This window comes from Pseudomonas sp. LTGT-11-2Z (genome assembly GCF_003691445.1).
In the GTDB taxonomy this organism is placed as follows: domain Bacteria; phylum Pseudomonadota; class Gammaproteobacteria; order Pseudomonadales; family Pseudomonadaceae; genus Aquipseudomonas; species Aquipseudomonas monteilii.
Genome location: NZ_CP033104.1, coordinates 5,405,316 through 5,459,066, shown reverse-complemented (window position 1 = coordinate 5,459,066; position 53,751 = coordinate 5,405,316). Strand labels below are relative to the sequence as shown.

The 53,751-nt window shown below is 61.0% G+C and carries 61 protein-coding genes and 4 tRNA genes (2 of these 65 running past the window's edge); 29 read left to right on the top strand and 36 right to left on the bottom strand.

Annotated elements, in window-relative coordinates; genetic code table 11:
• The 7 genes from D8767_RS25795 to D8767_RS25765 all read right to left on the bottom strand — a co-directional run.
• Positions 1-690, bottom strand: partial view of an ABC transporter ATP-binding protein gene (locus D8767_RS25795; RefSeq protein WP_016713400.1) — the 5' portion only. Its footprint begins 63 nt before the window's first position; 690 of the gene's 753 nt are visible here — the first part of the coding sequence; it begins with the start codon at positions 688-690; its stop codon lies off the left edge, out of view.
• Positions 690-1,709 (bottom strand): branched-chain amino acid ABC transporter permease, encoded by a 1,020-nt coding sequence (locus tag D8767_RS25790; RefSeq protein ID WP_025754951.1) that lies wholly within the window; start codon positions 1,707-1,709, stop codon positions 690-692. The genes D8767_RS25795 and D8767_RS25790 overlap by 1 nt, the downstream gene beginning before the upstream one ends.
• Before the next feature lies 1 nt (position 1,710).
• Complete coding sequence (locus D8767_RS25785; RefSeq protein WP_016713397.1) at positions 1,711-2,571, bottom strand: branched-chain amino acid ABC transporter permease; 861 nt, start codon at positions 2,569-2,571, stop codon at positions 1,711-1,713.
• A 65-nt stretch (positions 2,572-2,636) separates the two neighbouring features.
• The gene (locus tag D8767_RS25780) at positions 2,637-3,839 is read right to left on the bottom strand and encodes an ABC transporter substrate-binding protein (protein ID WP_016713396.1); all 1,203 of its coding nucleotides are present in this window, start codon (positions 3,837-3,839) and stop codon (positions 2,637-2,639) included.
• Between the two features lie 90 nt (positions 3,840-3,929).
• Positions 3,930-4,694, bottom strand: a complete 765-nt coding sequence (locus tag D8767_RS25775) for a FadR/GntR family transcriptional regulator (protein ID WP_016713395.1) — start codon at positions 4,692-4,694, stop codon at positions 3,930-3,932.
• 180 nt (positions 4,695-4,874) lie between these two features.
• Positions 4,875-5,105 carry a PP0621 family protein gene (locus D8767_RS25770; protein WP_016713394.1) on the bottom strand — a complete coding sequence of 77 codons (231 nt, stop codon included), beginning with the start codon at positions 5,103-5,105 and terminating at the stop codon, positions 4,875-4,877.
• A gap of 94 nt (positions 5,106-5,199) precedes the next feature.
• Positions 5,200-6,219 carry an outer membrane protein assembly factor BamD gene (locus tag D8767_RS25765; RefSeq protein ID WP_016713393.1) on the bottom strand — a complete coding sequence of 340 codons (1,020 nt, stop codon included), beginning with the start codon at positions 6,217-6,219 and terminating at the stop codon, positions 5,200-5,202.
• 147 nt (positions 6,220-6,366) lie between these two features.
• Here D8767_RS25765 and rluD point away from each other — a divergent pair, with 147 nt between their 5' ends.
• The 6 genes from rluD to D8767_RS25735 all read left to right on the top strand — a co-directional run bounded on the left by rluD (position 6,367) and on the right by D8767_RS25735 (position 11,431).
• On the top strand, positions 6,367-7,329 hold the full coding sequence (rluD, locus tag D8767_RS25760) for a 23S rRNA pseudouridine(1911/1915/1917) synthase RluD (RefSeq protein WP_026020366.1): 963 nt from the start codon (positions 6,367-6,369) through the stop codon (positions 7,327-7,329).
• Positions 7,326-8,066 carry a peptidoglycan editing factor PgeF gene (pgeF, locus tag D8767_RS25755; RefSeq protein WP_016713391.1) on the top strand — a complete coding sequence of 247 codons (741 nt, stop codon included), beginning with the start codon at positions 7,326-7,328 and terminating at the stop codon, positions 8,064-8,066. The genes rluD and pgeF overlap by 4 nt, the downstream gene beginning before the upstream one ends.
• Positions 8,067-8,254: 188 nt before the next feature.
• A complete protein-coding gene (clpB, locus tag D8767_RS25750) occupies positions 8,255-10,819 on the top strand; it encodes an ATP-dependent chaperone ClpB (protein WP_016713390.1) in 2,565 nt (854 codons plus the stop codon).
• Positions 10,820-11,193: 374 nt separating this feature from the next.
• A tRNA-Asn gene (locus D8767_RS25745) sits at positions 11,194-11,269 on the top strand.
• 4 nt (positions 11,270-11,273) lie between these two features.
• Positions 11,274-11,350 (top strand) — tRNA-Pro (locus D8767_RS25740).
• A gap of 5 nt (positions 11,351-11,355) precedes the next feature.
• Positions 11,356-11,431 (top strand) — tRNA-Lys (locus tag D8767_RS25735).
• Between the two features lie 116 nt (positions 11,432-11,547).
• Here D8767_RS25735 and D8767_RS25730 read toward each other — a convergent pair.
• The 4 genes from D8767_RS25730 to D8767_RS25715 form a co-directional block, all read right to left on the bottom strand.
• Entirely contained in the window at positions 11,548-12,843 is a 1,296-nt protein-coding gene (locus D8767_RS25730) for an NAD(P)/FAD-dependent oxidoreductase (protein ID WP_016713389.1), read from the bottom strand.
• 84 nt (positions 12,844-12,927) lie between these two features.
• A complete protein-coding gene (locus D8767_RS25725; RefSeq protein ID WP_013970765.1) occupies positions 12,928-13,101 on the bottom strand; it encodes a DUF3094 family protein in 174 nt (57 codons plus the stop codon).
• 132 nt (positions 13,102-13,233) lie between these two features.
• Positions 13,234-13,863 (bottom strand): DUF1780 domain-containing protein, encoded by a 630-nt coding sequence (locus D8767_RS25720; protein ID WP_013970766.1) that lies wholly within the window; start codon positions 13,861-13,863, stop codon positions 13,234-13,236.
• Positions 13,864-13,918: 55 nt separating this feature from the next.
• Positions 13,919-14,350 (bottom strand): hypothetical protein, encoded by a 432-nt coding sequence (locus tag D8767_RS25715; protein WP_016713388.1) that lies wholly within the window; start codon positions 14,348-14,350, stop codon positions 13,919-13,921.
• Positions 14,351-14,436: 86 nt separating this feature from the next.
• Between D8767_RS25715 and D8767_RS25710 the strand changes: the two genes are divergently transcribed.
• Positions 14,437-15,144, top strand: a complete 708-nt coding sequence (locus tag D8767_RS25710; protein WP_016713387.1) for an energy-coupling factor ABC transporter permease — start codon at positions 14,437-14,439, stop codon at positions 15,142-15,144.
• A gap of 53 nt (positions 15,145-15,197) precedes the next feature.
• Here the strand turns inward: D8767_RS25710 and yacG are convergent, their stop codons facing one another.
• From yacG to D8767_RS25690, 4 genes are read right to left on the bottom strand one after another with little or no spacing between them, the layout of a single operon-like run.
• Entirely contained in the window at positions 15,198-15,398 is a 201-nt protein-coding gene (yacG, locus tag D8767_RS25705) for a DNA gyrase inhibitor YacG (RefSeq protein WP_016484797.1), read from the bottom strand.
• The gene (coaE, locus tag D8767_RS25700; protein ID WP_016713386.1) at positions 15,395-16,018 is read right to left on the bottom strand and encodes a dephospho-CoA kinase; all 624 of its coding nucleotides are present in this window, start codon (positions 16,016-16,018) and stop codon (positions 15,395-15,397) included. The genes yacG and coaE overlap by 4 nt, the downstream gene beginning before the upstream one ends.
• Positions 16,018-16,884: an A24 family peptidase gene (locus D8767_RS25695; RefSeq protein ID WP_016713385.1), complete on the bottom strand. Its 867-nt coding sequence runs from the start codon at positions 16,882-16,884 to the stop codon at positions 16,018-16,020. Before D8767_RS25695 ends, coaE begins: the two co-directional genes overlap by 1 nt.
• A gap of 2 nt (positions 16,885-16,886) precedes the next feature.
• Positions 16,887-18,095, bottom strand: a complete 1,209-nt coding sequence (locus D8767_RS25690; RefSeq protein ID WP_016713384.1) for a type II secretion system F family protein — start codon at positions 18,093-18,095, stop codon at positions 16,887-16,889.
• Between the two features lie 216 nt (positions 18,096-18,311).
• Between D8767_RS25690 and D8767_RS25685 the strand changes: the two genes are divergently transcribed.
• A complete protein-coding gene (locus D8767_RS25685) occupies positions 18,312-18,722 on the top strand; it encodes a pilin (RefSeq protein WP_016713383.1) in 411 nt (136 codons plus the stop codon).
• A 71-nt stretch (positions 18,723-18,793) separates the two neighbouring features.
• A tRNA-Thr gene (locus D8767_RS25680) sits at positions 18,794-18,869 on the top strand.
• 166 nt (positions 18,870-19,035) lie between these two features.
• On the opposite strand, the gene D8767_RS25675 is transcribed toward D8767_RS25680, so the two are convergent.
• Both D8767_RS25675 and D8767_RS25670 read right to left on the bottom strand, forming a co-directional pair.
• Positions 19,036-19,587 (bottom strand): hypothetical protein, encoded by a 552-nt coding sequence (locus D8767_RS25675; protein WP_043860330.1) that lies wholly within the window; start codon positions 19,585-19,587, stop codon positions 19,036-19,038.
• 18 nt (positions 19,588-19,605) lie between these two features.
• Positions 19,606-20,217 (bottom strand): recombinase family protein, encoded by a 612-nt coding sequence (locus D8767_RS25670; protein WP_122048459.1) that lies wholly within the window; start codon positions 20,215-20,217, stop codon positions 19,606-19,608.
• 458 nt (positions 20,218-20,675) lie between these two features.
• Between D8767_RS25670 and D8767_RS29400 the strand changes: the two genes are divergently transcribed.
• Positions 20,676-21,041, top strand: a complete 366-nt coding sequence (locus tag D8767_RS29400) for a DUF4145 domain-containing protein (RefSeq protein ID WP_256658601.1) — start codon at positions 20,676-20,678, stop codon at positions 21,039-21,041.
• 8 nt (positions 21,042-21,049) lie between these two features.
• Here the strand turns inward: D8767_RS29400 and D8767_RS25660 are convergent, their stop codons facing one another.
• The 7 genes from D8767_RS25660 to D8767_RS25630 are packed head-to-tail and all read right to left on the bottom strand — an operon-like array spanning position 21,050 to position 24,086.
• On the bottom strand, positions 21,050-21,694 hold the full coding sequence (locus tag D8767_RS25660; RefSeq protein ID WP_122048457.1) for a tail assembly protein: 645 nt from the start codon (positions 21,692-21,694) through the stop codon (positions 21,050-21,052).
• Positions 21,694-22,035, bottom strand: coding sequence for a hypothetical protein (locus D8767_RS25655; protein WP_122048456.1), 342 nt, complete (start codon positions 22,033-22,035; stop codon positions 21,694-21,696). Before D8767_RS25655 ends, D8767_RS25660 begins: the two co-directional genes overlap by 1 nt.
• On the bottom strand, positions 22,035-22,880 hold the full coding sequence (locus tag D8767_RS25650; protein ID WP_122048455.1) for a hypothetical protein: 846 nt from the start codon (positions 22,878-22,880) through the stop codon (positions 22,035-22,037). Before D8767_RS25650 ends, D8767_RS25655 begins: the two co-directional genes overlap by 1 nt.
• Positions 22,871-23,083 (bottom strand): hypothetical protein, encoded by a 213-nt coding sequence (locus tag D8767_RS25645; RefSeq protein ID WP_122048454.1) that lies wholly within the window; start codon positions 23,081-23,083, stop codon positions 22,871-22,873. The genes D8767_RS25650 and D8767_RS25645 overlap by 10 nt, the downstream gene beginning before the upstream one ends.
• A complete protein-coding gene (locus D8767_RS25640) occupies positions 23,061-23,486 on the bottom strand; it encodes a hypothetical protein (RefSeq protein WP_122048453.1) in 426 nt (141 codons plus the stop codon). The genes D8767_RS25645 and D8767_RS25640 overlap by 23 nt, the downstream gene beginning before the upstream one ends.
• The gene (locus D8767_RS25635) at positions 23,483-23,869 is read right to left on the bottom strand and encodes a hypothetical protein (RefSeq protein WP_122048452.1); all 387 of its coding nucleotides are present in this window, start codon (positions 23,867-23,869) and stop codon (positions 23,483-23,485) included. Before D8767_RS25635 ends, D8767_RS25640 begins: the two co-directional genes overlap by 4 nt.
• 31 nt (positions 23,870-23,900) lie before the next feature.
• Positions 23,901-24,086, bottom strand: a complete 186-nt coding sequence (locus D8767_RS25630) for a hypothetical protein (RefSeq protein ID WP_019750388.1) — start codon at positions 24,084-24,086, stop codon at positions 23,901-23,903.
• Positions 24,087-24,837: 751 nt separating this feature from the next.
• On the opposite strand from D8767_RS25630, the gene D8767_RS25625 reads away from it, so the two are divergent.
• The 4 genes from D8767_RS25625 (at position 24,838) to D8767_RS25610 (ending at position 26,778) form a co-directional block, all read left to right on the top strand.
• Entirely contained in the window at positions 24,838-25,077 is a 240-nt protein-coding gene (locus D8767_RS25625) for a hypothetical protein (protein WP_122048451.1), read from the top strand.
• Positions 25,078-25,523: 446 nt separating this feature from the next.
• Positions 25,524-25,751: a hypothetical protein gene (locus D8767_RS25620; protein ID WP_019750390.1), complete on the top strand. Its 228-nt coding sequence runs from the start codon at positions 25,524-25,526 to the stop codon at positions 25,749-25,751.
• A 137-nt stretch (positions 25,752-25,888) separates the two neighbouring features.
• Positions 25,889-26,308, top strand: coding sequence for a hypothetical protein (locus tag D8767_RS25615; RefSeq protein ID WP_163002515.1), 420 nt, complete (start codon positions 25,889-25,891; stop codon positions 26,306-26,308).
• The gene (locus D8767_RS25610; RefSeq protein ID WP_177412730.1) at positions 26,305-26,778 is read left to right on the top strand and encodes a hypothetical protein; all 474 of its coding nucleotides are present in this window, start codon (positions 26,305-26,307) and stop codon (positions 26,776-26,778) included. Before D8767_RS25615 ends, D8767_RS25610 begins: the two co-directional genes overlap by 4 nt.
• Before the next feature lie 332 nt (positions 26,779-27,110).
• Here D8767_RS25610 and D8767_RS25605 read toward each other — a convergent pair whose 3' ends face one another.
• The 4 genes from D8767_RS25605 to D8767_RS25590 all read right to left on the bottom strand — a co-directional run bounded on the left by D8767_RS25605 (position 27,111) and on the right by D8767_RS25590 (position 28,504).
• On the bottom strand, positions 27,111-27,512 hold the full coding sequence (locus D8767_RS25605) for a helix-turn-helix domain-containing protein (protein ID WP_029380510.1): 402 nt from the start codon (positions 27,510-27,512) through the stop codon (positions 27,111-27,113).
• A gap of 61 nt (positions 27,513-27,573) precedes the next feature.
• Positions 27,574-27,843: a helix-turn-helix domain-containing protein gene (locus D8767_RS25600; protein ID WP_019750394.1), complete on the bottom strand. Its 270-nt coding sequence runs from the start codon at positions 27,841-27,843 to the stop codon at positions 27,574-27,576.
• A gap of 86 nt (positions 27,844-27,929) precedes the next feature.
• The gene (locus D8767_RS28995; protein ID WP_177412729.1) at positions 27,930-28,097 is read right to left on the bottom strand and encodes a hypothetical protein; all 168 of its coding nucleotides are present in this window, start codon (positions 28,095-28,097) and stop codon (positions 27,930-27,932) included.
• Positions 28,098-28,303: 206 nt separating this feature from the next.
• Complete coding sequence (locus D8767_RS25590) at positions 28,304-28,504, bottom strand: helix-turn-helix domain-containing protein (protein ID WP_019750396.1); 201 nt, start codon at positions 28,502-28,504, stop codon at positions 28,304-28,306.
• Between the two features lie 161 nt (positions 28,505-28,665).
• Here D8767_RS25590 and D8767_RS25585 point away from each other — a divergent pair, with 161 nt between their 5' ends.
• The gene (locus tag D8767_RS25585) at positions 28,666-29,586 is read left to right on the top strand and encodes a hypothetical protein (RefSeq protein ID WP_163002514.1); all 921 of its coding nucleotides are present in this window, start codon (positions 28,666-28,668) and stop codon (positions 29,584-29,586) included.
• Here the strand turns inward: D8767_RS25585 and D8767_RS25580 are convergent.
• Positions 29,575-30,786: a site-specific integrase gene (locus tag D8767_RS25580; protein WP_122048449.1), complete on the bottom strand. Its 1,212-nt coding sequence runs from the start codon at positions 30,784-30,786 to the stop codon at positions 29,575-29,577. The genes D8767_RS25585 and D8767_RS25580 overlap by 12 nt on opposite strands.
• A 401-nt stretch (positions 30,787-31,187) precedes the next feature.
• On the opposite strand from D8767_RS25580, the gene D8767_RS25570 reads away from it, so the two are divergent.
• The gene (locus D8767_RS25570; RefSeq protein WP_016713382.1) at positions 31,188-32,543 is read left to right on the top strand and encodes a type II toxin-antitoxin system HipA family toxin; all 1,356 of its coding nucleotides are present in this window, start codon (positions 31,188-31,190) and stop codon (positions 32,541-32,543) included.
• Positions 32,540-33,031 (top strand): helix-turn-helix domain-containing protein, encoded by a 492-nt coding sequence (locus D8767_RS25565; protein WP_016713381.1) that lies wholly within the window; start codon positions 32,540-32,542, stop codon positions 33,029-33,031. Before D8767_RS25570 ends, D8767_RS25565 begins: the two co-directional genes overlap by 4 nt.
• A 139-nt stretch (positions 33,032-33,170) precedes the next feature.
• Here the strand turns inward: D8767_RS25565 and D8767_RS25560 are convergent, their stop codons facing one another.
• On the bottom strand, positions 33,171-34,247 hold the full coding sequence (locus D8767_RS25560; RefSeq protein ID WP_016713380.1) for a YafY family protein: 1,077 nt from the start codon (positions 34,245-34,247) through the stop codon (positions 33,171-33,173).
• A gap of 130 nt (positions 34,248-34,377) precedes the next feature.
• Between D8767_RS25560 and D8767_RS25555 the strand changes: the two genes are divergently transcribed.
• Positions 34,378-34,746, top strand: a complete 369-nt coding sequence (locus tag D8767_RS25555) for a hypothetical protein (RefSeq protein ID WP_027609772.1) — start codon at positions 34,378-34,380, stop codon at positions 34,744-34,746.
• A gap of 46 nt (positions 34,747-34,792) precedes the next feature.
• Positions 34,793-35,341, top strand: a complete 549-nt coding sequence (locus D8767_RS25550) for a hypothetical protein (RefSeq protein WP_016713378.1) — start codon at positions 34,793-34,795, stop codon at positions 35,339-35,341.
• Between the two features lie 143 nt (positions 35,342-35,484).
• Here D8767_RS25550 and D8767_RS25545 read toward each other — a convergent pair whose 3' ends face one another.
• Complete coding sequence (locus D8767_RS25545; RefSeq protein ID WP_028699911.1) at positions 35,485-36,870, bottom strand: GntP family permease; 1,386 nt, start codon at positions 36,868-36,870, stop codon at positions 35,485-35,487.
• Positions 36,871-37,257: 387 nt separating this feature from the next.
• On the opposite strand from D8767_RS25545, the gene D8767_RS25540 reads away from it, so the two are divergent.
• On the top strand, positions 37,258-38,187 hold the full coding sequence (locus D8767_RS25540; protein ID WP_016713376.1) for a malate dehydrogenase: 930 nt from the start codon (positions 37,258-37,260) through the stop codon (positions 38,185-38,187).
• 235 nt (positions 38,188-38,422) lie between these two features.
• On the opposite strand, the gene D8767_RS25535 is transcribed toward D8767_RS25540, so the two are convergent.
• Complete coding sequence (locus D8767_RS25535; protein ID WP_016713375.1) at positions 38,423-39,244, bottom strand: amino acid ABC transporter permease; 822 nt, start codon at positions 39,242-39,244, stop codon at positions 38,423-38,425.
• Positions 39,241-40,062 carry an ABC transporter substrate-binding protein gene (locus D8767_RS25530; protein ID WP_016713374.1) on the bottom strand — a complete coding sequence of 274 codons (822 nt, stop codon included), beginning with the start codon at positions 40,060-40,062 and terminating at the stop codon, positions 39,241-39,243. Before D8767_RS25530 ends, D8767_RS25535 begins: the two co-directional genes overlap by 4 nt.
• 118 nt (positions 40,063-40,180) lie before the next feature.
• Here D8767_RS25530 and D8767_RS25525 point away from each other — a divergent pair, with 118 nt between their 5' ends.
• The 9 genes from D8767_RS25525 (at position 40,181) to D8767_RS25485 (ending at position 49,919) form a co-directional block, all read left to right on the top strand.
• A complete protein-coding gene (locus D8767_RS25525) occupies positions 40,181-41,065 on the top strand; it encodes a homocysteine S-methyltransferase family protein (RefSeq protein WP_177412734.1) in 885 nt (294 codons plus the stop codon).
• Between the two features lie 170 nt (positions 41,066-41,235).
• A complete protein-coding gene (locus tag D8767_RS25520; RefSeq protein WP_016713372.1) occupies positions 41,236-42,507 on the top strand; it encodes a cystathionine gamma-synthase family protein in 1,272 nt (423 codons plus the stop codon).
• 143 nt (positions 42,508-42,650) lie between these two features.
• A complete protein-coding gene (locus tag D8767_RS25515; protein ID WP_026020391.1) occupies positions 42,651-44,090 on the top strand; it encodes an amino acid permease in 1,440 nt (479 codons plus the stop codon).
• 46 nt (positions 44,091-44,136) lie between these two features.
• Positions 44,137-45,021: a LysR substrate-binding domain-containing protein gene (locus D8767_RS25510; protein ID WP_016713370.1), complete on the top strand. Its 885-nt coding sequence runs from the start codon at positions 44,137-44,139 to the stop codon at positions 45,019-45,021.
• Positions 45,022-45,045: 24 nt separating this feature from the next.
• On the top strand, positions 45,046-46,434 hold the full coding sequence (locus tag D8767_RS25505) for a threonine synthase (RefSeq protein ID WP_016713369.1): 1,389 nt from the start codon (positions 45,046-45,048) through the stop codon (positions 46,432-46,434).
• Positions 46,431-46,868, top strand: a complete 438-nt coding sequence (locus D8767_RS25500) for an Lrp/AsnC family transcriptional regulator (RefSeq protein WP_016713368.1) — start codon at positions 46,431-46,433, stop codon at positions 46,866-46,868. The genes D8767_RS25505 and D8767_RS25500 overlap by 4 nt, the downstream gene beginning before the upstream one ends.
• Before the next feature lie 208 nt (positions 46,869-47,076).
• Positions 47,077-48,120, top strand: a complete 1,044-nt coding sequence (locus D8767_RS25495) for a homoserine dehydrogenase (RefSeq protein ID WP_016713367.1) — start codon at positions 47,077-47,079, stop codon at positions 48,118-48,120.
• A gap of 12 nt (positions 48,121-48,132) precedes the next feature.
• A complete protein-coding gene (locus tag D8767_RS25490; protein WP_016713366.1) occupies positions 48,133-49,569 on the top strand; it encodes an aldehyde dehydrogenase family protein in 1,437 nt (478 codons plus the stop codon).
• On the top strand, positions 49,566-49,919 hold the full coding sequence (locus D8767_RS25485; RefSeq protein WP_016713365.1) for a RidA family protein: 354 nt from the start codon (positions 49,566-49,568) through the stop codon (positions 49,917-49,919). Before D8767_RS25490 ends, D8767_RS25485 begins: the two co-directional genes overlap by 4 nt.
• 23 nt (positions 49,920-49,942) lie before the next feature.
• On the opposite strand, the gene D8767_RS25480 is transcribed toward D8767_RS25485, so the two are convergent.
• From D8767_RS25480 to D8767_RS25470, 3 genes are all read right to left on the bottom strand, one after another.
• Complete coding sequence (locus D8767_RS25480; protein ID WP_016713364.1) at positions 49,943-50,896, bottom strand: arsenic resistance protein; 954 nt, start codon at positions 50,894-50,896, stop codon at positions 49,943-49,945.
• Positions 50,897-51,010: 114 nt separating this feature from the next.
• Positions 51,011-52,264, bottom strand: coding sequence for a serine hydroxymethyltransferase (gene glyA, locus D8767_RS25475; protein WP_016713363.1), 1,254 nt, complete (start codon positions 52,262-52,264; stop codon positions 51,011-51,013).
• A 180-nt stretch (positions 52,265-52,444) separates the two neighbouring features.
• Positions 52,445-53,751, bottom strand: partial view of a bifunctional diguanylate cyclase/phosphodiesterase gene (locus D8767_RS25470; RefSeq protein WP_063977263.1) — the end only. The gene runs 2,524 nt beyond the window's last position; 1,307 of the gene's 3,831 nt are visible here — the last part of the coding sequence; its start codon lies off the right edge, out of view; the stop codon is at positions 52,445-52,447.

Here is a 53,751-nt window from a genome sequence, read left to right as displayed (position 1 = left end):
ACCCTCGACCAGAATCTGGCCGTGGCTCATCACCGTGATGCGCTGGCTGATCGACATGACGATGCTCATGTTGTGCTCTATCAGCAGCACGGTATGGTCGCGGCCAAGGTCGCTAATCAGGTCGGTCATTACCGGGATGTCGTCGATACCCATGCCCGAGGTGGGCTCGTCGAGCATCAGCAGGGTGGGCTTGGCGCAGATCGACATGCCCACTTCCAGTACCCGTTGCTGGCCGTGCGACAGCTCACCGGCCAGGGTTTCGGCGCGGGCGCTCAGTTTCAGGCGCTCCAGCACCTGGTCGGCGGTGTTCCAGTGGCTGCGCTTGTGCTCGACACTGCGCCAGAAGTTGAGCGCGCCCAGGCCATCGCGGCCTTGGGCGGCCAGGCGCAGGTTTTCGCGCACGGACAGGTTCTGGAACAGGCTGGTGAGCTGGAACGAACGGGCCATGCCCAGCGCCACCCGCCCGTGAGATGGCTTGCGGATTATGTCCTGGCCGGTGAACAGGATCTTGCCTGCGGTGGCCTGGCGCTCGCCGGTCAGGCAGTGGAACAGGCTGGTCTTGCCGGCGCCGTTGGGGCCGATGATGGTGTGGATGGTGCCGGCGCGCACTTTCAGGTCAACGCCCGCAACCGCCTTGAACGGCCCGTAGGCCAGCTCCAGCTGGCGGGTTTCCAGGAGGTAGTCGCTCATCACAGGGTCTCCTTGGTCTTGGCCTGAGGTTTGTCATTGGCGTTGCGGGTGGCCAGCAGGCGTTTGCCCAGTTCGGCCAGGCCACCCCACAGGCCGCCACGCATGAACACCACGACGAGGATCAGGATGACCCCCAGCAGCATCAGCCAGCGTGGCCACAGCTCCGACAGCACGTCGCCCAGCAGCACGATGGCACCGGCCCCCAGCAGCGAGCCGAACAGCGAGCCGGTGCCGCCGACGATGGTCATGATCAGGATGTTCTCGCTCATCATCAGGTCGATGTTCGACAGCGGTGCAAAGTGCAGCAGCATGGCGTACAGCGCCCCGGCGATACCGGTGATGGCGCCCGACAGCATGAACACCAGGATCTTGAAGTGACGGGTGTCGTAGCCGATGGCAGCGGCGCGGGTTTCGTTCTCGCGGATGGCCAGCAGGGTGCTGCCGAACGGCGAGCGGATGACCCGCAGGGCTGCGGCGAAGATCAACAGGAACAGCACCGCCACAAACACATAGAAGTGCCGCGGGTCGGCCAGGTCGACCAGCACATGGCCGGCGATTTCGATGTTCGGCCGGGGCACATCGAGCAGGCCGTTGTCACCGCCGGTCCAGCCACTGAGGGTGTAGGCCAGGAAGTAGGCCATCTGGCTGAAGGCCAGGGTCAGCATGACGAAATAAATGCCGGTGCGGCGAATCGCCAGCGCGCCCACCAGCAATGCCAGGAACGCGCCGAACACGGCAGCCCCCAGCAGCGCGGCGAACATGCCCCACTGCAGGTGGATCATCAGCAGCGCCGCGCCATAGGCACCCACGCCAAAGAAGATGCCCTGGCCGAACGACAACAGGCCGGTGTAGCCGAGCAGCAGGTTGCAGGCCAGCGCGGCCAGGGCAAAGATCAGGATCTCGGTGGCCAGGGTGGCCGACGGCAGCAACAGTGGCAAAGCCACCAGGCTGGCAACCACCAGCAACAGCAGCGCCGGGGCGCGGCCCTTGGCGACTGGCAATGGATTTTTCTCGCTCATCTCAGGCTCTCCCGAACAGGCCATAGGGACGGACCAGAATCACGGCGGCCATGGCCCCGTAGATCATCAGGCTGGCGCCTTGCGGCCAGAGGCTGGTCATCATGCTTTGCACCACACCTACCAGCAGGCCGCCAACCAGCGCACCGCCGAACGAGCCCATGCCCCCGATTACCACCACCACGAAGGCAATGCCGAGAATTTCCGGGCCGACGAAGGGTTGCGCGCCCCGTAGCGGGGCGAACAGCACACCCGCCACGCCGGCCAGGCCCACGCCCAGGGCGAAGGTCAGGGAAAACAGGCGGAAAATGTTGGTGCCCAGCAGCGACACGGTCTCGGTGCTTTCGCTACCGGCCCGCACCAGTGCGCCGAAGCGGGTGCGCTCCAGCAGCAGCCACAGGCCAAGACCGATCAGCGCGGCGAAACCGATCAGGAACAGGCGGTAGTAGGGGTAGATGAAGTCACCGAGGATCAGCACCCCGCGCAGCTCGGGCGGTACGGCAATGTTCTTGCCCACCGGGCCCCAGATCAGCACCGAGGCTTCCTGGATGATCAGCGCGATACCGAGGGTGACGAGGATCTGGAAGGTGTGCGGCAGGTGGTAGATGCGCTTGATCAACAGGCGCTCGACCGCCCAGGCCAGGGCGGCCACCACCAGCGGTGCAATCAGCAGTGCCAGCCAGAAGTTGCCGGTGATGGCCACGGCGGTGTAGCACAGGTAGGCGCCCAGCAAGAAGAACGCGCCGTGGGCGAAGTTGACGAAGTTGAGCAGGCCAAAAATGATCGTCAGGCCCACGGCTATGAGGAAGTAGATCATCCCCAGGCCCAGGCCGTTGAGCAGTTGGAACAGGTACAAATCGAGCATGAGCGTGCCCTCGACAGCGCGCGGTGCGGCTGCCTGTACGAGTGTGTGTGACTAACGCCGCGGCTTCAGGCCAGGGCGCAACCGGTGTGGTCGACCTCGACGAACGAACGGCCCGAGCTGATGACTTCGGCCAGGTCGTCCTCGTCGCGCATCTGCCCTTGGGGCTTGCCGCGCAGCAGGTAGTAATCCTTGAGTACCTGATGGTCGCCAGGGCGGATCAGTTCTTCGCCGGTCGGGCCCTGGAAGCGCATGCCCTGCAATGCCGCCGACACGGCGGCGCCCTCCAGGCTACCGGCCTTGACGATGGCTTCGAGCATGACCTTGGTGCCGATATAGTCGGCAGCCAGCGGGTAGTTGGGGTTGATGCCATAGGCCTTGCGGGTGGCGGCAACCAGTTGCTTGTTCAGCGGTGTATCGACCTGGTGCCAGTACTGGGCACCCAGGTACACGCCTTCGAGCACGTCGCTGCCCAGCTCCTGAAACTGGTCGAGGCCGGCAGACCACACCATCAGCACTTTCATGCGGTCCTTGATGCCGAAGTTGACGGCCTGGCGCAGGGCGTTGGAGGCCTGGCTGCCGAAGTTGAGCAGCACCAGCACATCGGGTTTGGCGGCGATGGCGTTGGTGAGGTAGCCGGAGAACTCCTGTTCCTGCAGCGAGTGGTAGCTGTTGCCGATGTGTTCCACACCAAGCTCGGCAAACACCTTGCGGGCGTTGTCCAGCAGGGCGTCGCCGAACACGTATTGCGGGGTGATGGTGTACCAGCGCTTGGCCTGGGGCAGCTGGCGGATCATGGGCACCAGGGTTTCGCGGATGGCGCCGTAGGTGGGCACCGACCAGCGAAAGGTCGAGGCGTTGCAGTCTTTACCGGTGATTTCGTCGGCGCCCACGGGCGTCATGAACACGCCGCCGGCCTTGTGGATTTCCTTCGACACCGCCAGAGCCGAAGACGACAGGGTGCAGCCCTGGAAGAAGCGTGCGCCATCCTGGCCGATGGCTTCCTGTACCTTGCGCACCGCCTTGCCGGCGTTGCCTTCGGTGTCGATGACCTTGTACTTGAGCGGGTGGCCGAGCAGCTGCGGGTACTCGGCGATGGCCAGGCGCGACCCCATGTCGGCGTACTTGCCGTAGCTGGCGAAGGCGCCCGACATGGACTTGAGCCCATAGAAGGTCAGCGGTTGGTCGGCGAATGCCCGGAGCGCTCCCAAGGGGAGGCTACCTAAGGCACCCAGGGCAAGGCCTGCCTTGAGCAGGGTACGTCTTTGCATGAGTAACTCCTTGGTTGTGGTTATTAGGCAGGAGTGGCAATGACAAAGCGGGTACGGCCGGGCCTGTGTGCAGGCCTCTTACCAGGCGCATCAGTGGTGGTGGTCGAACTCCAGCAGGAAGTTGCGGGCAACCTCGCCTTCCAGCGCGGTCATGTGGTGCTCGGCGTCGCACATGTGTTCATGCATCAGCCGGCGTACAGCGGGTTCGTCGCTGGCGCGCAGGGCGCTCAGCAGTTGCTTGTGGTAGTCGATGTTGGCGGCGGCGAACTGCTGGCGCTTGGGTAGGTAGGCCTTTTTCAGCACCACCAGGTCGCGCAGCAGGTCGTTGAGGAACACCGCCATGAACCGCAGCAACGGGTTCGGGCAACGGTCGGCCAGCAGGGTGTGGAACTCCAGCTCTGCCAGGCGCTGCTCGCGCTGGCCTTCCTCGCTGTCTTCCGGTGCGCTGCAGAAGTCGATGTTGGCTTGCAGCGCGGCGTAGTCGGCTTCGCTCAGCTTGCCCATCACCGACACCGCCAGCTCTACCTCGATGACTTTGCGCAGTTGATAAACCTGCTCGCCGTCCAGGTGCTGGAAGTGCAGGTAATTGCGCAGCGCGCGGCTGGCCGGCTCGGTACCTACTTCATTGAGGTAGGCGCCGCCGGTCGGGCCGGTACGGGTACTGACCAGGCCTTCGACCTCCAGCGCCTTGAGTGCTTCGCGGGCGGTGCCCTTGGAACACTCGAAATGCTCCATCAGCTCACGCTCGGTGGGCAGGCGGTCACCGGGGTGCAGCGCTTCGGTGACGATCGAGCGCTTGACCGATTCGACGATCACATCGGACAGCTTCTGGCGCTTGCGTTTGGGTTTGAGCATTTCGCTATTTTTCATATTTATGCGGATAAATAGGATTTAGCGAGTTTTATCGGGATGGGTCAATGCTGGCGTCGGGGGAGGGGTCGTAATTGGTGTGAAAGGGTCGGGGAGGGATAAGTGATGCAGGGTTCACAGGCCTCTTCGCGGGCATGCCCGCGAAGGGATTCAGGTGATACTGGCTCAGCCTTGGCGACCAGGGCCTTGTTGCAGGTGTGCCTGGCTGCAATACCACTCATTGCCCTGCTGCAGCGCCCGGTCGTTGGGCAAATGCACGCCACAATGGGCACAGCGCACCATCTTCAGCGGTGCATCCAGCTTCGCCTCGGGGTGCGACTGCTGGCTGACTTTGAACTTGCGCCACAGCCAGAACGCGGCGGCGATCAGGGCGATCCAGAAAAGTAGGCGAACCATGGTGTCCAGCTTGTCGGTTGAAGAAGCCGACAGTCTAGGACGCGGCCAATAAAAAAGGGAGGCCCAAGGCCTCCCTTTCATTTACCGCCGTGTGTCAGTCAAACAGACCAAAGGTCATGTAGCTGAACCAGGAGCGGTCTTTCTCGGCTTCTTTCGGGCCTTCCGGCACGATCGGGTCGCCGTTCTCGTCCTTCGGCAGCAGCTCTTGCGGCATCTCGTCGCGGGCGTCCTGGAACTGCTTGACCACGTCCTGGTTGGCGCGGGTTTCGCCCGGCGGCAGCGGGGTATCGGTTTCGATCAGGCCCAGGGTGGCCTTGGACAGCCAGCCACGGCCGTCAGACTCGGTCTGCTTGGGCTGGAACTCGCCATCGACCAGGCTCGGGTGGTCCGGGTAGTTGAGCTTGAGGGTTTCCAGGCTGCTGGCGGCCAGTTCGTCCAGGTGCATCTTCTGGTACGACTCGACCATCACCGCCAGGCCGTCACCGACCGAGGGGGTTTCCTGGAAGTTTTCGACCACGTAGCGGCCACGGTTGGCGGCGGCCACATAAGCCTGGCGGCTCAGGTAGTAATCGGCCACATGGATTTCATACGAGGCCAGCAAGTTGCGCAGGTAGATCATGCGCTGCTTGGCGTCTGGCGCGTAGCGGCTGTTGGGGAAGCGGCTGGTCAGCTGGGCGAACTCGTTGTACGAGTCGCGGGCGGCACCCGGGTCACGCTTGGTCATGTCCAGCGGCAGGAAACGCGCCAGCAGGCCACGGTCCTGGTCGAACGAGGTCAGGCCCTTGAGGTAGTAGGCGTAATCCACGTTCGGGTGCTGCGGGTGCAGGCGGATGAAGCGCTCCGCAGCCGACTTGGCAGCCTCGGGCTCGGAGTTCTTGTAGTTGGCGTAGATCAACTCAAGCTGCGCCTGGTCGGCATAGCGGCCGAACGGGTAGCGCGATTCCAGGGCCTTGAGCTTGTTCACGGCGCTGGTGTAGCTGGAGTTGTCCAGGTCAGCTTGCGCCTGCTGGTACAGCTCGGCTTCGCTGAGGTTCTCGTCAATGACCTCTTTATTAGAGGAACAGGCCGCGGTAAGCCCGAGGATGGCGATCAGCAGCAGGTGTTTCACTTGCATGGCGGCTTGCGTCCCTTTGACGGCCGCTGTCTTGGGCGGTGCCGTCCTGTTATGATGAGCGCCCCGGCCAACCCCGGGACAAAAGAAGCCGTATTTAACCACAAGCTCGCAGCCGAAACCAAAGGCTGTGCGCCCGCCGAATCGAGCATGTCCGAGATCATTCAACTTAGCGCAGAGGTACCGTCCGATCTGGGCGGTCAACGCCTCGACCAGGTCGCCGCCCAATTGTTCGCCGAGTACTCGCGTTCGCGGCTTACTACGTGGATCAAAGAAGGCCGCCTGACGGTCGATGGCGCCGTCGTGCGCCCTCGCGATACCGTTTATGGTGGCTCAGTGCTTGCGCTGGAGGCCGAGCAAGAGGCCCAGGGCGAGTGGATCGCAGAAGACATCGAGCTGGATATCGTCTATGAAGACGACCACATCCTGGTGATCAACAAGCCTGCGGGCCTGGTTGTGCACCCGGCCGCCGGCCATGCCAGCGGCACCCTGCTCAATGCGCTGCTGCACCACGTGCCAGACATCATCAACGTGCCGCGTGCCGGTATCGTTCATCGCCTGGATAAAGACACCACGGGCCTGATGGTGGTGGCCAAGACCTTGCAAGCGCAGACCAAGCTGGTTGAGCAGATGCAAGCCCGCAAAGTCAGCCGCATCTATGAGTGCATCGTGATTGGCGTGGTGACTTCCGGTGGCAAGATCGATGCCCCGATCGGCCGCCACGGCGGTATGCGCCAGCGCATGGCTGTCACCGACGGCGGCAAGCCGGCGGTCAGCCACTACCGTGTGCTCAAGCGCTTCCGCTCGCACACTCATGTGCGGGTCAAGCTGGAAACCGGCCGTACTCACCAGATTCGCGTGCACATGGCCCATGTCGGCTTCCCGCTGGTGGGTGATCAGACGTACGGTGGGCGCTTCCGCATTCCGCCGGCCGCCAGCCCAACCATGGTCGAGGCGGTGAAAACCTTCCCGCGCCAGGCACTGCATGCGCGTTTCCTCGCCTTGGCCCACCCGATTACCGGTGAAGTCATGAAGTGGGAATCGCCACTGCCGGATGACTTCCTCTGGTTGCTGACGCTGCTGAACGAAGACCGCGAGAGCTTTATCGGATGAGTGGCCTGACGCAGTCGCTGTTGTTCCCCGACTGGCCGGCCCCGGCCTCGGTTCGCGCCTGTGTCACCACCCGTCAGGGCGGCGTCAGCCTGCCCCCCTACGAAACCTTCAACCTTGGCGACCACGTAGGGGATGCCCCTGCGGCGGTCGCCGAAAACCGCCGCCGGCTGAGCGACGCGTTCGCCATCCAGCCGGCCTGGCTCAAGCAGGTGCATGGCCTGGTGGTGGCGGATGCCGACCCGGCTGTGGTGGCCGAGGCCGACGCCAGCTGGACCGACCAGCCAGGCATTGCCTGCACCGTGATGACTGCCGATTGCCTGCCTGCGCTGTTCTGCGACCGGGCGGGGACGCGCGTGGCAGCCGCGCATGCGGGCTGGCGTGGGTTGGCCGGTGGCGTGCTGGAAGCCACGCTGGACCGCCTGGCGCTGCCGCCAGAAGAGGTGCTGGTGTGGTTGGGGCCGGCCATTGGCCCGCAGGCCTTCGAAGTAGGGCTGGAAGTGCGTGATGCCTTTACGGCGGTGCATCCGGAAGCGGCCCGTGCTTTTGTCGAGGGTGAGCGGCCGGGCAAGCTGATGGCGGATATCTATGAGCTGGCGCGTATTCGCCTGGCAGCGCGTGGGGTGACTGCTGTGTATGGCGGTGGCTTGTGCACGGTCAGCGATGCGCGGTTCTTCTCTTATCGCCGTACCCCGCAGGGTGGGCGGTTTGCATCGTTGGTCTGGCTGGATCCGCGCTAGCCTGTACCGGTCTCTTCGCGGGTTTACCCGCGAATGCCCCAGCGACAATCCAACAGGTTGACCTTGGTCAACCCCGCTACGCTTGAATCTTCCAGAATCAGCCTTATCTATTAGGTCATCTCAGGCAGGTTTCTTCATAAACAGGCGCTGTCCATCGCTCCGACCTGCCCTTTAAAGGAAGGTACACCATGCGAATAGACCGTTTGACCAGCAAGCTGCAACTTGCAATATCCGATGCCCAATCCCTGGCCGTTGGCATGGACCACCCCGCCATCGAGCCCGTGCACCTGCTGCAGGCACTGCTCGAACAGCAGGGCGGCTCCATCAAGCCCCTGCTGATGCAGGTTGGCTTCGACATCAACAGCCTGCGTCAGGGGCTGGTGAAAGAGCTCGACCAGCTGCCGAAAATCCAGAACCCCACCGGTGACGTGAACATGTCGCAGGACCTGGCGCGCCTGCTCAACCAGGCCGACCGCCTGGCCCAGCAGAAGGGCGACCAGTTCATTTCCAGCGAGCTGGTGCTGTTGGCCGCCATGGACGAGAACAGCAAGCTCGGCAAACTGCTGCTGAGCCAGGGCGTGACCAAGAAGGCCCTGGAAAATGCCATCAACAACCTGCGCGGCGGCGCGGCAGTGAATGATGCCAACGCCGAAGAGTCGCGTCAGGCGCTGGACAAGTACACCGTCGACCTGACCAAGCGTGCCGAAGAAGGCAAGCTGGACCCGGTGATTGGCCGTGACGATGAAATCCGCCGTACCGTGCAGGTGCTGCAACGCCGCACCAAGAACAACCCGGTGCTGATCGGTGAGCCTGGCGTGGGTAAAACCGCCATCGCCGAAGGCCTGGCCCAGCGCATCATCAACGGTGAAGTGCCCGACGGCCTCAAAGGCAAGCGCCTGCTGGCGCTGGACATGGGCGCGCTGATTGCCGGTGCCAAGTACCGTGGCGAGTTCGAAGAGCGTTTGAAAGGCCTGCTGAACGAGCTGTCCAAGCAGGAAGGCCAGATCATCCTGTTCATCGACGAACTGCACACCATGGTCGGCGCCGGTAAAGGCGAGGGCGCCATGGACGCCGGCAACATGCTCAAGCCAGCCTTGGCCCGTGGCGAACTGCACTGCGTTGGCGCCACCACGCTTAACGAGTACCGCCAGTTCATCGAGAAGGACGCTGCGCTGGAGCGCCGCTTCCAGAAGGTGCTGGTAGAAGAGCCGAGCGAAGAAGACACCATCGCCATTCTGCGTGGCCTGAAAGAGCGCTATGAAGTGCACCACAAGGTGGCCATCACTGACGGCGCCATTATCGCTGCGGCCAAGCTCAGCCACCGCTACATCACTGATCGCCAGCTGCCCGACAAGGCCATCGACCTGATCGACGAAGCCGCCAGCCGCATCCGCATGGAGATCGACTCCAAGCCGGAAGTGCTCGACCGCCTTGATCGCCGCCTGATCCAGTTGAAGGTGGAGTCGCAGGCACTGAAGAAAGAAGAAGACGAGGCGGCGAAAAAACGCCTGGAGAAGCTGACCGAAGAAATCGAGCGGCTGGAGCGTGAGTATTCCGACCTGGAAGAAATCTGGGCGTCGGAAAAGGCCGAAGTGCAGGGCTCGGCGCAGATCCAGCAAAAGATCGAGCAGGCCCGCCAAGAGCTGGAAACTGCCCGTCGCAAAGGCGACCTGAGCCGCATGGCCGAACTGCAGTACGGGGTAATCCCGGACCTGGAGCGCAGCCTGCAGATGGTCGATCAGCACGGCAAGACCGAGAACCAGTTGCTGCGCAACAAGGTGACCGAGGAAGAAATTGCCGAAGTGGTATCGAAGTGGACCGGTATTCCGGTGGCCAAGATGCTCGAAGGCGAGCGCGAAAAGTTGCTGAAAATGGAAGAGCTGCTGCACCAGCGCGTGATTGGCCAAGGCGAGGCGGTAACCGCCGTGGCCAACGCCGTGCGCCGCTCGCGTGCCGGGCTGTCCGACCCTAACCGGCCAAGTGGCTCGTTCCTGTTCCTCGGCCCGACCGGTGTGGGCAAGACCGAGCTGTGCAAGGCGCTGGCCGAGTTCCTGTTCGACACCGAAGAGGCCATGGTGCGTATCGACATGTCCGAGTTCATGGAGAAACACTCCGTGGCTCGCCTGATCGGTGCACCACCAGGCTACGTCGGCTACGAAGAGGGCGGTTACCTGACCGAGGCCGTACGGCGCAAGCCTTACTCGGTGGTGCTGCTGGATGAGGTGGAGAAAGCCCACCCGGATGTGTTCAACGTGCTGTTGCAGGTGCTGGAAGACGGCCGTCTGACCGACAGCCACGGGCGCACGGTAGACTTCCGCAACACCGTGATCGTGATGACCTCCAACCTGGGTTCGGCGCAGATCCAGGAACTGGTGGGCGACCGCGAAGCGCAGCGTGCAGCGGTGATGGATGCGGTGGGTTCGCACTTCCGCCCAGAGTTCGTCAACCGTATCGACGAAGTGGTGGTGTTCGAACCACTGGGCCGCGAGCAGATTGCCGGCATTACCGAAATCCAGCTGGGCCGCCTGCGCAGCCGCTTGCTGGAACGCGAACTGTCGCTGAGCCTGAGCCCGGAGGCGTTGGACAAGCTGATTGCCGTGGGTTACGACCCGGTGTACGGCGCACGGCCGCTGAAGCGTGCCATCCAGCGCTGGATCGAAAACCCGCTGGCGCAGCTGATTCTGGCGGGCAAGTTCTTGCCGGGTACGGCGATCACCGCCAAGGTGGAAGGCGACGAAATCGTCTTTGGCTGATTCTGTTGCACCATGAGCCCCGCATTTGCGGGGCTTTTTTTGGCCGCTAACCTATACCGGCCCCAGTAAAATCGGGGTTTCGCGGATATTTTGGATAACCTGCTGAAATTTTTGAAATTTTTGCTTGCATCAATTTCCGAGTGCCCCTAATATACGCCGCGTTGTCAGGCACTAAGCGAATCACCAGCAACATCGGTGACCGCAAAACAACTTACAAATCAGTAAGTTGACTGAAAAAAAGTGGTTGACAAGCAAAACGAAGAATGTAGAATAGCCGGCCTCAGCAGCGACAACGCGAAAGCGAAGAAGCCAAAGAGTCCGAGGCGAACACAGTCTTCGGAGTAGCAAATCGGTAAGTTGTACCGAAGTTCAGTTCCGCGATAGCTCAGTCGGTAGAGCAAATGACTGTTAATCATTGGGTCCCTGGTTCGAGTCCAGGTCGCGGAGCCAATCTCGGGGTGTAGCGCAGTCCGGTAGCGCGCCTGCTTTGGGAGCAGGATGTCAGGAGTTCGAATCCCCTCACCCCGACCATTTTTGGGTCGTTAGCTCAGTTGGTAGAGCAGTTGGCTTTTAACCAATTGGTCGTAGGTTCGAATCCTACACGACCCACCATGAACAAAGGGCATCTCGAAAGAGATGCCCTTTTTCTTTTGCCTGGCGAAAATGCTTGGCCAACAGCTGGTAAACGAGCAAAAAGAAGGGCCGCATCAGCGACCCTTGGCTTTCAATCAGTGCAGCTTCAGCCGCGGCTCGGTTCCCCGGCCAATCTTGCTGCCCAGCATCATCAACGCCGTACGGAAGAACCCGTACAACGCCATCTGGTGCATGCGGTACAGCGACACGTAGAACATCCGCGCCAGCCAGCCTTCCAGCTTCACGCTGCCCATCAGGTTGCCCATCAGGTTGCCCACCGCCGAGAAGCGCGACAGCGACACCAGCGAGCCGTAGTCCTTGTACGCGTAAGTCGGCAGCGGCTTGTTCTCCAGACGCGCCTTAAGGCTTTGCGCCAGCATCGAAGCCTGCTGGTGCGCGGCCTGTGCCCGTGGCGGCACACTGCGGTCGCTGCCTGGTTGCGGGCAAGCGGCGCAGTCGCCGAAGGCGAAGATGTTGTCGTCGCGGGTGGTTTGCAGGGTAGGGCGCACGACCAGCTGGTTGATGCGGTTGGTTTCCAGGCCATCGATGTCTTTCAGGAAGCCCGGCGCACGGATACCGGCCGCCCACACCTTCAAGCTGGCCTGGATCACTTCGCCGTCCTTGGTTTTCAGGCCGTCTTCGGTCACTTCACTGACGGCAGCGTTGGTCATCACCTTCACGCCGAGTTTTTCCAGGGTCTTGTGCACCGGCACGCTGATGCGCTCTGGCAGCGCTGGCAGCACGCGAGGGCCTGCCTCGATGAGGGTGATGTGCATATCCTTGGGCTGGATGCGGTCCAGGCCATAGGCTGCCAGTTCGTGTGCGGCGTGGTGCAGCTCGGCCGCCAGTTCCACACCAGTAGCACCCGCGCCGACGATGGCGACGCTGATTTTTTCACTGGCCACATCACCGGCATGGGCGCGCAGGTAGTGGTTGAGCAACTGTTGGTGGAAGCGCTCGGCCTGCTTGCGGGTGTCCAGGAACAGGCAGTGCTGCGCCGCGCCCAGGGTGCCGAAGTCGTTGGTGTTGGAACCCACGGCAATGACCAGGGTGTCGTAGCCCAGGGTACGCGCAGGCAGTAGCTCGCGGCCCTCTTCGTCGAGGGTAGCGGCCAGTTGAATCTGTTTGCCTTCACGGTCCAGGCCGCTCATGCGCCCCAGTTGGAAGTTGAAGTGGTTCCACTTGGCCTGGGCCACGTAGTTCAGTTCGTCTTCCGAGGAGTTCAGCGAGCCGGCAGCCACTTCGTGCAGCAGTGGTTTCCAGATGTGCGTGAGGTTGGCGTCGACCAAGGTAATTTCGGCCTGCTTGCGCTTGCCTAGGCTTTTACCCAGGCGGGTCGCCAGTTCCAGGCCGCCGGCGCCGCCGCCGACAATCACGATGCGATGAGTCATGGGGATATCTCATAAGGTTTACGGAATTCGTGGCCCAGGGGGCCGGCCGCAAACTGCACGAGGGGAGGGCGAGCGCGAAGCAGCTCATAGCACCAGTCCACTCAGCAGGCGGCTGATGAGACCCAACCCGATGGTCACGGCCACCACCAGCACAAGGAGCAGCCACGGCCGGAAGGGCCTGCGCTCGACTTGGTGCTGGGGGGCTCGCAGATACTCATCGACACGACGCTGATCTTCCGGATTCAGGCGGCTGGTCATGGTGGGCCTCGTCAGGTAGACGTTTGTGACTGCGCAAACGCTACAGCGTTCGCGCAAGCGCTTGAAACAAATGATAATGCTTTCTATCCCTGGCGCCGAGTGTACGCCATCGCAAACATTCGCTGCACTGGATCAAAGACTGATGCCCACGTCGAACACGATGCTGCGGCCCAGGTTACCGCGCAAGAAGTCTGGCGCGTCTGGGTGGGCGAACAGCACCCGGGCAAAGGTCGGCCCCACCAGCGACAGTGAGCGCCAGCCCTGGCGCAGGTATTCGGTAGGCGGCGGGAAGTGGGTGTTGAGGTCGAGCACTTCGCGCTTGAGGCTGGCGAAGGCGATGATGTCCAGCTCGTTCAGCTCCAGCCCGCGTTCCCGATAGTTGTGCGCCTTCTTGCGCAAGGTCGGCGCCAGGCGCCCCAGCAACTCGGTGGCACTGATGCGCCGGGGGCGCGCTTCGCGGCGCACCAGCTGCGCCAGGGAAAACGCACTGCGCCGGCGTTGCAGCTCTTCGCGCCATTCATCGTTCAGCCGGCGGCCTTCGTCGAGCACGAAAAACACCTCGAACGCCGCATCGCGGAACAGTACGTCTGGCGGCTCTTGGCCGGCCGGGGTGAAGTCTTCGCTGCGGTAGGGGATGTTCAGCCCCTGCAACAGACGCTGGCACACCCAACGCTCCCGCTCCCACTTGCGGGCGTTGGAGAGAAAGGCATTGGCTTGTTCGGCCTGGATGGTAAGCAGGCGCAGGTAGTCTGAGTCATCCATGCAGACAAGCTTAGCCGTTAATCGATGACGGTAAGATGCTGTTTAAGCGCGGGAATCAGCCCAGCACTGGCCACTGCTGCACCAGCCCGACCAGGTGCACCAGGCCGAAGCCCAGGCAGATCAGTGAACTGACTACGATAAAACGCTGCGAACGCCCGGTGCCCGCCAGCAATCTTGGCCCCAGCAGACCGCGCAGCAGGTACACCAGGGTGATGAGGCAGATGGCTGGCAGCAACAACGGCAGCCGCCCGATTGCCCCGGCAGCCGACAGCGCATAGGCCGACCAGGCCAGCAGCACGCAGGCGATGGCGGCAGTGACAAGTGCCGGGTACCAGCGGCCCTTCTCGGCGGCTACCGCCATACGTTCACCCGCCCCGAACAAACGGTACCAGCGTGGCCCAACGGCGATCACCGCCAGGTGAAGTACGCCAATGATGGCGTTGAGTGCCGCTGCCACCAGCAGGGTGGGGTTGATTCCTTCCGGCATGGCCAATGCTTCCTGCATCGAATGAGGGCGCCAGCCTACCGCAGCCGAATGAAACGGAGAATGGGTGTAGACTCGGATTTATCCAGATGGCTGCAAAGGGCATTGCTCAGGTGATCAGCGCGCAGGTGTTGTCCGGTACCACCCTTACCCTTGGCTGGCTGGGTTATGTACCGTTGCTGGTGTGGGCGGTCAGCCGGGTGCGCTGGGTTGAACTGTTCACCGACCGGCGCCGGCAGCATCTGTTGTTTGGCTCCGTGTTTTGTTTGTTTGCGTTGTGGCTGGTGAGGCGTGATTTCGATACCGGGGTGTCGTACCACTTCATCGGCATGACGGCTGTTACCCTGTTGCTGGACTGGCCGCTGGCGGTGCTGGGTGGGTTCATGGCTCAGCTCGGTTTGCTGGCGCTGGGGCGGCAGGATTTGGCGGCGCTGGGGGTGAACGGCTTGTTGCTGATTGGCTTGCCGGTGCTGATTACCGAAGTGTGCGCGATCGTGGTCGAGCGCGCTCAGCCGCGAAACCTGTTCGTTTATATTTTTTGTTCAGGGTTCTTTCCTGCGGCGCTGACTGTGCTTGTTTGCGTGCCTGCGGCGCTAGGGGTGTTGTGGCTGGATGGGCGTTTTGCCATGCCGGAATGGCTCAGCGACTTTGTGGGCTACCTGTGGCTGATGATGTTCCCCGAGGCGTTCATCAACGGCATGGTGATCAGTGCGCTGGTGGTGTTTTGCCCGGAGTGGTTGGAAACCTTTAACCGCACAAGGTATTTGCAGGCGCCCTGGAAGGAGGATGAGCGGTGAATGTGTGGTGGCCGTGCCGGCCTCTTCGCGGGCACAGCCACCTTGAAATCCGCTTAGTGCCGAGGCTCCAGGTCCCCCGAATACAGCTCATCCTCAGATTCTTCAGCCCCCGGAATCTTGTGTTCCTCAGCCGCCCAGGCCCCCAGGTCGATCAGCTTGCAACGGTCCGAGCAAAACGGCCGGAACGCGCTTTTCTCGTTCCATTCCACAGGTGCGCCACAGGTCGGGCAGTCGACGGTCAATGGCTGGCTCATGGCTGGCCTCCTTTCAAAGTCAGGTAAAAGTGGTGCAGGCGGTCAATCTGCTGATGCAGCGCGGCCAGGTCGCCGTCATTGACCACCACGTCATCGGCATGGCGCAGGCGATCCTCACGGGCCAGTTGGGCCTGTAAAATGGCCTGCACCTGCTCGGCACTGGTGTTGTCCCGTGCCAGGGTACGGGCTATTTGCAGTTCCTGCGGCGCATCGATCACCAGCACGCGCTGGGTCTTATGGTATTGCCCCGACTCGATCAGCAGCGGCGACACATATACCGCATACGGCGACTGGGCCTTGGCCAGGTAGCTGAAAATCTCTTGCCCGATCAACGGGTGCAGCAGTTGCTCCAGCCATTTGCGCTGCGCCGGGTCGGCGAAGATCAGCTGGCGCAGGGCGGCGCGATCCAGCTGGCCGTCGGCCTGCAGCACACCCGGGCCGAAGCGCTCGACAATGCTGGCCAAGGCCGGACGGCCGGGTTCGACCACCCAGCGCGCTGCCTGATCGGCATCGACCAGGTGCACGCCAAGCTCGACAAAGCGCTCGGCAGCGGCGCTCTTGCCGCTACCAATGCCGCCGGTAAGGCCGAGAATCCAGGGGGTAAAGGCTGCAGTGGCCATCAGTATCCAAGCAGTTGCATGTAAGAGGCGACTATTTCATCACCCCAGAGCACGGCAATCCACCCCGCAATCGCCAGATAAGGCCCGAACGGCATCGCCGTGCCCATGGCATGCCGGCGCAAACGCAGCAGGCACAGGCCAACCAGCGCACCCACCACCGATGACAGCAACAACGTCAGCGGCAACACCTGCCAGCCACCCCAGGCCCCGATCAGCGCCATCAGCTTGAAGTCGCCATAGCCCATGCCTTCCTTGCCGGTGACCAGCTTGAACACCCAGTACACCGTCCACAGGCTGAGGTACCCGGCCACCGCGCCCCACAGCGCGTCGGTTAGCGGGGCGTACAGGTTGAAAGCATTGACGATCAGCCCCAGCCACAGCATCGGCAGCACCAGCACATCCGGCAGCAATTGGTGTTCTGCATCGATCAGGCTCAGGGCCAGCAGGCACCAGGTCAGTGGCAGTGCCAGCAACGCCTCTACCGAAGCGCCAAAACGCCACGCCACCACCAGCGACAGCAGCGCGCTGGCGATTTCCACCATCGGGTAGCGCGGGCTGATACGGGTTTTGCAGGCTGAGCAATGCCCGCGCAATGCCAGGTAACTGATAACCGGAATGTTCTCCCACGCGCGAATCTGATGCGCGCAATGTGGGCAGCGGGAGGCGGGCAGGCACAGGTCGAACCGTTCGTGCTGCGTAACCGGCAACCCCAACACTTCTTGTGCCTCACGCTGCCATTGCCGCTCCAGCATGATCGGCAGCCGATACACCAGCACATTCAGAAAACTGCCCACCAACAGGCCGAGCAGCGTGGCCAGGGTGAGGAAGTACGCCGGCTGCTCTGCCAGCAAAGTCCATAAAGTCATGTTCAGATCAAGCTACCCAACTGGAAGATCGGCAGGTACATCGCCACCACCAGGCCACCGACCAGCAGGCCCAGGATCAGCACGATGGCCGGCTCCAGCAGGCTGGTCAACTGGTCCAGCGCCTGGCTGACCTGTTCCTCGTAATGGCTGGCGGCCTTTTCCAGCATCTGGTCCAGCGTGCCGCTGGATTCACCGATGGCCGTCAGTTGCACCAGCAACGGTGGAAACAGCGGATCACCCGCCATCGCCTGGTTCAGCCCCTGCCCATTGGCCATGCCCTGGCGCAGCCGCAACACCGCCTGCTCGTGCAGATCGCCACCGGTTACCCGGGCCACCGTACCCAACCCATCCAGCAACGGCACCCCGGCGCTGTAGGACGTTGCCAGGCTACGCGCAAACCGCGCCAGCGCCGCCTGCCCCAGCAATTTGCCGAACACCGGCACATCCAGCACGCGTTGAGATATCCACAGCCGCGCTGGCGCATGCTGCCGGTACACTTGGCGCCCGGCAAAACCTAACACCGCAGCGATCACCAGCAACAGCGGTGCAAACCGACTCAGCCCTGTGGACAAGTCGATCACCCACTGGGTAAATGCCGGCAAGGCTGCCCCTACACCCGCAAACAGGCTCTCGAATTTCGGAATAACCTCTAGCAACAAAATGGCCGACACCCCCAGCCCGGTCAGCAACAACAGAAGCGGGTAGATCATCGCCTTGCGCACCTTCTTGTGCAGCGCCCACCGCTGTTCCAGCATGCCCGCCAGCTGCTCCAGCTGCCGGTCGAGCGTGCCAGACTGCTCACCCACCCGCACCAGGTTGCAATACAGCGCATCGAACCATGCCGGGTGGCGCTGCAACGCATCCGCCAACCCCAGGCCCGAGGCCACATCCTGTTTCAATCGCTCCAGCAACGCCGCCTGCGCCGCATTGCAGCCACTGCGCCCCATCACCTCGAACGCCTGCAAAAGCGGCACACCCGCCTTGAGCAAGGTCGCCAACTGCCGGCTGAAACCTGCCGGGTCGGCCTTCTCGCGGCGCTTCGGCAAACTGACCGTCAGCCCGCTTGCCGGCCGTAAACTGGCCACCATGATGCCCTGGCGAATCAGCCCGGCCCGCACATAAGCCGGGCTGCGCCCGGGTGTTTGGCCACTGACCGGCGTGCCGTTGGCGTCGGTGCCATGCCAGCGGTAGAGGGGTGAAGATGAAGTCATGCAAAGGTCCTTTTTCTGCCCGTGCGACAAGCCTGGAAACAGCTTGCCGCGTCCATGCAAGGGCGCGCGTCCGTGATGCTCACTAGAGTAGTTCAGCGAAGATGACGCCCAAGCGGGCAGGGGTGACAAAAGGTGTCTGTTCAGGCCTACTGCGCCGCTGCCGGTTGGGGCGCAACCGACCTCAACGTGTTAGCGAATGAAAAAGGAAATACGTTCATGAAAGGGCAACGCGGTATCACCCTGATCGAACTGATGATCGTTGTCGCGATCATCGGCATTCTGGCGACCATCGCCTTACCGATGTACACCAACCACCAGGCACGCTCCAAGGCGGCGGCCGGGTTGCTGGAAATCAGCGCGCTGAAGACGGCGATGGACCTGCGCCTGAATGACGGGAAAGACGTGGGGGGCGTGGCCGAGCTGGGTGGCCAATCTGCCACGACGCATTGTGCGATCACCGCCGGAGGCAAGGCGGCGGATGGCAGCGGGAAGATTGAATGTACGCTGGTGGATGCGCCGGCCAATGTGGTGGGTAAGGCACTGACCTTGACGCGCTCGGCCAGTGGGTGGGTGTGTACTACCGACATCGAGGAAGACCTGGCGCCCAAGGGTTGCAAGGGGGCTTGAGGGTAGGGGATTACACTAGCGGAAACAGGGGTTTGCGTTGCGGGTGTGAGCAGTGGTACGTTGCGCTACACGCCGGTGTAGCTCAGTCGGTAGAGCAGCGCACTCGTAACGCGAAGGTCGTAGGTTCGATTCCTATCCCCGGCACCAATAAAATCAAGACATCCAGCGATTTTAAGGTGACAGCAATTCAGGCTGTGACAGCAGGATGACAGCAAAAGGCCTCGCCAGATTCTCTTGGCGAGGCCTTTTTCATACGTGTCAGGATGAGATGCAGCAAGCTATACCGAAGACTGTCAGCTCCCTATCTGAAGGCCTATTCTTCTTCGCTGATCCCGCCTGTTGAGATCAAAAGATGGTGGGATTCATGGAGATTATGCAACTGAGACAGATGAGCCATTAGTCCTTTGAACTGCTCCTGCGCTTTTACGACCCATGCCTTATTAAGTTTTGTGAACCATGGAGGCTCAACCCTGTTATTTAAGGTGTAGTCGTGTGCCTCTTCGGGATCACTGAAGATTGGGCCGACTACTCTTTCTGGCTTCCCATGGGCAAGCTTGTCGCGGATGTTGAAAATTGTGGTGGCGAACTGAAGGTGCTTGTGGCCCCACTCCGGGGTCTGGCCGACCGCCTCATGAAGAATTTTGACCTTGTTTCTCCAGGGAAGCCGCTCAAGATCGGACCAATATGTAATTGCCGTAGAGCCAAGAGTATTCAGATAGGCTTCGATAGTGAAAGCCATGAATACTACGATCGGTACCACCCGTATCGCGGAGTCGGGCTCTTTTTCGAGATTTGCCAGCATGATGGTTAGCACCTGCACGTTGACGCTTTGTGCCGTGATGTTGCGGTAAGGCTGATATTTCATTTGCGCTCCTACGGTGCGTTACAAATTGCTCCTAATCCTGAGAACAGTGGTGGTGGAGCAGTTGGCGTGTCTAGCCGTAGCCCGGATGCCGAGGCCAGCGCCCAGCAGTTCCTTGACCCGCTTGTGCAGTTCCTCGTCCACCGGCCGGCCCTGGTACTTGCCTGCTGCCTTGGCCTTCTGGATACCCTGGGCCTGGCGCTCTCGCCGCTGCTCATAGTCCTTCCTGGCGATCGCCGCCATCATCTCCACCAGCATCGAGTTGATCGCGGCCAGCATTCGGCCGGTGAACTCGTCGCCTTGCGTGTCACGCATACCCTGATGGCTGGTGGGCAGATCGAGCGCGACGATGCGCAGGCCCTTGGCGTCGATGGCACCCTTGAGCTTGGCCCAGTCGTCGGCGGGGAGGCGGGAGAGGCGGTCGATGGATTCGACCAGGAGTACGTCACCCTTGCGTGCATCCTTCAGCAGGCGCAGTAGCTCTGGCCGATCGGCAGCGGCGCCGCTAGCGTTCTCCAGGTACTCGCAGGCGATGACCTTGTTCTGGTTGCTGACGAAGCTCTCCAACGAAGCGCGCGCGCGGCTGGCGTCTTGTTCGTCGGTGGATGCTCGGAGGTAGGCGCGGATGAACATGATGCAACCTGTATCAGTTAGGGTGTTGTCCTAATACTGTTGCATTTTGGGTGTAACATATCAAGCAAAAAGGCTGATAAAGGCTAGATCAGCCCGTATCAGCCTAGGCATACCTTATGGAATGGGTTGATTTTTGACATGATGGACGTCCACCTCGTCCGGAGCGAACCATGCCCCAGCAGTCGATCCAGCCAGCTTACCGAGCTGGTAGTTTCACCTGTCTCCATTGCGCCGTAGTTTCCCAAATGCACTGGGAGGACTTGTGCACAACCTCATATGGGGGCGTTATGGGTACGGAGTGGGTGAAATGTAGGTGCGAGCATTGTAAGGGCGAGAGCATCTGGCATTACGACTCAAGTGAACGGTCGGCAACCCTCGCATATCCATCTAAGGTTGTTGCACCCTCCACTCACACCGAAATCCCAGACGCCTGCCGTGCGGACTTTGAAGAGGCTAGGTTGATCTGCGGCTTATCGCATCGAGGCGCAGCTGCATTGCTAAGACTCTGTCTCCAGAAGCTGCTCGGTGAAATTGGTGGCAAAGGGGAGCATATCGATACCGATATCAAGGAATTGGTAAAGGCCGGGCTCGACCCACATATACAGCAAGCGCTGGATGTCATCAGGGTGACTGGCAATAACGCAGTGCATCCATTAGACATGAGCCCTGAAGATCTTGAGGATTATGTGCCGGTTCTATTTGAAATGATCAACATGATCATCGAAGAGCGGATCGCTAGACCCAAGAAAATAGCGGAGCGTTTTGCTGGCCTGCCAGAAAAGGCACGACAGGCCATTGAAAAGCGTGATCGTTCCAAGCAGTAGACACCGATCTACTGCTTGTCTTCTGCGACAATTGAGACTGAGATAATTGCTCCGCCCCACCGTCGCTCCCCTATGCAGATCGGGACCGGGTTACCGCTGGCTGTGGTGTTTTTGGCTGAGCCGAAAGCATAGGAAGGGCGATTTTCCGGCGCAGCGCTCTGTGACAAACCTTGGGCTTGCGGGCTCAGTGCCCCGATAACTCCCTGGGCGATCATGGACAATCCGAATGCTGCAGAGGCAGTAGCAAATGATCCTGCACCTGCCCCCAGGAGACCTGCACCACCAGCGGCAAGACCACCAGTGAAGTACGAGGCGGCCACCACCAAGGCAATGCCAACCACGGTTTGCAGCATCCCTCCGCGCTTACTGCCATGTACAACAGGCACAAACCAGAGCTCTCGTGCGCCACCCCGATTCAGCTCCTCTTCACCGATGTTCTTGCCGTTCTTGAATACCGCGAAGCGCAGGCCGCGCACCTCAGCATCAGCTAAATCACGAGCGAATCCTGGATAGTTTGCATCCAGCGCCTTCGCGGCCTCCTTTGGATCACCACGATCCAGGAGGTAGCTGTGCTTCTTCCCGTACTTCTTTCCCAAGAATCCGCCCAGGCGGATGTTTGTCCTTGGTGCGTAGCCAATCACGTTTACGGCCATCACTCAGCCTCCTGTGGCATAGCCAGGTGCACGCCTAAGCGGCGAGCCAACATCTCTCGGCTCTGCAAGGCATGTATTCGGATCGCTCGCTCTCGCGCTGGATCGGGATTCCACGAGGAGCAGTAGCAGGCCTGGTGTGCCCGTGCGCCACTGAAGGTTCCGCGGAGAAGGTCGACTGATATGCGCGCCTCGTGCTCTGTGAAGAAGGGGCCGTCTATGTCGACGAGACGACCACGCTGCACGCACTGCACATTCCACACGTCGTAGCCGCTCACGGCTATCGGATTGGCGGTGAAATCAACGATTTTGCACGCCTCGCTGAATCGATCTTTGTAGCCCATCAGGCCGCCTCCCCAGAGGTCTGCTGTTTCATCCGCTCAGCCATCTCAGGCGGAAGAGGGGTGTTGCTTGGCAGTTCCAGCGGAATCGGCTTGAGCCATTCGATCAGGTCCACCAGGCCCTGGCTTACTTTGGTCAGGGAGCCGATCTCTGCTGTCTTGCTGTCCAACTCTACTCCGGCCCGGATGACGTCATTGCCCAGGGTCTGCACCATGTGCAGAAGGTCGCGCATACCACCCGCCAGGCGGCCCAGCGTCAGCACGGCATCAGCGTGATGGACAGCAATGCCGGCGGCGCCGAGCTGGATCAGCTGTTGATTGGAAAAACCGCTGAGACGGGCGGGGCCGCGCAAGATGGCTGCGGTGATGCGCTGCTCCCGGCCCTGGCGCATTTCGGCCATCAGGTCACTACGGTCCTTCGAGTTCAGGTCATAGACATAGGCCCTGCACTCGGCATCCATCGCCGCGCCCGCTGCGTCAGTCGAAGCCAGTGGCTGAACGGGCAGCAACTGGGTGGATGCGAAGGTGTGAAGGTTTGTTGCTGTTTCGGTGATGCTGGGCAGAGCCGCTTTAGCGGCGTCGGCGAAGAGGGTGTATGCGTCGAGCGACTGGCGGGCCTTGGCCACGGTCGTCAGATCGGCGTTCTCGCGGATTCGCTGAGCCTTGGCGAGCGCGGTCCCGTGCTGATCCATGATCAGGTTTTGTAGGCGCATGAGTGGGCCAACGTTCGGCCAGAGCGCCCACTTGGTGCCCGGCAGGTTCTGACCTTGATACTTGACGAAGTCGTTTACGAAGGCGCTCGCGTCGCCGATGCGGGTGAGGGTGCCTACAGCATGATTCAGTTGCATGGTTCGAGCCCTTTTTGGGTGGTTTTCTGCTCTGCCTCCAGTTCGGAGAACAGGGTTTCTAGGTCGTTTGTCTTGGCTCCGCTTCCGCCGGCAGCTGCGGCGCTTAGCTCATCCATGATCTTGCTGATCTCCATCACGGTCTGGTCCTCGCTCAGGGTAGAGACCTGCCTGCGCAGGCCATCAATGCGCTTGCGTGTGCTCATGTCGTGCCTCGATGGCTTGTTGATAGAGGGCGGCCGCGTAATCGGGAATGGAGACGCCTGCCGGGAGCTGTTCGGCCGTAACTGCTCCAGGTGTGGGGAATGTCATATCGAGAAGTCCGGCCGGGCTCCTGCGACCCAGCCGCTCGGTCTTTCGGGCGTGCTGGACAATCGCCAGGGCTAGCTCCTCTGCCTGAGCGCTGCTCATCGCCGAGAAGGGGAAGAAGAACGATGCGGGACGCCCCTGGACGCGATATGCCAGGACGTGGCCCGTGTCATCAGGGAAATCCATCTGCCCGGCGGATGCATCCACAACGGTCAGCGTCACCAGGTGTACCGGCTCCTCATCTGCTCCAACGATTGCTGCCAGGCGTTTCACCTCGGAACGAAGGCTGCGCGCATTCATCGCTGCATCTCCTCGATCTGCTCCCGCAGCTCTTCGACGGCTTTCTGCAGCTCCTCCACTTCAATCACCTTGGCAACGGAGCTGAGGGCTTCGATCAGGTGCCGCCCTTGATCCGGCGGCAACTCGCCGGAAGCGATGGCTCGCAGGATGGATTTCGCCGCGCTGGGCAGGTCGGAGTCATCCAGGTCGAACAGCACGGGCTCAGCAATGGCTTTGATTGGCGGCACCAGGCGTTCAAGGATCAACCGGCACGCCTGCATATCACCCTTCTTGGCAGCGGCCAGGACCTTCTTGGTGACCGCTTCGGCGCCCTCGGCCAGTTTTGCTCGGATGGCCTGCGTCTGCCCTGAGCGGCCACCTGGGTTACCCGAGTGCCCTTTCATGAATGTTCCGCGCGCGCTGCGTGCTGGCTGCTCAGACGGCTCTTGCAAAGCCAGACTCCAATGCGATGGCAGGCTTGTTCTCAGCCAGGGCGATCAACAGAGCATTGGCTTCGATGTGGCCCTGCTCAGCAGCAGCGCGCAGCCGGCCCCACGCTGCGGAGATCTCCGCTTTGGTGGGCTTGACCTGGTGTCCTCGGGGTTTGTTCGGCGTAGCCATAACTGGTCCTCTGTATGCATCTCAGAGGTCACATTAGGGCTGATGTGAATAGATATCCAGTGCTTTATGGGTGCACCTTAGGTGCTACACATAACGGGACAGAACGGGACGAATAAGCCTGATTTCCAGGCCTCTGAAATGGGCGTTTTCGTTGCACTAAGTTGCGCGGACCCTAAATGATACGAACCGCCAAACTACGAAGTTTTCGAGGTATGACCAGGTTCACACCGCCGGTGGAGACCTCGCGCCACGGAACCGAACCTCTCCATTTTGTGGCGCGCGAACTACCCAATTGCTGGGTAGTTACATCACCTGATTTCCGGGTATCTACCGTCTCCTCAGTTTTGAGGACACCCGGCCACCAGGTGAACGAATCGTTCATCCCCACTGGGGGAATACCCACCACCAAGAAGGGTCAGATCTGAAATCGCGCCCCTTACCCCGCAGGGGGCTCGCACCGGGCAGATCCGCGTTTCAAGCGCCACCCTCCCGGCCTGTCTGCAGCGAAGTGGGATTTCCTCACATCGATCGACGGGGTAGCGGTTCACGACCCCATGGCTAACATGTGAGCCACGATCACAACTACCTGCTTTGGCCTGCTGTCAGGGGATGGCCGGCGCCAGGCCGGCGTAGTGGTCCGACTTTCGGACTTCAAATCCAGAAGTCGCAGCTAAGCCGGAATTTCGGCTTAGCCAGGGGCGCGCAGCGTTGATGTAGGATTGCCATCATCTACAACGAAAGGAGGTTCGGTATGGATGAAGAGATGATGCGCAAGATACGGGAGGCAATCGACAACTTCCCGCCGCGGCCGGACCTGGACGCGCTGATCGAAAGCGGCGACATCGTCAAGGTTCCTGGTGGGTACCAGGCGCCGACTGAGAAGGGGCGCAAAGCAATTGAGAAATACGCGATCGGCATCAAGATCAGCAACAAGGGCAAGCCTCCGATTTACCGCCTCAGCATTCGCCGGGCGCGCAAACCTTCCGCCTGATGCAGCAGCGCGTCCACCGTGTGGAAAACGACACACTGTGTGGAGATCAACACGGACGGGCTTTTACGACCAAGTCGCAAAAGGGGATTGGCTGAGCTTTCAGCCGATCTCCGGCCTGTCGAGTCGACTGATTTAGGTAGTTTCGCCCAGGTTGATCTCCCGAGATTTCGGGACATCTCGATGTGCTCAGTTCTGAGCGCATCTCCTGGCCTGGCGATGCCCTCAAACCTGAGGAGATCTGAGCAGCTTTGCTCACATCTCGCCGGCCGCTCCAGAGATCCGTGGATACATCCTCAATTTGAGGAAGAGTCGATGCGGCTCGATCAAGGGTGCATCACTTTGGTCGCCCCCTTCGAGAGGGGTGCAAAATAATTTCATCCTGCCACTTGCGTGACTGCTAACGATGGTCCATCATCACTCCATCGTGACTGCTAACGGAGGTTGAGGTGAAGGAAAACGAAACGAAGGGCCCGCTATCAGCAGCAGATCGCCAGAGGCTTTACAAGGAGCGTCAGCGGGAAGCTGGGTTCAGGCAGGCGACGGTATGGATTCACACCGAAACAGAGCAGGAAGGGCGCCAGGCGGCGCTAGACGGCAAGCCACTGAAGCCGCAGGGGAGCAAAGACCCCATCAGTTGGGCGATCGGGTGGCTGAACGAGAAGGGCAAGCAGTAAAAACGGGATTTCCCGTAATTGGAAAGGGTCGGATTTCCCGACAGTTTTGCGGTGGGATTTCCCACATTTGAAGGTGGCCAACCCGGTGCTCGAACACCGGGAGGGCCTATCACACGACGACCTTTGAGAGACACGTCATGCAACGTAAACAAGATACCAGCAGCAAGCCACAACTCAAAGCGCGCAAGCCAAAGAATGCCAAGGCGCCCAAGATGAGCCGGGACGATCCGAGCTTTACCAGCAGGTATCGTGATCCCGAATACCCTGACCATCCCAGGATTTGCAACTGGTCGCCATTGGTGGTGCCGGATCAGATCAACCAATGGGGGATCGGTCGAAATCTCGGATTGAAGATGATGGATGAACTGGCGAAGCTGGCCTCTGTAAGCGAGCAGGAGGCTTTCGACGCGATCCGCTTTGCCTTCAATTGTCCAGACTGGCGGCCCAGCAACGGGACCGAATTTGGGTTCTCCGAAGGCGTGGCGGCACTGGCAATGATCGGCTTGAGGCATATTGCTCAAGGTGGCGAGCCCTTCGACCTGGAGGCCTTCACATGAGCCGGGTTTCTGTGAGAGCCAAGAACAAGCGTCTGCGCGCCCATCCGAAAAAGTCAGGGCCGTGGGAGCGCCTGCCATTCGTTGGCAAGGATCACGGTAAACAAGAGAGCTGCTGGGACATCCCAATGACCGGGACCTTCTTGGGCGGCGTCGAGGCGGGCAAGTCCATCGCTCACATCTACCTGAAGTACCTACGAGACGAGCGCGGCAATCAGTTCTCGCTTAGCTCGTCACTGCTGGGATCGATGCTCTATTCAATGGCACTGAAGCAGCCGGCGACGAAGGAGGAGCAGACCGCGCTCAATGGTCAGCGTGCTGGCTTCTTGGGCGAATTGTCGCGCTGGCTTGAGCAGGCTGCGGTGAGGCTTGGCTCCGACCTCGATCGGCTGTCTGAGCAGCAGCTCATCGACAACACAAACGTGTGGCTTGACCCGGGCGCCTACTCGCAGGAGTTCCGCGACCTGGGCTGATATTTCAGCTGAGCAAAGTGAAGTCGAAATGGGCACTACCCTGATCCGGGGTGGTGCCCTTTTTGTTGTGGGGGAGATGGTCCAGATCTGGGTCATCGCGTCGCCGCTCTGGCCCTGCGGTGCGCCTATTTAATACCCCTGGGGGTGGTAAATTATAAAGACTGGGAGTTTTTCCGTTCACATGATCCACGCAAAGCCAGTAAAACCGGTGAGTGACTAGGAAAAAATCCCAGTCGCTCGCAAGGGCCGCAACATAACCGGACGCAACCGGAAAGCCGTATGGGAAAAAATCCCAGTCGCTTGCGGAAAAAATCCCACCGAAAAAATCGAAATCAGGTGAACTTGAATGGCGCAGGGCCTGGGGATACTTCGAGGTTTTTCCCGGGGCACTCGTCGATGTACGCCCAAGCGAGCGCATACAGCGCGCACTGCGCCATACCAGGCTCACGACCACCTTTCCTGTAGGTGCGGGTGCGGATGATCAGACCGGCATCAATCAGCTCCTGCAGCGCAGATGCGAGCGTTTTGGCATCCATCTTGCGGCCCTCGGCCATCATCTCGACAGTGCACGCCAGGTCGCCATTGTTGCGCCCGTTGTAGTGCCGCCCAAGCTTGATCAGGACGGTAACCGCCTTGGGGCTCAGGTTGTCGAACGCGGGGTGCATGAGCAGTCGATGGGGTAGGGCAAAGACCCTTCCGCCAAAGTCGACCTTGTACTGCTTCTTTCTTGCCATTCAGCGACTCGCACAAAGGCGCCGGGGGCGCGATGTGAAATCGCACCCCCTGGCTGTCGATTTAGTCTTTATCGTCGGAGAGGACGTAGAGGCCCACTCGGTGCGGGCGCCGCCCAGGAGCTGCCGCTTGGTAGCACCACCTGGTCAGAATCCCCCAGCCTTGCCGGCGTAGATGCCTGATAGTGGATGGCGGGTGAACGATGTCCAGATCTTGGGCAGCCTCGATCGAGGAGACTGGCCCCTTCTTCAGGGCTTCGATCAACCGCTGGGCTTGCGCGTGGGTGGAATGGTTGTCAGGCAGATCGTGATCTGCGATAGTTTTTGCCGTCATATAGGCTCCTTTCACTAGGGGTCAGGCCCGGGTGGTGGTGGTGCACTGCCCGGGCTGCTTTTCTCTCTCCTCCCATATCTCCTCCATCACTCCCCTGAACCATCTGCAGTTGCAGCAGCGTCGAGCACCAGGCTGAGAAAGCCCTTAGTGGCCTCCGCGGCTTTGACTGATGACTTCGCCAGTTTGATGACTTCCTGATGCGTTCCGTAGCCGGCGGCGATCATCCGCAGGCCAGTGGCCAGCAGGGTGACCATTGCGTGCGCCTCATCTACGGCCGTGTGAAGGTCGTCATAGGTTGGCCGCTCTGGGGTGGTGCTTTGGGCGAGGGTATGGGTAGAATCGAGGCGCTGTGTAGTCGTCTTCGCAGATTGCTGTGCGGCACGCTGGGCCAGTGCCTCTAACACTGGCTCTGCACCATTCCTCACAAGCGCCAGTTTTGGCGTCTGCTTGCCCCCAGCCATTACCGCGCCCCATCCTGAGCAACGCGCTCAATGAACGATTTGAGCTCTGATGCCAGGATCAAGCGGCGACGGCCGATCTTGAAGCTCTGAATCTCTCCCTTCCCGACCATCTCGTACATCATGGATCGGGCGATCCCCAGCGAACGTGCAGCCTCTTCAATTCCAACTGAGAGCGGCTGAATGGCTTGTGTCTGCGCCATAGAGGGTGTCTCCGGTGTTCTGTTTAGTTTCGATTAGTCCGCCTATCAGGCGCTTGTAGGTTATTGCGTGTTGCATGAAAAAAGCAACACATTTTGATGTGGTGCAGCTTGCATGAGCGACAATCGTCTGCGAGCCTATGCTTCCTACAGTGAGGTGCACCTTGGCCAAGAAGCAGAAGCGCTCAGAGACGCTTTCCATCCGAATCAGCCCCAGGCTAAAGGCCGGCCTCCAGGTTGCGGCCAACATCGGCAAAACGTCGATGGCCTCAGTGATCGATACGACCCTGAGCGAGGGCCTCGAGAAAACCTTCGTAAAGGCTGAAGAAGTCCACCCCCGACTCCTGGAGCGATTCGGTGCGCAGGGCGGAACTGTGCAACTTTCGAAGGTGATGGCGGAGATTTGGACCGACGAGCCTTTCCTGCTCACGCTAAGGCTGTATCTTTTGCTGCCATCCGGCCTGACGGACCGCGAGTTTCTGATGGCAACCACAGTCTTCAAAGACGAGACCTTTGCCGGGGTCGACGATGTATTTGAAGGCGCGGCTATGCCTGGGCTTAGTTATCCGTTGATTGATCTTGGTCGTGCTCAGCTGGAGCAGAACGAGCTGGCGAGCTATGCCGACTATTTCTCCCATGAGTCTCAGCGCCCGGGTGCCGGCCTGCACGTTGAATACGACCAGTACCTGCAGCTCCATAAAGATCTGAATGAAAAGCGGCGAACTCGGAAAGAGTTGCCAAAGTGTGAGTTCCGCCTGCAAAGCGCTGATAACTCGATGTATGAGTTCGTCTTTGCTGATCGCGATGGAAGAGTGTTGCTAGAGGGAGAGGCTAAAAGTGATCGCCTTTCGATTGTTGACAAAATCAAGCGTATTAAGCAGATCTGTCACGACTTGAACTCATATGATTTACACCAGACTGAAGATGGCGTTTATGAGTTCTTCGTCCAGTACAAGGGCGTGGTTCTTGCTAGGAGTGTTTGTTTCCAGAACAAAACAGTAGCGAGGTCGGCAATCGATACTGTGGCAAAAACGGCCTCGGCGGCCGTCATCAAGACCGTGTTCCTTGACGATCTAGGTGAGTAGATCTACAGCGGCCGCCTTGCTGTCTGGTGCCAGGTGAGCGTAGCGTAGCGTCATCTTGAGGTCGGCGTGCCCCAGCAGATCCCTGATCGTGTTCAGCGGCACGCCTTTCATCGCAAGATTTGACGCGAAAGTGTGACGAAGGTCATGCCAGCGGAATGATGTAACTTTCGCCTCTTTCAACACCCCATCCCAAGACTTTTTAACGTTATCCATTACGCCGCCAGTTTGACTTGGGAAGAGCAGATTCAGGCTGTTAGATTGGGCCTTCCAATCCCTGATGGTTCGCATCGCTTCCTTATTCAACGGGATGTGCCTAGTTTGGTCGGACTTCGCACCCTCGCCAACTACTGTCAACGTCTTCTGACCAAAATCAATATCAGTCCAAGTTAGATTAAACAACTCGCCTCGGCGCAGGCCGGTATTGAGGCTGATAATGGCCATTGGCTTCAGGTGATCAGCAAACGCCAACTTTCTCAGGTCCGGCAGCTCGGCCTTTTTCCGCTCCCGGCGCCACCGGTTGGCGCTGTCACGCTCGCTCCTGATGCGCTCCTCGCGATCGTCCAGAGCCTGGCGTAGTCGCCGGTTCTCTTCCGAGGATAGGAATCGAACCCGGGCGCGGGTGTCGAGCCGCATCGGCTTCAGTTTGGCCATCGGGTGCTGTTCGAGCGCGCCCCACTCGACGGCCTTGGAAAGCGCGCCTCGCAGGGCTGCTAGCTTCCTGTTGGCGGTGGCATCCTTCAGGCCGGCAGCCAGCCACTTCACGCGCATAGCCTCCAGATCGCGCTGGGTGATGTCTGCCAGCGGTTTTCGCATCAATGCACCGAAGCTGTACTCTATTGCGTGTCGCGTCTTCTGGTGGGCCTTGTGGTGGGTTTCCAGCCACGGGTAGTAGCTTTCCTCCAGGTAGCTCTGGAGAGTGTGAGCGGCCCTGCGCTTGCTCTTGCCTGCCACCAGCGGCGCGCCGTGGGCGTGGGCCTCAGCAAGCCAGCGAGCAGCCTCGGTGCGCGCCTGATCCAAGGTCATCATTCCAACCCGCCCCAGGGTTGCGGCCTGGTTCCTGCCCCAGGTCACCATATAGCTGGCGTGGCCACTGGGCAGGACGCGGATAGACAGACCTGGCTGGGCAGTGTCGTGGATGCGGTAGGCCTTCTCCTGGGGCAGGATGCTGGAGAGGACTTTTGCGGTGATCTTGGTTTTCATGGGTTGGCGTCCGTGACAGCAGGGTGACAGCAGAAATGACTATACGGACCTGTATCGGCGGACTCAACTGGACGATATGCCCCAACGAATGCGGGGCTTATCCTTTAATTGCTGGGCGTGATAACGCACTCGTAACGCGAAGGTCGCAGGTTCGATTCCTGTCTCCGCACCAGTTCAGGTTCCAGCGAAGGCTACCAAAATCTCTGGAACCCCGTAAAACCCGCCTTCTGGCGGGGGGCGTTATGGCGTTCCGTCGGAATCCGACAGCTCCCTGCCGACTTAGGGTGTTGCGTTTGTGTGAGGATAAATTGCGGTGAACACATAATCGGTAGTGGGGTGCCGGTTTTTCGCGTGCAAGGTTTCTAATCAGCAAGATATTGCCGGTTCCTGCCGTGTGCACTATGATAATCAGCATTAAACTGCTGATTAATGGTGTGGCGATGCCGCTCAGACTCACGATCCAAGCTTTCTCAGAGGGGGCATGGCGCGATGCAGCGACGCTCACGGTTGAGAACCCCGAGCGTGTGGCTGATGGACGTTGCCTTGTCGCATACGACAGCGACTACATCATCGCGAACTTTGATCGCATGGAGGATCGTTGCGAACGGGCCCTAAGCGTTAACCTTCCGTTGAACTGGGACCACCATGACGTCAAAGGGTATCCCGCATTCCTCTACGACATCATTCCCTCTGGTGCTGCCAAGGACTCTCTTGAATCCCGCTACGGGCGTCTCAAGCCCGAAGGCGTGGAACTGGAGCTGTACCTGCTAGAACGCTTCACGCCGGCCCCTGTTGGGCATCTGCGCATCAAGGAGTCGGTGGAAGGCCTTCAATCGGATCGGAGCGAGGCTTTCGCGCATGCTGAGGTCGTGAACAGGACGAACGAGTTTCTTGAATATGCCTACGAAACCGGCGCGGCATTGGGCGGCGCTACCGGTGCCAACGGTCAAGCCCCCAAACTGGTCATGACCGAAGCACACGACGGTGCTCTGTACGCTGATGCGATGCTTCCCGATGACCAGGCGTGCCGTCACTGGCTGATCAAGTTCGCGCGTAATCGAGGCGGCGAGCGCGACAAAGACATCCTGCGAACAGAGTTTCATTACTACAAGGCGGTTGCTGCCCTCGGTCTTGATACGGTTCCCACTGATGGTCTGGCGCTTGAAGAGGCAGTGAAGCCAAGCCTCTGGATGCCACGGTTTGATCGCCAGGTAGTAGATGGCGTGGTGGAGCGGATACCGCTGGAGTCGGTGTACTCGATCTGCGGCATTACCGGCTACGCGCATCCGATGGCGCACGTCGAAGTGGTTCACCGGCTGGTAAGTCTATGGGTCGATAACGGCCAGCAGGATGAGGTAGACGACCTGGTGTTCGAGTATGTACGGCGCGATCTGCTGAACCGCATTCTAGGGAACACCGATAACCACGGTCGCAACACCTCCATCATGCGTGTGGGTGGGAGGTTTCGTTTGGCCCCAATCTATGACCTCGCGCCAATGATCCTGGATGAAGAGGGTATTACGCGGACGACGAAGTGGGCTGCGGAGCGTAAGGGGTCTTCTAACTGGAGCGACAACTGCGCTGAGCTTATTGGTTACACGGATCCCGATGTTCTGCTGCAACGGTTGATGAATGCGGCTGAGGAATTCAGGGCGTTGCCCGATCTGCTGATTGATGTTCCTGAATCGATGCGCAATGCAGCCTCTCTACCCGTGAATAACCTGGACAAGCGACTCGTGGAGTGGGGACTGCGATGAAAAAACTACAGCCTGAAGAGCGCGCTCAGCTCGTAGAGGAAATCGTCAAGCGCAATGCGGCGGGGCTCGATCCAATTGGGACATCCATCCGCCGTCTGCGGCTCGAAGTGACTGGGCTTGACCAAGAGACCTTCGCTGCCATGTGCAAGATCTCCACGAAAAGCCTGTACGAACTGGAGAGCGGGAAATCGAATCCGAAGCTCAGTACTTTAGAGGCCGTGCTGCGTCTCTTTGGCATTCGGATGGGTATGGTGATGACTGCCAAAGATGATCCCACTGCAACGGTCGCCGGCAACACTGTCGGCCAGTTGAAGGCGGGTGGGCCAATCGCTGTGGTTGCGCGGCCGGTGGCGAATCTTTCGCCCCTGGCCAACGCTTACGTGGTGGCCGGACCGAAACGCGGGAAAAGCCCTGCGGCAGCCAAAGCGATGAAGGAAGTGTCGAGGCCGGCATCGCCACGGGCACGGAAAAGCAGTCAGGAAAAGTGAGATTGATTTATGACGGTGGTGGGCGGGACACCTTCGGGTGTGCCGGGCTCCTTTCGTCCCGGTCGGCCAACCCGCGTATTGCTGCCACCTTAACTTGCTTGGCCGCGAGCGGTGGCAGTTCCATCACGGAAGGAACTCATCACCGTTCGTAGGTTTTCAGCGCCACGGTGAGCATTTCATGGATATGCGCCCTCAGGGCCAAAGGTTCCAGCACCTCGATATCGGCAGCGTTCGCCATCAGAAACAATCGTAGCCCTTGGGTGTCGCGAATCCTGCAGGTCAGCAACCATTTGTCCCCGTCTTGCAGCAGCTTCTGGTTTTTCTCCAGCGGGTTCTCAGAAAGCCGGTTGTACAGGTTGGGGCTTAGCCGAAGGCGTGTTTTCTGTGCTGGTGAATGGATGGTCACCAAGTCTTTCTGGACTTCATCAGCATGAATGTCGTAATCCTCCGGGTCATCGATGATGCGCTTGCCCGGCTCTACCTTGGTAATCCTGTGTAGCATCAACGCACAGAGTTTATTGGGGCCGTTGCTGCTGTACTTGCCTCGCGGCACGCCGGGGCCAGGTGCTTCGCCGAGCCACTGCTCTTCGGCAACATATGCGGAGAGGTAAATATTGGAGTCCTGGTGAGATAAACCCAGTGGCTTGAGTTGGTAAACACACTCGACACCGTCGGCGGCGAGCGGGCGGTACCAGACCTCAAGGGGCTTGCCTTCGAGGATTGCCATTTGCAGGCGCTCAAGGTGTTTGGCGTTGTACTTGCCCGGCTGTAAAACAGTGAACCGCGTTCCTGAAGTAATGCGCTTGCTGAAGTTCAGCTTGCGCCGGGAACCATCATGCATGACCCGTTCGGTGTAGTCCTGCAGGCCCTTCAACTCGTCAGTCGCTGCTTGCAGGCCGAATCGTTCGGCATGCTTGAAAATCGCCGAGAGCGACATGGCGTCTGAAGGCGAAAGCACCAGCGAGTGGCTTCGGCCCACCGCAGACCAGAGCAAACTCCGTTTATCTGCCTCGTTGATGGTCGATCGAACGTAATCCAGGTCCTCCAGCACCTTCAAATCCCTGATGGTGGTTTTTTCATGCTGTTCGTCATCGTCATCCCCATGCCGACGAACCCACGCAACCAGCTTCGCATGCACTTTCGCGGTGGTCAGTGGCTTACCCGCTGCATTAAGAATCTGCCGCAGATAGTCACGGCGATGAGCTCGGTTGATCATTTAGTTTCAATTCGGACAAGAAGTGTCCCTATTGGAGTGCAACATGCTTCTCGTTGGCAAGGGAAAGACCTTGATCATGCCACTCACACCTCCATCGCAGAGGGTGTGGCAGAGAAAAGAGGGCACCGCGATGAGCGACATCGAGAGCGTCAAAGCACTGATTATTGAAAGCGCAGCCGACGGCATCGACGCTGTTGAGCTGCACCGGCGGTTGATGCAGGCGGATGTGAGCCTCGGTGAGGCTGAGGTTCAGACGATCCTGTTGGCATTGCAGGAAGAGGGGCGCCTGATCGGTCAAGAGGTAGAAGGCCAATGGCGGTACACCCGCTTCGGCAACAACGACGCTGCAAATGCAGCCCTGGAATACAGCCCGCAATTCGCGGAACGGATCCTCGCCGCTTCGTGCGATGAGTTTGTAGAAATCGATGTAGACGACATGATCCAGATGCTTGATGACATGCTCGCTCAAGCAAGATCTCGCCGAACCGATACCCAGTAAGTGCCTGCTACCGGGCATTTGTCAGCCATCTGAGGAAGTAAACACCATGGTAACCAGTGATGTGACGTCTGCCATTGTCAACGCCAAGCCGGGTATCCAGAAGTATCTGGCTTTGATGAGCCAAGTGGAAACGGTAGACGTTTCGACTGACGCACTGTTTCAGCGAGCGTATAACGGCTTCTATCGTGTGCAGCGGCGTGAGCGTTCCTGGTATGGCGCCTACTACCAGCTTATGGAGCAGTTGAAGGGATCGAAGCCCACGTTTGCCGAGGTTCTCGATCATATGCACCAGGCTACCGGGCGTTATGAGCCGTCGTTCTCCAGCAAGCTGGTTGCTACGTTGAACCCGCAAAAGCCGGTTTGGGATACGCATGTACTGCGCAACATCAACCGCAAGGCACCTTCCTACCAATCCCGTAAAAAGATCGAGGACGCCAAGAGCTGTTATGCGTACATGGAGGATTGGTACCAGACCTTTCTGGCGTCCACTGAATGCGCAGGTTGGATAGGGCAATTCAACGAACGGGTGCCCGAACACGGCAAGCTGACCGATTTGAAGAAAGTTGACTTCATTCTTTGGCAGATGCGCGGCTGACGGGTTGATCTGGGCTGGGTAGGGGTCAAGACGGTATCTACAACGCCCGCGCAAGCTGCTGAGGTATGTGCTTGCGCGGGCGGCCTGTATAGCCTGTGGAGGCAACTGTCTTCTTGTGGCGGTCAGGCCATTTCGAACCTGGCTCAGCTCACCGTAATCGCCGCATTCAACACCAACACCACCACCAACCCGACCAAAGCCACGATGGACTGCACCACCGAAATGGTCTTGGTGGCTTCGCCCATGGTCATGCCGAACGACTCCTTCACCATCCAGAACCCTGCATGGTTGGCATAGTTGAAGAACAGCGACCCGCAGCCGATGGACAAGGCCAGCAACGGCAGGTTGAGGCTAGGGTCTGCCCCCGCAAGCGGTGCCAGCAAGCCGGCAGCCCCGACGATACCCACCGTGGCAGAACCGGTAGACACCGAGAGCAACATCGCGATCAACCACCCCAGGATCAAGGGCGGGAACGCCGATTGCTGGGTCAGGTGCACAATGGCATCACCCACCTTGGCGCTGGTCAGCATCTCCTGAAAGGCGCCGCCGCCGGCAATGATCATGATGATGGAGGCGATAGGCTTGAGGCTTTTGCCCAACGCATCGCGCAGCTGTTCGGCGTCGCCGCCACGCGCCAGTACCAGGCTGGCGCCGGCGAACAGCACGCCCAGCAGCATGGCGATCAGCGGGTTGCCCAGGAAGCTGGCCATTTCCAGCAGCGCGTTGCCTTTGGGCAGCAGCATCTCGGCAACGGCATGCACCAGCATCAGGATTGCCGGCAGCAGCGCGGCCAGCATGCCGATGAATACGCCGGGGCGGGGCTGGTTGTCGGCTTTTTCAGTCAGGGTGAACTGGTCCAGCAATGCCTGATCAGGCCGCGTGCTCATACGCTTCGAGATGAACATGCCATACAGCGGGCCGCCCAGAATCATTGCAGGGATAGCGGCCAGGAAGCCGTAGAGCATGGTCGGCCCCACCGAGGTCTTGAGTACGGCAATGGCGGTCAAGGGGCCTGGGTGCGGGGGTACCATGCCGTGCATGGCGGCCAGCGCCGAAATCACCGGCACACCAACGTACACATACGCCGAGCCTTTGAAGCGCGCCTTGCCTTCCAGCTTGCGTGCCACGCTGAAAATCAGCGGCAGCATGATCACCAGGCCCACTTCGAAAAACATCGGGATGCCGATGACAAAGGCAACCAGCATCATGGCCCACGGAATCAAGCGGTCCGGGGTGCGTTTGAGGATCACATCCGCGACCTGCTCGGTGACGCCCGCGTCAGCCAGGATTTTGCCAAGCATGGCACCAAGCGCGATCACCACCCCGACTGCGCCCAGGGTCTTTCCGGCGCCTGTGAGCAGGTGGGAGACGATGCTGCCGGGCTCCATGTGGGTAGCGAAACCCACGCCGATGGACACCACCAGCAAGGCCAGGAGGGGATGCATCTTCAGGCGCGACACAATGAGTGCCACCAGCACCAGGACACTGACCAAGGCAGTCAGCAACAGCTGTATATCTAAAGGAGTCATGCAAGGAATCTCGGTTGGGCAGGCGCTCTGGCGGCACTCAGGATTTGAAGGCGGACGATTCGACGTCGAGAGGAATGGCACTGAGGCCTGCGGGTGGGGGTTCCGCACACGGCAAATGAACATTGTTTGGTGGGGTATTCATGGACCGATTCACCTTGTTATTTGGTCATCTATATGAATCGTTTCAAAGTATTTCGGTTGTGACCGGACACTGTCAAGCGCAGGTGGTGGTCTCTAGAGAAATGCACAGAGCCATTCCTGTGGGGGCGGGGAGGGGGCGCTCTGTTGTCAGGCATCACATTCGAGTGGCCTTTTAGCCCCGGCGGGCAATACTTCTCTCTATACGCAGGCGTGTTCCTGGTGGCACGCGCCGCTGGGAGGTGTCTGGTGAACAAACTTTCAATCGTGGGTGCCGGCCTGGTCGGCGAGGCGGCGGCGCAGATCATCGCCCGGGATGAGTTGTGCCGTGAGCTGGTGTTGATGGACGTGCAGGGTGAGCTGGCGCAGGGCAAGGCGCTGGATGTGTGGCAGGCCGCTGTGGAGTCCGGCTCCGATACCCGTGTGTACGGCGGGGCCAAGGCTGAAATGCTGGTGGGCTCCGAGCTGGTGGTGATCACCGCAGGCGTGCCGCGCAAGCCCGGCCAGTCGCGCCAGGACGTGCTGAGCATCAACCTGCCGATACTGGATGGCATCATGGCGGACATCAAACGCCATGCCCCGGCGGCAACGGTGCTGGTGGTGTCCAACCCGGTCGACGTGCTCACCTACCGTGCTTGGAGCCTCAGCGGCCTGGGGCGCGACAAGGTGTTCGGGCAGGCGGGGGTGCTGGATACTGCGCGCATGAAGTGCTTCATTGCCGAGGCAACCGGGTTCTCTGCGCGAGACATCACGGCGTTGGTGCTGGGCGGGCATGGCGACAGCATGGTGCCGCTGATGCGCTACTGCCAGATCGGCTCGGTGCCGCTTTCCCACTTCCTGTCCAATGAGCAGATCGAGCAAATTGTGGAGCGCACGCGTAAGGGCGGCGGCGAGATTCTGGGCTTGAAGAAGATGGGCAGCGCCTGTGATGCACCAGGCGTGGCCATTGCGCAGATGGTGGATGCCATCGCCAATGGGCGAAACCGCATTTTGCCGGCAGTGGCCATTCTGGAAGGGGAATACGGGCGCAAGGACATTGCCATGGGCGTGCCCTGTGTACTGGCGGACGCGGGGCTTACGCGGGTGATCGAGTTGCCGCTGGATGCGCAGGAGCAGGCGATGTTTGACCATTCTGCTGATCAGGTAGCGCGGGATATTGCTGAGATGAAGGCGTTGTGAACGAGGAATGTTTCTCAGATTCAATGCATTCGCCACAAGGTTTTTAGCGCCTATGTGAACGAGCGCCGCCTGCGCGGCGCATCGCGAGCTGCGCTCGCTCCTACGGCTAGCGCTTCGGCAACCTCGACGGCCAGGCAGAGCAGGCGCGGCAACTGGACTTACGGCGAGCCGTGCGATTTCAACCTGGCACTACGGGCCAGGTTCTGACTACGTAGCCCACGGCTGGGCCTGTCAGCTACCGCTGATAGGCCTTGCCAAAATGCCGCTCCAGCCGCGCCTGCACCAGCTCCAGCAGGATCGACAGCACCCAGTAGATAACCGCCGCCGTCGTCAGCATCTCCAGGTAGCGATAGCTCGATCGCCCATACGATTGCGCAAGGAACATCACTTCCCACACCCCCATGACCGAAATCAGCGATGAATCCTTCAGCATCGAGATGAACTGGTTGGCCGTAGGCGGAATGATCACCCGCATGGCCTGGGGCAGGGTGATGTGCCAGAAGATCTGTGGCGTGCGCATGCCCAGGGCCAGTGCCGCTTCACGTTGGCCCCGCGCCACGCCCAGGATGCCGGCGCGGAAGATCTCGCTCAGGTAGGCGCCATAGTTCAGCGACAGCGCGATGATGCCGGCACTGATGGCGCCGGGTACCAGGCCAAGTTGGGGCAACCCCAGGTAGATCAGCAAAATCTGGATAAGCAGTGGGGTGCCGCGGAAGAACGAGGTGTAGAAGCTGGCGATGCCCACCAGCACCGCGCTGTTCGACAACCGCGCCAGTGCAGCGGCAAAGCCGAGCAGCACCGATACCACCATCGAGCACAGGCACAGAAACAGGGTCAGCGCTGCGCCTTGCAGAAAGCCGTTAGGCCCCAGCCGGAAGCCGGCAAGGTTCGGAAACTTCTCCAGAATGATCGAAAACTTCAGATCGAAGCTGAGGAAAAACGCAACGAACAGGCCGAACAATGCCAGCCAGGTCAGCAATAACCGGGTGCGAAAGCCGAACAGGCCGGCGCCCGTGGGCTTGGCCACAGGCTTGGGGGAGGGGGGGAAGGTGCTCATTTGCTGATATCGGCGCCAATCCATTTCTGCGAGAGCTTGGCCAGGGTGCCATCAGCCTTCAGCTCGGCAAACACCTGGCGCACTTTGGCATCCCACTCGGGGTCGCCCTTTTCGATGGCCACCGAGTTCGGCTCTTCATACAGCGGGGCGCCGGCCAGCTTGAAGCGCTTGTCCTGGTCCAGGCGCGGTTGCGCGGTTACCAGGTTGGTGAGAATGGCGTCCAGGCGTACACCGGCGCCCAGACCCAGGTCCTGGAAGGCAACGTTGTCGGTGTCGTACGGCGCAATTTGCACGAAGTCGAAGGGGTATTCGATTTTCTTGTCTTCGTCGCCTTCGATGACCAGGTTCTTGTTCAGGTAGCTTTCGTAGCTTGAGGCGCTGGTCAGGCCCACCTTGCGGCCATCCAGGTCTTTGGCGGTGTGGATACGTTCGTCCTTGGCATTGACCACGATCACCGCAGGGGAGGCGTAGTACTCCACGGGGAAGTCGAACACTTCGCTGCGTGCCTTGCTCGGGGTCATCGAGCAGATGCAGATGTCGTAGCGTCCGCTCCAGCGGCCCGCCGCGATCACGTCCCAGGAGGGGGTTTCGAGGCGCAGCTTGACGCCGAGTTTGTCTGCCACGGCCTTGGCGACGTCCACGTCAAAACCGTCCAGCTGGTTCTGGTCGTTGAGGAAGGAAAACGGCGGGTAGCTTTCCATCAGCACGTTGACCAGCTCCTTGCGCGATTCAACCCGCTCGAGCGTGGCGCCGGCAAAGGCCTGGGAAGCAGTGGCGAGCAGCACGAGGCCTGCACCGAGCACGGTAGAAAATCGCATGTACATACCTGATATGTTGGGCAAAGGAGTGATAGGGTATTTAATAGTTATAAACGTCCGTGAACTAATGAATTTAATTCATAAGAACCTTCAGAGTAGTTATATGAAACAGCGAGCGATGGTGATTCTTGACGGCGGCATGGGCCGTGAGCTGCAGCGCAGTGGTGCGCCGTTTCGCCAGCCCGAATGGTCGGCACTGGCGCTGAGCGAAGCGCCCGAGGCGGTGGTGGGGGTGCACGCAGCGTTCATCGCCGCCGGTGCGCAGGTCATCACCAGCAACAGCTATGCGGTGGTGCCGTTCCACATCGGCGAAGAGCGCTTTGCCAAAGAAGGGCGGCAACTGGCCAATATCGCAGGCCAACTCGCGCGCCACGCGGCAGATGCCGGCCCGCACCCGGTCCGGGTGGCGGGGTCGCTGCCGCCGCTTTTCGGCTCCTATCGCCCAGACCTGTTCCAGCCCGAACGCGTGGCAGAAGTGCTGTCGCCGCTGCTGCAGGGCCTGGCGCCACATGTCGACCTGTGGCTGGCAGAAACCCAGAGTTCGGTAGCCGAGGTGCGGGCCATTCACGCCCACTTGCCGGCAGACGGCAAGCCGTTCTGGGTGTCGTTCACCCTGCAGGACGAAGAGGTTGATGAAGTCCCGCGTCTGCGTTCCGGTGAGCCGGTGGCAGATGCCATTGCCGCCGTGGTCGATCTGGGCGCCGCCGCAGTGCTGTTCAACTGCAGCCAGCCCGAGGTCATTGGCGCTGCGGTCGATGTGGCGCACGCGTTGATCGAGCAACGCAACGCCGACATCGCGATCGGCGCCTATGCCAACGCCTTCCCGCCGCAGCCGAAGGAGGCCACCGCCAACGACGGCCTGGATGAGCTGCGCGAAGACCTTGACCCGCCGGGCTATCTGGCCTGGGCCAATGACTGGCGTAAACGGGGCGCCAGCATGATCGGTGGCTGCTGTGGTATCGGCCCGGAGCATATCGCCGAGCTGAAACGCAATTTGGCGTAAAGCCTGGCAGGTGGCTGGGCGGCTGCTGCGAGCGCCCGGTCCCCAGCCATTAAAAAAAACGCCACTCAGACCCGGATTCCATCGTTTTTCAGTCTCCCGCCATGTCCCTATAGTCCGCTGAAGGCCGATCCTGAATCGGTGTACACAACTCAGCTGTGCGGGAACCGGATATGAACAACAACGAAAAAATCGAGGGTAATGCAGCGGCCGGTGTCGGTACGCGCGTGGTGTGGGGCGGCGAGCAGGTGCAGCACCCGTACAATGCCACTCAGACCCCGATCGTGGTCAGTGCCGCCTACGGCTACAACGACATCGACGCCTGGTACGACGTGGCTCAAGGCAAACTGCCGGGCTACATCTACAGCCGCATGAGCAACCCTACAGTCGCCACCCTGGAATCGAAGCTGTGCGAACTGGAGCAGTCGGAGTCGGCAGTGGCGTTCAGTAGCGGCATGGCGGCCATCAGTGCCGTGCTGCATACCTTCCTCTCCAGCGGTAAACGCGTGGTATCCACCCGAGACAGCTACGGCGGTACCAACAAGATTTTTGAAGAGTTCCTGCCCCGCATGGGCGTGCAGGTGTGCCTGTGCGACACGCTGGACACCGAGGCGCTGGAACGCGAAATCGCTGCGGGCTGCGACCTGCTGTACCTCGAAACCCCCACCAACCCCACCTTGAAAGTGCTGGACATCCGGCGCTTGAGCGCTGCCGCTCGGCAGGTGGGCGCTGTGGTGGTGGCCGACAATACCTTCGCCACCCCGCTGAACCAGAACCCGCTGGCCCTGGGCGTGGATGTGGTGGTGCACAGCGCCACCAAGTTCCTGTCCGGTCACGGTGACGTGCTGGGCGGTGTGGTCTGCGGTGCGGAGCCGTTGATGGCGCAGGTACGCCACTACCGCGAGATCAACGGTGCGGCGCTGGACCCGTTTTCGGCCTACCTGATCATCCGGGGCATCAAGACCCTGGCTCTGCGCCTGCGTCAGCAGCAGGCCAGTGCGCTCGTGTTGGCGCAGTACCTGAGCACCGAACCCTTGGTCGAGGCGGTCAACTACCCCGGTTTGCCCCAGCACCCTGGCCATGCGATTGCCAAGGCGCAGATGCGTGGCTTCGGCGCCATCGTCAGCTTTGTGCTCAAGGGCGGTATGCCGACCGTTGCGCGTTTGCTGCCACGGCTCAAGTATGCCCACCGTGCCGGCAACCTTGGCGCGGTAGAAACCATCTACGGCCCGGCCCGTACCACCAGCCATGTGGAGAACACCCTCGAAGAGCGGCTGGCCCTGGGTATTTCCGAAGGGCTGGTGCGCGTTTCTGTGGGTATCGAGGACACCGAAGACCTGCTGGCAGACCTAGCACAGGCCTGTGCATCGGTGCGCCAGGAGTTGGCCGCAGCAAAGGAGTTGCACGGTGACGCGTATGCCGGCCTGGGCCAGGCGCAGGCCTGAGGCTGGCGTGTAGCACTCACCCTTTGCGGTGAGTGCCACTTCATGAAGTCGAACAAAAACAATATGCAAGGCCATTCGCTTCGCTCTGCCAAGACGAGGTCGTCGTAACGTCCTTGCCCGCCCACTTTCATGAGAAACCCACAATGTCCCTGCAAACAACGACAACGAGAAATGCTTCGGCGCATGGCTTCAAACAGGACATGCAAACCCGCCATATCGTCATGCTGGCGCTGGGCGGTGTCATCGGTACCGGCCTGTTCCTGACGTCGGGCTACACCGTCAATCAGGCGGGGCCGCTGGGCGCGGTCATCGCCTATGTGCTCGGCGCGATCATGGTTTACCTGGTGATGATGTGCCTGGGCGAGCTGGCGGTACACATGCCGGAAGTCGGTTCGTTCAGCAGTTACGCCACCCGCTATATCGGCCCAGGCACCGGTTACATGGTGGCCTGGATGTACTGGCTGACCTGGACGGTAGCCATTGGCTCGGAGTTCACCGCCGCCGGCATTCTCATGGTGCGCTGGTTTCCGGACACGCCGGTATGGATATGGAGTGCGCTGTTCGGGCTTGCGGTATTCATCAGCAACATCATTTCGGTACGTTCGTTCGCCGAGACCGAATTCTGGTTGTCGTTGGTCAAGGTGCTGGCGGTAATCGCTTTCCTGGTGGTGGGTGGCGGCGCCATCCTGGGCGGCTTCGAGGTTGCCCACGCGCAGAGTGTCGGGCTGGGTAACTTTACCCGCGAAGGGCTCTTCCCCACGGGGTTCTGGTCGATTGCCATGACCTTGCTGGCAGTGGCCTTCGCCTTCTCCGGCACCGAGCTGATCGGCATTGCTGCCGGCGAAACCCAAGACCCTGAAAAGAACGTACCCAAAGCCATCCGTACCACCGTGCTTCGCCTGGCGTTGTTCTTCGTCGGCACCATCTTCGTGCTCGCCACCTTGTTGCCGCGCGAACAGGCCGGTGTGGTGGAAAGCCCGTTCGTGATGGTCTTTGAAATGATAGGGATCCCCTACGCGGCGGACATCATGAACTTCGTCATCATCACCGCGCTGTTGTCGGCGGCCAACTCCGGGTTGTACGCAGCCGCGCGCATGCTCTGGACCCTCAGCGACCAAGGCAACATGCCACGCCGGTATGCCTCGCTGTCCCGTCGCGGCACGCCCTTCAATGCCATCGTGCTGAGCATGGCGGGCGGTATGGCTTCACTGCTTAGCAGCGTGTTTGCGCCCGATACCATCTACCTGGCGCTGGTGTCCATTTCCGGGTTGGCGGTGGTTGTGGTGTGGATCAGCATCGCCGCCAGCCAGATTGCGTTCCGCCGTCATTACATCGCCAATGGCGGCAAGCTCGAAGACCTCAAGTGCCGCGTGCGTGGTTACCCGTTCGTGCCGCTGGCAGCCATCTTCTGCTGTGTGCTGGCCTGTGTGGGTATCGCCTTCGACCCGGCCCAGCGTGTGGCGCTGTACTTTGGTTTGCCCTTTATCGCCTGGTGTTACCTGGCGTTCTGGCTGACCTGCAAATTCCGCCAGCGTCGTCCGTTGCCGCTGGAAACCGTGGCGCCCGGTTCCGAGGCCGCCTGAGCAGGGTGATACTAGGCCACCGGAACGTTGCTACGAGAAACCGCCGATGACCCAGAAAACCCTGCCCCCCTTGAACTGGCTCAGAGCCTTCGAAGTGTCGGCGCGCTACCTGAACTTCACCCATGCAGCAGAAGAGCTGCACCTCACCCAGGGGGCGGTGAGCCAGCAGATTCGCCACCTGGAGAGCCAGTTGGGGGTAGCGCTGTTCAAGCGACTGCCGCGTGGGCTGGGGCTGACCGAAGAAGGGCAGTCCTACCTGCCGGTGGTGCAGGACGCGATCAGCCGGTTGGCAGTAGGCACCAACGAAATTTTCGGGCAGCGCCAGCGTCGGCCCTTGAAGGTGCGTGGCAGCCTGTCGTTCCTGCACTTCTGGCTGGCGCCCCGGTTGGCCGATTTTCGGCGTTCGCATCCCCAGGTGGACATCCGCTACATCAGCAACCTGTGGGTCAAGGAGCTGGATGCCGAGGACGACCTGGAAATCCGCTGGGGCAGCGGGCAGTGGGCCGGTGTGGAGGCGCAACGCCTGACCCGCGACGTGCTGGTGCCGGTCTGCGCGCCCGCGCTGGCCGCCGATTGCCCGCTGCGCGAGCCGCGTGACCTGGCCCGTGCCCCGTTGCTGCATGTGCTGGGTTACGAGGAAGGCTGGGGCTACTGGCTGGAGCGGGTGGGGGCCGATCAGGTCGACTCTTCGAGCGGCCTGCAATTCGACACGCTGGTGTCGACCTTGCGCATGGCGGAGTTGGGGCTGGGTGTGGCGCTGGCGCGCTCGTCGCTGGTAGAGGACTTGCTGCAGGAGGGGCGGCTGGTCGCGCCCTTTACCCCGCGCATCGAGGCGAGCGAGTCGTTTTACCTGGTACGCGGCCTGGGTGAGGCGTTGTCCCCGGATGCCCAGGCGTTCAGCCACTGGCTGGTGGCCATGGCGCACCGTTAATTCAAGTACCTGTCTGGAGCACCGATGCAGTACACATCCACGCGCGGCAACGAAACACGAGTCGATTTCCGCACAGCGTTGCTTTCTGGCCTGGCCGACGATGGCGGGCTTTACGTGCCCACCTCGGTGCCGGTGTTCAGCCCGCAGGAGATTGCCAGCTGGTCGTGGTTGCCGTTCGACGAACTGGCCTGGCGGGTGATGGCACCGTTTGTGGGCGATACCCTCGACGAACCGACCCTCAGGGCGCTGGTCAGCGACAGCTATCGTGGGTTCAAACACCGTGGCATCGCGCCGTTGCAGCAGCTGGGCCATAACGAATGGATCCTGCAGCTGTTTCACGGGCCTACCCGCTCCTCGAAGGACTTTGCCGCACAGTTGCAGGCACGGCTTATCCGGCACTTTTTGGGGGCCGATTGCGAGCGGGTCATGCTGGTGGGTGCCAGCAACGGCGATACGGCGGTGGCGGCAATCGAAGCCCTGCAGCATTGCCCGGCAGCGGGCTTGCTGGCGCTGTATCCCAATGCAGGCACACCCGCTGACCGGGCAGCGGTGATGCGCCGTGCCGCGTCCGACAGCGTCAGTTGCGTGGCCGTGGATGGCAGCTTTGACGACTGCCAGTCGCTGGTGTCGGCGCTGCTGCGTGCCTGGCCATGCCCCGGGCTGATTCCGGTGAGTTTCAATTCGACCAACTGGGTCGGCGTGCTGGCGCAGATCGTGTTCTATTTCCATGCGGCGCTGCAGCTGGGCGGGGGCACACGCCCCGTGGGCTTCAGCATCCCCACGGCCAGCTTTGCCGAAATCTACGCAGGGTTCATTGCCCAGAAGATGGGCCTGCCCATCAACCAGATCATCGTCTCCACCAACCGCAACGATGCCTTGCACCGGTTCATTCATTGCAATCGCTACAGCCGTGGCTCAACCCGTCAGACGTTGTCACCGGTCATGGACTTCTCGCTGTTCTCCAACCTGGAGCGCTTCGTCTGGGAGCTGTATGACCGCGATGGCGGGGCGACCCGCGCGCTGATGGAGCATTTCGAGGCCTGTGGCGAGCTGAGCATCGGCAACCGCCAGTGGTTGCATGCACGCATGCTGTTTGACTCCTACGCCGTGGACGACGCGTTGATTCGCGAGGAGATCATCACGCTGTTCCACGAAACCGGCAGCGCAGTAGACCCGCATGCCGCAACAGGGGTGTTCGCCGGGCGTTTACACCGGCGCAACATCGGCGCGCCCATCGTCACGCTTGGGCAGTTTGCCCCGGAAAAGTCTGCCGGGCTGCTGGCGGAGCTGGGGGCCTGGCACGGTGAGGTGCCGGCCGACGTCGAAGGCACTGCCGGCGCCGGGCCACTGCTGAAACCAGAGGACCTGGCGGGGGTTCATGCGTTGTTGGCACGCTTGCAGGCCGGGCGATGAAGCGCATCCTCGACCCCCTGGACGAACGCATTCTTGCCGAGCTCACCGCCAATGCGCGTATTGCCCATGCCGAATTGGGGCTGAAGGTAAACCTGTCGCGCAATGCGGTACGCCAGCGCATCGAGCGACTTGAGCGCGACGGGGCCATCCAGGGCTATACCTTGCGCATCGGTGAGGGCCGACGGCCGACGTCGCTGATCAACGCGGTGATATTCGTCTACCGCTATGACCGCATGCGCGGTGACGCGGTGCTTGATGCGCTGCGCCAGATCCCCGAGGTGATCCAGTGCGAAGTGCTCAGCGGCGAATTCGACCTGCTGCTGCGCGTCGAGGCCTCAAGCCCGGAGCGGGTACACCATGTGTGGAAGGAAATCGCCGCCATGCCCGGGGTCGAGAACACCGTGACATCGTTTGTGCTGGCCACGGTGATCTGAGCTGCGCTGTTGCGTTTGATGACCCGCCTTACACCCACGCCGCCCGGGCTTGCACCCTGGCGGCGTTTTGCATTCCAGCGGGCGCTCGGGCGTGCAGGGGCACTGGCCAGATTGACCAATAAATACAGCGGATTGCCATATTCAACTGGCATTGCACGGCTCTTACGCTTGTCCTCATCGACCAACCGCCTGGAAAGGACAGCAAACCATGACCGAATACAAAATTGCACTCGTTGGCTTTGGTGGTGTGAACCGTGCCCTGGCCCAACTGATTGCCGAACGCAACGCGCGCTGGCAGCAAGAGCTGGGCTTTGGCTTGAAGATCGTTGGCGTCACCGACCTGTTCCTGGGGTCGGCAATCGACCGCAATGGCCTGGATGCCGCCACGCTTGCCGCGCTGCCAGCTCAGAAGGGCGCGCTGGCGCAAATCCCTCAAGGTTCGGCTGAAGCCTTCAATGAGGCGGTGATCAAGCAGTCTGGCGCCGACATTATCGCCGAGGCCACATTCACCAACCCAACGGACGGTGAGCCAGCGGCAACCTTCTGCCGCTGGGCGCTGGAAGCGGGCAAGCATGTGGTCACCACCAACAAGGGGCCGATCGCCTTGCATGCCCAGGCGCTCAAGGCATTGGCCAGGGCCAATGGCGTGTCGTTCGAATACGAAGGCGCGGTGATGAGCGGTACGCCAGTGCTGCGCATGGCGCGCCAGACCTTGGCAGGCGCGGGCCTGGTGGGGTTCGAGGGCATCCTCAACGGCACCTCGAACTACGTGCTCACACGCATGGAGGAGGGGCTTGGTTTTGCCGAGGCGGTGGCCCAGGCCCAAGAGCTTGGGTATGCCGAGGCAGATCCGACCGCCGATGTGGAGGGCCATGACGTACGCCTGAAGGTGGTCATTCTGGCCAATGAGTTGCTCGGCGCCTGCCTGCAGGTGAGTGATGTCGCCTGCAGCGGTATCAGCGCCATCGACAGCGCGGCTATCCAGCAGGCGCAGGCCCAGGGCCAGCGTTGGAAGCTGATTGGCAGCGCCAGCCGGCAAGCCGATGGTTCGGTAAGTGCCCGTGTCGAGGCCCGCCTGTTGCCGGGTCAGCACCCGCTGGCGGGCATTTGCGGTGCGATCAATGCGGTTGCGTTCAACACCGAGCTGCTGGGCGCGGTGACCGTGTCTGGCCCGGGTGCAGGGCGTGTCGAAACCGCATTTGCCCTGCTGTCGGATATCGTCGCCATTCACACCGCCGGCCGTTCGGCCTGAGGAGCAACGTTCATGAGCCTGACTTCCGTGTCCCGGGTCGCCAATTGCCAACCCGACTTGATCGATGTGTTTAGCCCCTTCGACGGCAGCCTGGTGGGGAGCGTTGCCAACCTTTGCGCCGACGCGGTGCCAAGCCTGCTCGCCCGTGCTCGCGGCGGCGTGCGCGAAAGTGCCGCGCTACCCCGGCATCGACGCGCCAGCATTCTGGAGCAGGCTGCCCGCCTCAACGAGCGCGACGCTGCAGATTTTGCCGGCCTGATTGTCGATGAAGCAGGCAAGACCCTGCGTCAGGCCGAGAAGGAGGTGAAGCGCTGCATCAATACGCTCAAGCTGTCTGCAGAAGAAGCGCGGCGCAATGCCGGTGAAGTGGTGCCTTTCGATGCCTATGAAGGTTCTGAGTCGCGCCAGGGCTGGTTCACCCGCGAGCCGCTGGGGTTGATCCTGGCCATTACCCCGTACAACGACCCGCTTAACCTGGTTGCGCACAAGTTGGGGCCAGCCATTGCGGGCGGCAATGCAGTCATTCTGAAACCCTCGGAGCTGGCCCCGCTTTCTGCCGTGAAGCTGGTGCAGTACCTGATTGATGCAGGGCTGCCGGAGGCTGTCGTCACGGTAGCCACGGGGGGCGCCGCGCTGGGCAAGGCCCTGGTGGCCATACGTGAAGTACGCATGATTTCCTTTACCGGAGGCTTCGCTACCGGCGAACAGATTGCGCGGGGGGCTGGCCTGAAAAAGCTGGCGATGGACCTGGGCGGCAATGCGCCGGTGCTGGTACTGAAGGACTGCGACCTCGAGGCGACTGTCGAGTCGTGCGTGTCGGGCGCGTTTTGGGCGGCGGGCCAGAACTGTATCGGCACCCAGCGCATCCTGGTGGACGCCGCGATCTATGAGGCGTTTCGCCAGCGCTTCGTCGCCCTGACCCAGGCAATGGTGCTGGGCGACCCGGGGCAGCGCGCAACCGACATGGGGCCGATGATCACCGAAGCCGCTGCACGGCAGATCGAAGAACGCGTCAACCAGGCCCTTCTGGGTGGAGCTCGCCTGCTCTGCGGCCATCAGCGTCAGGGTGCTGCCTATGCCCCGACAGTGCTGGAGGGCGTTGACCACGCCAGCAGGCTGTGGCGTGAAGAGGTGTTTGCACCGGTGGTGATGCTGGCGCCGTTCGAGAGCATCGAGCAGGCGGTAGCGCAGGCCAACGCCCCGGATTACAGCCTGCATGCCGGCGTGTTTACCCGCGACCTGTCGCTGGCGTTGAGCCTGGCCCGGCGTATTGAGGCTGGTGGGGTGATGATCAACGACTCGTCCGACTACCGCTTCGATGCCATGCCATTTGGTGGCTCCAAGTATGGGAGCCTTGGGCGCGAAGGGGTGCGGTTCGCCTATGAAGACATGACCCAGCCCAAAGTCGTCTGCCTCAACCAGATGGGCGGTGGGGAGGCCGCTTCATGATCACTCGTTTCGGGGCCGGCGAGCGGATGTCCCTGGCGGTCAGCTACAGGGGGCTGTTCGAAACGGCGGGGGTGGTGGCGGGCAACCTGCAGGAAGATGTGCAGGGGCAGCTGCGTCAGGCGCTGAGCACGATCGACGGCCTGATGGCAGAGGCCGATATCGGCAAGGCGCAACTGACCAGGGTTCAGTTGTGGCTTGCCGACTACCGCCATTTCGACCTGGTCAATGAGGTGTACGACACCTGGCTGCAGGGTTTTCCTAAACCGCCACGGGCGTGCGTGGGCGCAGACCTGGGCGAGGGGTACCTGGTCGAGGTGCAGGTGTTTGCCGCATACCCTTGGCGCTCTTGACCAGCGCGATCCTTACCCACGGGTCAGCGTATGGCCCGTGGCACCGCTCTTACATAGACAAGCTCGCTCACCAATTCCACCAGTGTCTGCGTGATCACCGCCGCAGCCGCCAACCCGCGTATCGTTTCGGGCAATGCCAATGCCAGTGGCAGCACCACCAGCGAGTTTCGCGTGGCGGCGCTGAAGGTGACCGAGCGTGCTTCAGCAGCAGGCAGGCGTAGCAGTCGCGCCGAAATGAACCCGAGCACGGGCGCTAGCAACATGAAGCCGATGTACACCGGAATGACCGGTAGCAAACGGTCGAAATCTCGCAGCACCACAGCAATCTGCGGGGCGATCACAACCACCAGCACCAGGGCCATCGCCGGTACGGGCAACCACGCCCAGGCGTCGTTCCAGGCCGAAACCGCGCCTGAGCGACGAGCCCCGGCACTGGTGAGCACGGCCAGGATCATTGGCAGCACAATCAACACTACAAAGGCTTCCACGAACGGGGTGATGGAGATGGCCACGTTGCTGCTGTCTCCCAGCATCCAGGCCAGATACACCGGCAGTAGCACCAGTTGCAGCAACAGCAGCACAGGTGTAGCGGCCAGGGTAAGGCGCGAGTCGCCTTTGCCGATGTGGGTGAACACCACCACATAGTCGATGCACGGCGTAAGCAGCACCAGCAAGGCGCCGACGAGGACCGCCGGGTGTTCCACCAGCCCACGGGTAATGGCCCAGACCAGTAGCGGCACGAGGATGAAGTTGGCGAGCAGTAGCGCGGTGATGAAGCGGCGGTTGCCCAAACCCTGACGCAGGTCGAGGAAAGGGATCTGCAGAAACATCGCATACATCAGCACGGCAATGGCGGGGGTGACCAGGGCTTCCAGCTGGCTGGCGCTGTCGCTGGCCATCAAGCCGAAGGCTACGGCAGCAAGCACGGCGGCGAAGTAGATCGGGATCTGGTGGGTTTCGAGTTGTTCCCTGGTCAAGGTGCGGCCTGTGCTCGATGAGTGAATGGGGGCACAGGGTAATACGTGATTGCAGCGGCGCAAACGAAAAAGCCCGGCACTAGGCCGGGCTTCTTCACATCAGGCAATCGCCAATCAGTTGCCGTAAACCGGCAGCTTCTTGCAGATGGCCTTGACCTTCTCACGTACAGCGTCGATGACCGCTTCGTTGTTCAGGTCAGCCAGGATGTCGCAGATCCAGCCGGCCAGCTCGCGGCACTCGGCTTCCTTGAAACCACGGGTGGTAACGGCTGGAGTGCCGAAACGCAGGCCCGAAGTGACGAACGGCGAACGTGGGTCGTTCGGTACCGAGTTCTTGTTAACGGTGATGAAGGCTTTGCCCAGGGCGGCGTCAGCGTCCTTACCGGAGATTTCCTGCTTGATCAGCGACAGCAGGAACAGGTGGTTCTGGGTGCCACCGGACACCACGTCGAAACCACGCTCGATGAACACGCTGGCCATGGCCTGGGCGTTCTTCACCACTTGCTGCTGGTAAGCCTTGAACTCAGGCTGCAGGGCTTCCTTGAAGCAGATGGCCTTGGCTGCGATGACGTGCTCCAGCGGGCCGCCTTGGGCGCCCGGGAAGACAGCGGAGTTCAGCTTCTTCTCGATGTCGGCGTTGGCACGGGCCAGGATCAGGCCGCCGCGCGGGCCGCGCAGGGTCTTGTGAGTGGTGGTGGTGACCACGTCGGCGAATGGAACAGGGTTCGGGTACACGCCAGCGGCAACCAGGCCGGCAACGTGGGCCATGTCGACGAACAGGTAGGCACCGACCTTGTCGGCGATGGCGCGGAAGCGGGCGAAGTCCAGAACCTGCGAGTAGGCCGAGAAGCCGGCAACGATCATCTTCGGCTTGTGCTCGACAGCCAGGCGCTCGACTTCGTCGTAGTCGATCAGGCCGTTGCCGTCGATGCCGTACTGGATGGCGTTGTACAGCTTGCCCGAAGAGCTTACCGAAGCACCGTGGGTCAGGTGGCCACCGTGGGCAAGGCTCATGCCCAGGATGGTGTCACCGGCCGACAGCAGGGCCAGGTAGACGGCAGCGTTGGCTTGGGAGCCGGCGTGCGGCTGGACGTTGGCGTAGTCGGCGCCGAACAGCTCCTTGGCACGGTCGATGGCCAGTTGCTCGACGACGTCGACGTACTCGCAACCACCGTAGTAGCGCTTGCCTGGGTAGCCTTCGGCGTACTTGTTGGTCAGGACCGAGCCCTGAGCTTCCATGACTGCCGGGCTGGTGTAGTTTTCCGAAGCGATCAGCTCGATATGCTCTTCCTGGCGCAGAGCTTCTTGCTGCATGGCTTCGAAGAGCTCGGCGTCGTACTTGGCAATGGTCAAATCACGGCTGAACATGGCGGTCCTCAAGGATCGGGGTAATTTGGGGGGGCATTCTAACCGATTGATTCGCGGCTGGCATATGAAGTGGCATCAAGTCGCGGACCAATGGGCTTCATGTTGCATCCCGCGCCGTGTCTGGGCTGCGCGGGCGCGGTAGTTGACCCGAAAGTCCGCTTTTGAGGGGCTTTGCACCCCTCAATGGAACATGAACAGGGTCTCGTTGGAGAACTGCGCCTCGAACTGATGCGCCGGCATCGGCCGTCCGAACAGGTAGCCCTGTACTTCGTCGCAACCATGCTCGCGCAGGAACTCCAGCTGTTCGTGGGTTTCCACGCCCTCGGCGATGACCGCCAGGTTGAGGCTGTGGGCCATGGCGATGATCGCCCGGGCAATTTGCGCATCCTGCTCACCTTCGGGCAGGCCGTCGACGAAGGTGCGGTCGATCTTCAGCACGTCGATGGGGAACTGCTTGAGGTAGTTGAGCGACGAGTAACCGGTGCCGAAGTCGTCGACCGCAATGCTCAGGCCGAGGTTCTTCAGGCTGGCAAGAATCTGCAGCGCCTCGTTCACTTCGCGCATCAGGATACTTTCGGTCAGTTCCAGCTCCAGACACGCAGGCGGCAGGCCGCTCTCTTCAAGGATGTTGGCAATGCGCGTGCCCAACTGGCCGTCGGAGAACTGCCGGGCGGAAATGTTCACCGACACCTTGGGTACTCGCACTTTGGCCTTGTGCCAGGCCTTGAGCTGCCGGCTGGCCTCGCGCAGCACCCAGTCGCCCACATCCACCACCAGGCCCAGCTCCTCGATCACCGGGATGAAGTCGCCCGGTGGCACCAGCCCACGGGTCGGATGGCGCCAGCGCAGCAGCGCTTCGGCGCCGGTCAGGCGCTTGCCGTCGCCGCTGAACTGCGGCTGGTAGTAGAGGATGAACTCGTTCTGCTCCATGGCATGGCGCAGGTCGCTTTCCAGTTCCAGCCGTTCCAGGGCGCTGGCGTTCATTTCGGCCTGGTAGAACTGGAAGTTGTTCTTGCCGCGTTCCTTGGCGTGGTACATGGCGGTATCGGCGTTTTTCATCAACTGGCTCAGCTCGCCCCCATCCTGCGGGCTGAGGGCGATGCCGATACTGGCGGTGACGAAGAACTCGCGGTTTTCCAGCACGAACGGACGCACCAGGCTGCCGAGGATGTTCTCGGCCACGTGGATGGCGCGGTTAAGGGCCATCTCGCGGGTGGGGCGCGGTTGCAGCAGCAGGGTGAACTCGTCGCCGCCCATGCGCGCCACGGTGTCGTCGTCATCCACGCAGGCCAGCAGGCGCAGGGCCATGTCCTTGAGCATGCGGTCGCCGGCGGCATGGCCGAGGGAGTCGTTGATCGGCTTGAAACGGTCCAGGTCGAGGAACATCAGCACCACCCAGGCCTTCTGCCGGTCGGCTTGCTGCAGGGCGTTGTACAGGCGGTCCTGGAACAGTGTGCGGTTGGGCAGGTGGGTGAGGGCGTCGTAGT

Coding starts and splice junctions, on each gene's coding strand:
- D8767_RS25790 (WP_025754951.1), bottom strand. CDS start 1,709: ATGAGCGAGAAAAATCCATTGCCAGTCGCCAAGGGCCGCGCCCCGGCG.
- D8767_RS25515 (WP_026020391.1), top strand. CDS start 42,651: ATGTCCCTGCAAACAACGACAACGAGAAATGCTTCGGCGCATGGCTTC.
- glyA (WP_016713363.1), bottom strand. CDS start 52,264: ATGTTCAGCCGTGATTTGACCATTGCCAAGTACGACGCCGAGCTCTTC.
- D8767_RS25590 (WP_019750396.1), bottom strand. CDS start 28,504: ATGGCGCAGACACAAGCCATTCAGCCGCTCTCAGTTGGAATTGAAGAG.
- D8767_RS25685 (WP_016713383.1), top strand. CDS start 18,312: ATGAAAGGGCAACGCGGTATCACCCTGATCGAACTGATGATCGTTGTC.
- D8767_RS25570 (WP_016713382.1), top strand. CDS start 31,188: ATGATAATCAGCATTAAACTGCTGATTAATGGTGTGGCGATGCCGCTC.
- yacG (WP_016484797.1), bottom strand. CDS start 15,398: ATGAGCCAGCCATTGACCGTCGACTGCCCGACCTGTGGCGCACCTGTG.
- D8767_RS25715 (WP_016713388.1), bottom strand. CDS start 14,350: ATGCCGGAAGGAATCAACCCCACCCTGCTGGTGGCAGCGGCACTCAAC.
- D8767_RS25695 (WP_016713385.1), bottom strand. CDS start 16,884: ATGACTTTATGGACTTTGCTGGCAGAGCAGCCGGCGTACTTCCTCACC.
- D8767_RS25645 (WP_122048454.1), bottom strand. CDS start 23,083: ATGAGCACACGCAAGCGCATTGATGGCCTGCGCAGGCAGGTCTCTACC.
- D8767_RS25770 (WP_016713394.1), bottom strand. CDS start 5,105: ATGGTTCGCCTACTTTTCTGGATCGCCCTGATCGCCGCCGCGTTCTGG.
- D8767_RS25555 (WP_027609772.1), top strand. CDS start 34,378: ATGAGCGACATCGAGAGCGTCAAAGCACTGATTATTGAAAGCGCAGCC.
- D8767_RS25775 (WP_016713395.1), bottom strand. CDS start 4,694: ATGCTCAAACCCAAACGCAAGCGCCAGAAGCTGTCCGATGTGATCGTC.
- D8767_RS25605 (WP_029380510.1), bottom strand. CDS start 27,512: ATGGCAAGAAAGAAGCAGTACAAGGTCGACTTTGGCGGAAGGGTCTTT.
- rluD (WP_026020366.1), top strand. CDS start 6,367: ATGTCCGAGATCATTCAACTTAGCGCAGAGGTACCGTCCGATCTGGGC.
- D8767_RS28995 (WP_177412729.1), bottom strand. CDS start 28,097: ATGGTCACCCTGCTGGCCACTGGCCTGCGGATGATCGCCGCCGGCTAC.
- D8767_RS25650 (WP_122048455.1), bottom strand. CDS start 22,880: ATGCAACTGAATCATGCTGTAGGCACCCTCACCCGCATCGGCGACGCG.
- clpB (WP_016713390.1), top strand. CDS start 8,255: ATGCGAATAGACCGTTTGACCAGCAAGCTGCAACTTGCAATATCCGAT.
- D8767_RS25485 (WP_016713365.1), top strand. CDS start 49,566: ATGATCACTCGTTTCGGGGCCGGCGAGCGGATGTCCCTGGCGGTCAGC.
- D8767_RS25560 (WP_016713380.1), bottom strand. CDS start 34,247: ATGATCAACCGAGCTCATCGCCGTGACTATCTGCGGCAGATTCTTAAT.
- D8767_RS25720 (WP_013970766.1), bottom strand. CDS start 13,863: ATGGATGACTCAGACTACCTGCGCCTGCTTACCATCCAGGCCGAACAA.
- D8767_RS25710 (WP_016713387.1), top strand. CDS start 14,437: ATGGCTGCAAAGGGCATTGCTCAGGTGATCAGCGCGCAGGTGTTGTCC.
- D8767_RS25675 (WP_043860330.1), bottom strand. CDS start 19,587: ATGAAATATCAGCCTTACCGCAACATCACGGCACAAAGCGTCAACGTG.
- coaE (WP_016713386.1), bottom strand. CDS start 16,018: ATGGCCACTGCAGCCTTTACCCCCTGGATTCTCGGCCTTACCGGCGGC.
- D8767_RS25630 (WP_019750388.1), bottom strand. CDS start 24,086: ATGGCTACGCCGAACAAACCCCGAGGACACCAGGTCAAGCCCACCAAA.
- D8767_RS25510 (WP_016713370.1), top strand. CDS start 44,137: ATGACCCAGAAAACCCTGCCCCCCTTGAACTGGCTCAGAGCCTTCGAA.
- D8767_RS25640 (WP_122048453.1), bottom strand. CDS start 23,486: ATGAATGCGCGCAGCCTTCGTTCCGAGGTGAAACGCCTGGCAGCAATC.
- D8767_RS25550 (WP_016713378.1), top strand. CDS start 34,793: ATGGTAACCAGTGATGTGACGTCTGCCATTGTCAACGCCAAGCCGGGT.
- D8767_RS25780 (WP_016713396.1), bottom strand. CDS start 3,839: ATGCAAAGACGTACCCTGCTCAAGGCAGGCCTTGCCCTGGGTGCCTTA.
- D8767_RS25615 (WP_163002515.1), top strand. CDS start 25,889: ATGCAACGTAAACAAGATACCAGCAGCAAGCCACAACTCAAAGCGCGC.
- D8767_RS25520 (WP_016713372.1), top strand. CDS start 41,236: ATGAACAACAACGAAAAAATCGAGGGTAATGCAGCGGCCGGTGTCGGT.
- D8767_RS25545 (WP_028699911.1), bottom strand. CDS start 36,870: ATGACTCCTTTAGATATACAGCTGTTGCTGACTGCCTTGGTCAGTGTC.
- D8767_RS25730 (WP_016713389.1), bottom strand. CDS start 12,843: ATGACTCATCGCATCGTGATTGTCGGCGGCGGCGCCGGCGGCCTGGAA.
- D8767_RS25530 (WP_016713374.1), bottom strand. CDS start 40,062: ATGCGATTTTCTACCGTGCTCGGTGCAGGCCTCGTGCTGCTCGCCACT.
- D8767_RS25725 (WP_013970765.1), bottom strand. CDS start 13,101: ATGACCAGCCGCCTGAATCCGGAAGATCAGCGTCGTGTCGATGAGTAT.
- D8767_RS25500 (WP_016713368.1), top strand. CDS start 46,431: ATGAAGCGCATCCTCGACCCCCTGGACGAACGCATTCTTGCCGAGCTC.
- D8767_RS25600 (WP_019750394.1), bottom strand. CDS start 27,843: ATGACGGCAAAAACTATCGCAGATCACGATCTGCCTGACAACCATTCC.
- pgeF (WP_016713391.1), top strand. CDS start 7,326: ATGAGTGGCCTGACGCAGTCGCTGTTGTTCCCCGACTGGCCGGCCCCG.
- D8767_RS25490 (WP_016713366.1), top strand. CDS start 48,133: ATGAGCCTGACTTCCGTGTCCCGGGTCGCCAATTGCCAACCCGACTTG.
- D8767_RS25765 (WP_016713393.1), bottom strand. CDS start 6,219: ATGCAAGTGAAACACCTGCTGCTGATCGCCATCCTCGGGCTTACCGCG.
- D8767_RS25535 (WP_016713375.1), bottom strand. CDS start 39,244: ATGAGCACCTTCCCCCCCTCCCCCAAGCCTGTGGCCAAGCCCACGGGC.
- D8767_RS25655 (WP_122048456.1), bottom strand. CDS start 22,035: ATGGGCTACAAAGATCGATTCAGCGAGGCGTGCAAAATCGTTGATTTC.
- D8767_RS25670 (WP_122048459.1), bottom strand. CDS start 20,217: ATGTTCATCCGCGCCTACCTCCGAGCATCCACCGACGAACAAGACGCC.
- D8767_RS25525 (WP_177412734.1), top strand. CDS start 40,181: ATGGTGATTCTTGACGGCGGCATGGGCCGTGAGCTGCAGCGCAGTGGT.
- D8767_RS25690 (WP_016713384.1), bottom strand. CDS start 18,095: ATGACTTCATCTTCACCCCTCTACCGCTGGCATGGCACCGACGCCAAC.
- D8767_RS25785 (WP_016713397.1), bottom strand. CDS start 2,571: ATGCTCGATTTGTACCTGTTCCAACTGCTCAACGGCCTGGGCCTGGGG.
- D8767_RS25495 (WP_016713367.1), top strand. CDS start 47,077: ATGACCGAATACAAAATTGCACTCGTTGGCTTTGGTGGTGTGAACCGT.
- D8767_RS25565 (WP_016713381.1), top strand. CDS start 32,540: ATGAAAAAACTACAGCCTGAAGAGCGCGCTCAGCTCGTAGAGGAAATC.
- D8767_RS25625 (WP_122048451.1), top strand. CDS start 24,838: ATGGATGAAGAGATGATGCGCAAGATACGGGAGGCAATCGACAACTTC.
- D8767_RS25660 (WP_122048457.1), bottom strand. CDS start 21,694: ATGGCCGTAAACGTGATTGGCTACGCACCAAGGACAAACATCCGCCTG.
- D8767_RS25635 (WP_122048452.1), bottom strand. CDS start 23,869: ATGAAAGGGCACTCGGGTAACCCAGGTGGCCGCTCAGGGCAGACGCAG.
- D8767_RS25610 (WP_177412730.1), top strand. CDS start 26,305: ATGAGCCGGGTTTCTGTGAGAGCCAAGAACAAGCGTCTGCGCGCCCAT.
- D8767_RS25505 (WP_016713369.1), top strand. CDS start 45,046: ATGCAGTACACATCCACGCGCGGCAACGAAACACGAGTCGATTTCCGC.
- D8767_RS25580 (WP_122048449.1), bottom strand. CDS start 30,786: ATGAAAACCAAGATCACCGCAAAAGTCCTCTCCAGCATCCTGCCCCAG.